The 56,651-nt window shown below is 66.9% G+C and carries 55 protein-coding genes and 1 tRNA gene (1 of these 56 running past the window's edge); 35 read left to right on the plus strand and 21 right to left on the minus strand.

Annotated elements, in window-relative coordinates; genetic code table 11:
• Positions 1-14 precede the first annotated feature (14 nt).
• Positions 15-1,217: an MFS transporter gene (locus QMA07_RS13325; RefSeq protein WP_290162832.1), complete on the plus strand. Its 1,203-nt coding sequence runs from the start codon at positions 15-17 to the stop codon at positions 1,215-1,217.
• Here the strand turns inward: QMA07_RS13325 and QMA07_RS13330 are convergent.
• The 5 genes from QMA07_RS13330 to QMA07_RS13350 all read right to left on the minus strand — a co-directional run bounded on the left by QMA07_RS13330 (position 1,168) and on the right by QMA07_RS13350 (position 7,677).
• The gene (locus tag QMA07_RS13330; RefSeq protein ID WP_290162639.1) at positions 1,168-1,935 is read right to left on the minus strand and encodes an alpha/beta fold hydrolase; all 768 of its coding nucleotides are present in this window, start codon (positions 1,933-1,935) and stop codon (positions 1,168-1,170) included. The two genes, QMA07_RS13325 and QMA07_RS13330, sit on opposite strands and share 50 nt — an antisense overlap.
• Before the next feature lie 83 nt (positions 1,936-2,018).
• On the minus strand, positions 2,019-3,731 hold the full coding sequence (locus QMA07_RS13335) for an ABC transporter family substrate-binding protein (protein WP_290162640.1): 1,713 nt from the start codon (positions 3,729-3,731) through the stop codon (positions 2,019-2,021).
• Positions 3,732-3,848: 117 nt separating this feature from the next.
• Positions 3,849-5,780, minus strand: a complete 1,932-nt coding sequence (locus QMA07_RS13340) for an ABC transporter ATP-binding protein (protein ID WP_290162642.1) — start codon at positions 5,778-5,780, stop codon at positions 3,849-3,851.
• A complete protein-coding gene (locus QMA07_RS13345; protein ID WP_290162644.1) occupies positions 5,777-6,694 on the minus strand; it encodes an ABC transporter permease in 918 nt (305 codons plus the stop codon). The genes QMA07_RS13340 and QMA07_RS13345 overlap by 4 nt, the downstream gene beginning before the upstream one ends.
• Positions 6,694-7,677: an ABC transporter permease gene (locus QMA07_RS13350; protein ID WP_290162645.1), complete on the minus strand. Its 984-nt coding sequence runs from the start codon at positions 7,675-7,677 to the stop codon at positions 6,694-6,696. Before QMA07_RS13350 ends, QMA07_RS13345 begins: the two co-directional genes overlap by 1 nt.
• Positions 7,678-7,917: 240 nt before the next feature.
• Between QMA07_RS13350 and lepA the strand changes: the two genes are divergently transcribed.
• From lepA to hemW, 3 genes are all read left to right on the plus strand, one after another.
• Positions 7,918-9,771 carry a translation elongation factor 4 gene (gene lepA / locus QMA07_RS13355; protein WP_290162647.1) on the plus strand — a complete coding sequence of 618 codons (1,854 nt, stop codon included), beginning with the start codon at positions 7,918-7,920 and terminating at the stop codon, positions 9,769-9,771.
• Between the two features lie 70 nt (positions 9,772-9,841).
• Positions 9,842-10,495 (plus strand): DUF1990 family protein, encoded by a 654-nt coding sequence (locus QMA07_RS13360; RefSeq protein ID WP_290162648.1) that lies wholly within the window; start codon positions 9,842-9,844, stop codon positions 10,493-10,495.
• Between the two features lie 16 nt (positions 10,496-10,511).
• Entirely contained in the window at positions 10,512-11,729 is a 1,218-nt protein-coding gene (gene hemW / locus QMA07_RS13365) for a radical SAM family heme chaperone HemW (RefSeq protein ID WP_290162649.1), read from the plus strand.
• Here the strand turns inward: hemW and QMA07_RS13370 are convergent.
• Positions 11,674-13,158 carry a carboxylesterase family protein gene (locus tag QMA07_RS13370; RefSeq protein ID WP_290162651.1) on the minus strand — a complete coding sequence of 495 codons (1,485 nt, stop codon included), beginning with the start codon at positions 13,156-13,158 and terminating at the stop codon, positions 11,674-11,676. The two genes, hemW and QMA07_RS13370, sit on opposite strands and share 56 nt — an antisense overlap.
• A gap of 90 nt (positions 13,159-13,248) precedes the next feature.
• Here QMA07_RS13370 and hrcA point away from each other — a divergent pair, with 90 nt between their 5' ends.
• From hrcA to leuA, 13 genes are all read left to right on the plus strand, one after another.
• Positions 13,249-14,280: a heat-inducible transcriptional repressor HrcA gene (hrcA, locus tag QMA07_RS13375; RefSeq protein ID WP_290162652.1), complete on the plus strand. Its 1,032-nt coding sequence runs from the start codon at positions 13,249-13,251 to the stop codon at positions 14,278-14,280.
• 39 nt (positions 14,281-14,319) lie between these two features.
• A complete protein-coding gene (gene dnaJ, locus QMA07_RS13380; protein WP_140037326.1) occupies positions 14,320-15,435 on the plus strand; it encodes a molecular chaperone DnaJ in 1,116 nt (371 codons plus the stop codon).
• A 14-nt stretch (positions 15,436-15,449) separates the two neighbouring features.
• A complete protein-coding gene (locus QMA07_RS13385) occupies positions 15,450-16,178 on the plus strand; it encodes a 16S rRNA (uracil(1498)-N(3))-methyltransferase (protein WP_290162653.1) in 729 nt (242 codons plus the stop codon).
• Positions 16,179-16,223: 45 nt separating this feature from the next.
• Positions 16,224-16,571: an HIT domain-containing protein gene (locus QMA07_RS13390; protein WP_290162655.1), complete on the plus strand. Its 348-nt coding sequence runs from the start codon at positions 16,224-16,226 to the stop codon at positions 16,569-16,571.
• 64 nt (positions 16,572-16,635) lie between these two features.
• A complete protein-coding gene (locus tag QMA07_RS13395; RefSeq protein ID WP_290162835.1) occupies positions 16,636-17,661 on the plus strand; it encodes a PhoH family protein in 1,026 nt (341 codons plus the stop codon).
• Between the two features lie 16 nt (positions 17,662-17,677).
• Positions 17,678-18,136: an rRNA maturation RNase YbeY gene (ybeY, locus tag QMA07_RS13400; protein ID WP_290162657.1), complete on the plus strand. Its 459-nt coding sequence runs from the start codon at positions 17,678-17,680 to the stop codon at positions 18,134-18,136.
• Positions 18,133-19,428 carry a hemolysin family protein gene (locus QMA07_RS13405; RefSeq protein WP_290162659.1) on the plus strand — a complete coding sequence of 432 codons (1,296 nt, stop codon included), beginning with the start codon at positions 18,133-18,135 and terminating at the stop codon, positions 19,426-19,428. The genes ybeY and QMA07_RS13405 overlap by 4 nt, the downstream gene beginning before the upstream one ends.
• Complete coding sequence (era, locus tag QMA07_RS13410) at positions 19,421-20,317, plus strand: GTPase Era (protein WP_290162660.1); 897 nt, start codon at positions 19,421-19,423, stop codon at positions 20,315-20,317. Before QMA07_RS13405 ends, era begins: the two co-directional genes overlap by 8 nt.
• Positions 20,318-20,368: 51 nt before the next feature.
• Positions 20,369-20,896 (plus strand): sigma-70 family RNA polymerase sigma factor, encoded by a 528-nt coding sequence (locus QMA07_RS13415; RefSeq protein ID WP_290162661.1) that lies wholly within the window; start codon positions 20,369-20,371, stop codon positions 20,894-20,896.
• On the plus strand, positions 20,886-21,869 hold the full coding sequence (locus QMA07_RS13420) for a hypothetical protein (RefSeq protein WP_290162662.1): 984 nt from the start codon (positions 20,886-20,888) through the stop codon (positions 21,867-21,869). The genes QMA07_RS13415 and QMA07_RS13420 overlap by 11 nt, the downstream gene beginning before the upstream one ends.
• A complete protein-coding gene (locus tag QMA07_RS13425) occupies positions 21,866-22,357 on the plus strand; it encodes a hypothetical protein (protein ID WP_290162663.1) in 492 nt (163 codons plus the stop codon). The genes QMA07_RS13420 and QMA07_RS13425 overlap by 4 nt, the downstream gene beginning before the upstream one ends.
• A 15-nt stretch (positions 22,358-22,372) precedes the next feature.
• Positions 22,373-23,323: an NADP-dependent oxidoreductase gene (locus QMA07_RS13430; RefSeq protein WP_290162664.1), complete on the plus strand. Its 951-nt coding sequence runs from the start codon at positions 22,373-22,375 to the stop codon at positions 23,321-23,323.
• 173 nt (positions 23,324-23,496) lie between these two features.
• Positions 23,497-25,251 (plus strand): 2-isopropylmalate synthase, encoded by a 1,755-nt coding sequence (gene leuA, locus QMA07_RS13435; RefSeq protein ID WP_290162666.1) that lies wholly within the window; start codon positions 23,497-23,499, stop codon positions 25,249-25,251.
• A gap of 60 nt (positions 25,252-25,311) precedes the next feature.
• Here the strand turns inward: leuA and QMA07_RS13440 are convergent, their stop codons facing one another.
• Complete coding sequence (locus tag QMA07_RS13440) at positions 25,312-26,007, minus strand: TRIC cation channel family protein (protein ID WP_290162668.1); 696 nt, start codon at positions 26,005-26,007, stop codon at positions 25,312-25,314.
• 34 nt (positions 26,008-26,041) lie between these two features.
• On the opposite strand from QMA07_RS13440, the gene recO reads away from it, so the two are divergent.
• Positions 26,042-26,788 (plus strand): DNA repair protein RecO, encoded by a 747-nt coding sequence (recO, locus tag QMA07_RS13445; protein ID WP_290162670.1) that lies wholly within the window; start codon positions 26,042-26,044, stop codon positions 26,786-26,788.
• Positions 26,785-27,588 (plus strand): isoprenyl transferase, encoded by an 804-nt coding sequence (locus QMA07_RS13450; protein ID WP_290162672.1) that lies wholly within the window; start codon positions 26,785-26,787, stop codon positions 27,586-27,588. Before recO ends, QMA07_RS13450 begins: the two co-directional genes overlap by 4 nt.
• Here QMA07_RS13450 and QMA07_RS13455 read toward each other — a convergent pair.
• A complete protein-coding gene (locus QMA07_RS13455) occupies positions 27,528-28,139 on the minus strand; it encodes an AAA family ATPase (RefSeq protein WP_290162674.1) in 612 nt (203 codons plus the stop codon). The genes QMA07_RS13450 and QMA07_RS13455 overlap by 61 nt on opposite strands.
• 53 nt (positions 28,140-28,192) lie before the next feature.
• Between QMA07_RS13455 and QMA07_RS13460 the strand changes: the two genes are divergently transcribed.
• The gene (locus tag QMA07_RS13460; RefSeq protein WP_290162676.1) at positions 28,193-28,879 is read left to right on the plus strand and encodes a DsbA family oxidoreductase; all 687 of its coding nucleotides are present in this window, start codon (positions 28,193-28,195) and stop codon (positions 28,877-28,879) included.
• Here QMA07_RS13460 and QMA07_RS13465 read toward each other — a convergent pair.
• Together QMA07_RS13465 and QMA07_RS13470 are read right to left on the minus strand one after the other, a co-directional pair.
• Positions 28,876-29,661, minus strand: a complete 786-nt coding sequence (locus QMA07_RS13465; RefSeq protein ID WP_290162678.1) for a phosphotransferase — start codon at positions 29,659-29,661, stop codon at positions 28,876-28,878. The two genes, QMA07_RS13460 and QMA07_RS13465, sit on opposite strands and share 4 nt — an antisense overlap.
• A gap of 39 nt (positions 29,662-29,700) precedes the next feature.
• Entirely contained in the window at positions 29,701-30,195 is a 495-nt protein-coding gene (locus QMA07_RS13470) for a glutathione peroxidase (protein ID WP_290162680.1), read from the minus strand.
• A gap of 59 nt (positions 30,196-30,254) precedes the next feature.
• Here QMA07_RS13470 and dusB point away from each other — a divergent pair, with 59 nt between their 5' ends.
• From dusB to QMA07_RS13495, 5 genes are all read left to right on the plus strand, one after another.
• Positions 30,255-31,409, plus strand: coding sequence for a tRNA dihydrouridine synthase DusB (gene dusB, locus QMA07_RS13475; RefSeq protein WP_290162682.1), 1,155 nt, complete (start codon positions 30,255-30,257; stop codon positions 31,407-31,409).
• A complete protein-coding gene (locus QMA07_RS13480; protein WP_290162684.1) occupies positions 31,399-32,793 on the plus strand; it encodes a deoxyguanosinetriphosphate triphosphohydrolase in 1,395 nt (464 codons plus the stop codon). The genes dusB and QMA07_RS13480 overlap by 11 nt, the downstream gene beginning before the upstream one ends.
• Complete coding sequence (dnaG, locus tag QMA07_RS13485) at positions 32,793-34,658, plus strand: DNA primase (protein ID WP_290162686.1); 1,866 nt, start codon at positions 32,793-32,795, stop codon at positions 34,656-34,658. The genes QMA07_RS13480 and dnaG overlap by 1 nt, the downstream gene beginning before the upstream one ends.
• A 36-nt stretch (positions 34,659-34,694) precedes the next feature.
• Complete coding sequence (locus QMA07_RS13490; RefSeq protein WP_290162689.1) at positions 34,695-35,468, plus strand: ATP-binding cassette domain-containing protein; 774 nt, start codon at positions 34,695-34,697, stop codon at positions 35,466-35,468.
• Between the two features lie 96 nt (positions 35,469-35,564).
• A tRNA-Asn gene (locus tag QMA07_RS13495) sits at positions 35,565-35,640 on the plus strand.
• Between the two features lie 158 nt (positions 35,641-35,798).
• On the opposite strand, the gene QMA07_RS13500 is transcribed toward QMA07_RS13495, so the two are convergent.
• Positions 35,799-36,305: a septum formation family protein gene (locus QMA07_RS13500; protein ID WP_290162692.1), complete on the minus strand. Its 507-nt coding sequence runs from the start codon at positions 36,303-36,305 to the stop codon at positions 35,799-35,801.
• Between the two features lie 129 nt (positions 36,306-36,434).
• Complete coding sequence (def, locus tag QMA07_RS13505) at positions 36,435-37,001, minus strand: peptide deformylase (protein ID WP_290162693.1); 567 nt, start codon at positions 36,999-37,001, stop codon at positions 36,435-36,437.
• Between the two features lie 61 nt (positions 37,002-37,062).
• Here def and QMA07_RS13510 point away from each other — a divergent pair, with 61 nt between their 5' ends.
• Positions 37,063-38,046, plus strand: coding sequence for a DMT family transporter (locus QMA07_RS13510; RefSeq protein ID WP_290162837.1), 984 nt, complete (start codon positions 37,063-37,065; stop codon positions 38,044-38,046).
• A 10-nt stretch (positions 38,047-38,056) separates the two neighbouring features.
• On the opposite strand, the gene pgl is transcribed toward QMA07_RS13510, so the two are convergent.
• Genes pgl through tkt form a run of 6 tightly spaced genes read right to left on the minus strand, consistent with a single transcriptional unit; the run spans position 38,057 to position 46,156 of the window.
• On the minus strand, positions 38,057-38,842 hold the full coding sequence (gene pgl, locus QMA07_RS13515; RefSeq protein WP_290162695.1) for a 6-phosphogluconolactonase: 786 nt from the start codon (positions 38,840-38,842) through the stop codon (positions 38,057-38,059).
• Positions 38,842-39,777, minus strand: a complete 936-nt coding sequence (locus QMA07_RS13520) for a glucose-6-phosphate dehydrogenase assembly protein OpcA (RefSeq protein WP_290162697.1) — start codon at positions 39,775-39,777, stop codon at positions 38,842-38,844. The genes pgl and QMA07_RS13520 overlap by 1 nt, the downstream gene beginning before the upstream one ends.
• Complete coding sequence (zwf, locus tag QMA07_RS13525; RefSeq protein WP_140037299.1) at positions 39,774-41,324, minus strand: glucose-6-phosphate dehydrogenase; 1,551 nt, start codon at positions 41,322-41,324, stop codon at positions 39,774-39,776. Before zwf ends, QMA07_RS13520 begins: the two co-directional genes overlap by 4 nt.
• A gap of 22 nt (positions 41,325-41,346) precedes the next feature.
• Positions 41,347-42,954, minus strand: coding sequence for a glucose-6-phosphate isomerase (locus QMA07_RS13530; protein WP_290162700.1), 1,608 nt, complete (start codon positions 42,952-42,954; stop codon positions 41,347-41,349).
• The gene (tal, locus tag QMA07_RS13535; RefSeq protein ID WP_290162702.1) at positions 42,951-44,063 is read right to left on the minus strand and encodes a transaldolase; all 1,113 of its coding nucleotides are present in this window, start codon (positions 44,061-44,063) and stop codon (positions 42,951-42,953) included. The genes QMA07_RS13530 and tal overlap by 4 nt, the downstream gene beginning before the upstream one ends.
• On the minus strand, positions 44,060-46,156 hold the full coding sequence (gene tkt / locus QMA07_RS13540) for a transketolase (RefSeq protein ID WP_290162704.1): 2,097 nt from the start codon (positions 46,154-46,156) through the stop codon (positions 44,060-44,062). Before tkt ends, tal begins: the two co-directional genes overlap by 4 nt.
• Positions 46,157-46,525: 369 nt before the next feature.
• Here tkt and QMA07_RS13545 point away from each other — a divergent pair, with 369 nt between their 5' ends.
• A complete protein-coding gene (locus QMA07_RS13545; RefSeq protein ID WP_290162839.1) occupies positions 46,526-47,431 on the plus strand; it encodes a heme o synthase in 906 nt (301 codons plus the stop codon).
• Here QMA07_RS13545 and QMA07_RS13550 read toward each other — a convergent pair.
• Positions 47,377-47,820: a hypothetical protein gene (locus QMA07_RS13550; protein WP_290162706.1), complete on the minus strand. Its 444-nt coding sequence runs from the start codon at positions 47,818-47,820 to the stop codon at positions 47,377-47,379. The genes QMA07_RS13545 and QMA07_RS13550 overlap by 55 nt on opposite strands.
• Positions 47,821-47,920: 100 nt before the next feature.
• Positions 47,921-49,024 (minus strand): COX15/CtaA family protein, encoded by a 1,104-nt coding sequence (locus QMA07_RS13555; RefSeq protein ID WP_290162707.1) that lies wholly within the window; start codon positions 49,022-49,024, stop codon positions 47,921-47,923.
• A 233-nt stretch (positions 49,025-49,257) separates the two neighbouring features.
• Here QMA07_RS13555 and sufB point away from each other — a divergent pair, with 233 nt between their 5' ends.
• The 7 genes from sufB to QMA07_RS13590 are packed head-to-tail and all read left to right on the plus strand — an operon-like array spanning position 49,258 to position 55,843.
• Positions 49,258-50,676, plus strand: coding sequence for a Fe-S cluster assembly protein SufB (sufB, locus tag QMA07_RS13560; protein WP_042537589.1), 1,419 nt, complete (start codon positions 49,258-49,260; stop codon positions 50,674-50,676).
• The gene (gene sufD, locus QMA07_RS13565) at positions 50,677-51,882 is read left to right on the plus strand and encodes a Fe-S cluster assembly protein SufD (protein WP_290162710.1); all 1,206 of its coding nucleotides are present in this window, start codon (positions 50,677-50,679) and stop codon (positions 51,880-51,882) included.
• Positions 51,879-52,205, plus strand: coding sequence for a non-heme iron oxygenase ferredoxin subunit (locus QMA07_RS13570; protein WP_042537584.1), 327 nt, complete (start codon positions 51,879-51,881; stop codon positions 52,203-52,205). The genes sufD and QMA07_RS13570 overlap by 4 nt, the downstream gene beginning before the upstream one ends.
• Entirely contained in the window at positions 52,206-52,976 is a 771-nt protein-coding gene (gene sufC / locus QMA07_RS13575; protein WP_140037293.1) for a Fe-S cluster assembly ATPase SufC, read from the plus strand.
• Between the two features lie 10 nt (positions 52,977-52,986).
• The gene (locus QMA07_RS13580; RefSeq protein WP_042537580.1) at positions 52,987-53,316 is read left to right on the plus strand and encodes a metal-sulfur cluster assembly factor; all 330 of its coding nucleotides are present in this window, start codon (positions 52,987-52,989) and stop codon (positions 53,314-53,316) included.
• Between the two features lie 2 nt (positions 53,317-53,318).
• The gene (locus QMA07_RS13585; RefSeq protein WP_290162715.1) at positions 53,319-54,473 is read left to right on the plus strand and encodes an aminotransferase class I/II-fold pyridoxal phosphate-dependent enzyme; all 1,155 of its coding nucleotides are present in this window, start codon (positions 53,319-53,321) and stop codon (positions 54,471-54,473) included.
• A complete protein-coding gene (locus QMA07_RS13590; RefSeq protein ID WP_290162717.1) occupies positions 54,470-55,843 on the plus strand; it encodes an MFS transporter in 1,374 nt (457 codons plus the stop codon). Before QMA07_RS13585 ends, QMA07_RS13590 begins: the two co-directional genes overlap by 4 nt.
• On the opposite strand, the gene QMA07_RS13595 is transcribed toward QMA07_RS13590, so the two are convergent.
• Positions 55,806-56,405, minus strand: a complete 600-nt coding sequence (locus QMA07_RS13595; RefSeq protein WP_290162719.1) for a TetR family transcriptional regulator — start codon at positions 56,403-56,405, stop codon at positions 55,806-55,808. The two genes, QMA07_RS13590 and QMA07_RS13595, sit on opposite strands and share 38 nt — an antisense overlap.
• Positions 56,406-56,462: 57 nt before the next feature.
• On the opposite strand from QMA07_RS13595, the gene QMA07_RS13600 reads away from it, so the two are divergent.
• Positions 56,463-56,651: the start of a biotin transporter BioY gene (locus QMA07_RS13600; RefSeq protein ID WP_290162721.1), read on the plus strand. 399 nt of this gene lie beyond the right edge of the window; only the first 189 of its 588 coding nucleotides appear in the window; it begins with the start codon at positions 56,463-56,465; its stop codon lies off the right edge, out of view.

Here is a 56,651-nt window from a genome sequence, read left to right on the forward strand (position 1 = left end):
TCGGGCCACGATGGATGACGGTGTTCACCCTCGCCTGGCTCGCTGTCTGGACGGTACAGCTCACGCCCGTGCAGCTCCTGCTGCCGCTCCAGCTCGACACCGCGGAGGACGACTGGATCAGCGGCGTCATCTCCTCGGGTCTCGTTCTCGGCATCGGCGGCCTCGCCGGCATCGTCGCAGGACCCGTGGCCGGCGCCCTGTCAGACCGTGCACGTCTCGGGCGTCGGCGCCGGCGCCCGTGGGCGATCGGCGGCGTGCTGGTCACCGCGGTGTTCCTGGTCGTCACCGGCTTCAGCGAGGGCCCCTGGGCTGTCGGGACTGCGTGGGTCGGCGTGTCGATCGGCGTCTCGGTGTCTTCTGCGGCCTTCACCGCACTGATCGCCGATCAGCTCCCGACGACGCAGCGGGGCGCGGCAGCCGCCGCCGTCGGATCGAGTCAGGCCGTGGGGATCGTTCTGGGCGTCGGTCTCGTTGTGCTCCTCGGGCTCGGGATCCGCGACGGTTACCTCCTGCTCGCCGCTGTGATCGCCGTCGTGGGGATCGCCGCGGCACTGCTCCTTCCCGATCCGCCTGCATCCGTCGTCTCCGCACCAGGCAGAAGCGATCGTCGCCTGCTGGCATCGCTGCGCGACCGGGACTTCGCCTGGATGCTGTCGGGCCGACTCGTGACCAACATCGGCAACGCGCTGGGCACCGCGCTGTTCCTCTTCTTCCTGCTGCACGGGCTCCACCAGGAGACGACGGTGGCGCAGGACAACCTGCTGCTCCTGATCGTGGTCTACACGCTCTTCGTGGTGCTCGCGTCGGTGTTCACGGGCGTGCTGTCCGACCGCACCGGCAACAGACGCACGCTCACGGTCCTGGCCACGTTCGTGCAGGCGTCCTCCGGTGTCGTGATCGCCGTCGTCCCGACGTTCGAGGCGACGTTGGTCGCGGCGGCTCTCATGGGGCTCGGCTATGGCGCGTTCTCCACCGTCGGACTCGCCTTCGCCGCGGATCTGCTGCCCGATGAGAAGGATCATGCCCGTGATCTCGGGATCGTCTACGTCACCGCCGCGCTCGGTCAGCTCATCGGCCCTGTGCTGGGCGCGGGGCTCGTGGCCCTGGTCGGCGGGTTCTGGCTCGTGTTCATCGCAGCTGCCGTGCTGTCGCTCGTCGGCGGTGGGCTCACTTCTCTCGCGAGGCAGCCCGCGAGGAATCCGCTGCCTCAGCCGTAGCGCCGGACTCGATGGTCGCGACGGCCAGACGGAGGACGGCGTTGAAGATCTGCGGGCGCATCGCGGTGACGAGATGGGTGGTGCGAGGCACGACCATCAGCTCGGCGTGCGGCGCGAGCCTGCGGAAGAGGGCTTCGTTGACCCGCAGCTGATCCCATTGCCCGTTCACGAACCACAGCGGCACGCGGATGCGAGCCACGGCCGTGGCGAGGTCGAGAGTCGCGAGGTCCCGGAGCGCGGTGTCCTGGGTGTCGAGGGCGTACCCTCCGGCTGCGAAGTCGGAGCGCGTCTCCTCGGGGATGGTCGCCTCGAGGATGCGCTTGGTGATCCACATCCCGCGGTCGGGCAGTCGGTCGACCGCCCGGGCGATCGCGCGATACGCCGCGAGCCCTGCGCCGCGGGGGAGCGAGGTGCACGACGCAGCGACCAGCCCGGCGATCTTCGGTGCCTCGGCGCCGCCGACATAGGCGAGCGAGAGCAGGCCGCCCATCGAGTGACCGACGAGCAGCACGGGCCCTCGCGTGGCGGCATCGCGCACGGCGACGTCGATCGTGTGGAGCGCCTCGTGCAGGGTGAAGTCCTCGTTCATGCGCGTGCCGTGACCGGGGAGGTCGACAGCGACCGCAGCCACTCCCTGTTCGTCGAGGAACTCCAGCTGCGAACGCCACATCGTCGCGGACGTGCGGATGCCGTGCACGAAGACGATCCGGACGCTCACGCCTTCAGCATAGAGAAAAGCGGGGCCGGTGGATGAACCACCGACCCCGCTGCGAAGCACTGACGAGTCAGGCTCCGAGGGAATTACTTCTCGTATCCCACGTTCTCCACCGGCGTGATGCCGAAGAGGTCGAGGCCCACGTAGGGCTCGGGCGTGAGGTTGGCGAGACCCGCCTTGACGGTCCAGATCTCCGGGCCGTTGAGGACCGGGATGATGCCCCAGGTCTTCGCGAAGATCTCGGACTCCATCTCCATGGCCTTCTTGGTCTGCTCGACCGGGTCGGAGATCGTCTCGAGCTCCTCGTGGATCATCTTGTCGATCTCCTCGGTGCCGGTGCCCGAGAGGTTCAGGCCGCTGTCCGAGCAGTACAGCTGGCAGAACCAGGCAGCACCGAACGGGTCGGACGACGTGAAGTTGAGGAAGAAGATGTCACCGTTCTGCGTGGTGTAGTCCTCGGCGAAGTCCGCAGACGGACGGGTGTCGATCGTCACCTCGACGCCGACCTCCTTCAGCTGCGCCTGCACTGCCAGCGAACGAGCACGTGCGGTCTCGGTGTCGGAGTGGACCGGGAAGACGAGCGACAGGCGCTGGCCGTCCTTCTCGCGGATGCCGTCGGCACCGGCGACCCAGCCGGCCTCGTCGAGGAGCTTGTTGGCACCCTCGGCGTCGCCGTCCTTGCGGCCGGCCTCTTCCAGCGCGTTGACGTAGTTCGGCTGGAACGAGAACAGCGTGAGCGAGCCGGCAGGCTCCTCGGTGTAGTTCAGACCGTTGAAGACGATGTCCTTGACCTGCTCGATGCTGATGGCCTCGAACACGGCCTTGCGGACCTCGAGGTCGGCCAGCACGGGGTTGGTCGAGTTCAGCGTGAAGATGGCGTTCGCGGTGGCCTGACCCTTGTAGGTCTCGACGCCCTCGAGGCCCTCGACCTGTGCGAGCAGCTCGGCGCTGCCGGTCTCGGCCATGTCGACCTCGCCGTTGCGCAGTGCGTTGACCGCCGCGGTCGGCTCCATCTGGATGAACGAGACCTTGTCGAGCAGCGGAGCGTTGCCCCACCACTTCTCGTTCGGGACGAGCGTGACGACGCCGCCGGTCTTGTCGTAGTCCTCGACCGTGTAGGGACCAGCAGCCCACTCCGGGTGCCAGTCGCCGAGGAACGCGGTGTTGAAGAGCTCAGGCGTGTTGACCGCCGGGTGCAGCAGCTGCGAGTAGACCATCTCGGGCCAGGCGAACTCGCCCTTGAAGGTCACGACGACGTCGCGGTCGTTCTCGCCGGCCTCGACGGACTCGATCTCCTTCCAGCCGTCGGTGGCGTTGGGCTGGTACTCCTCGTTCTCGCCGTTGTTCGCTTCCCAGGTGGCCTTGAATGCGGAGACGTCGATCGGGGTTCCGTCGTTCCAGACGGCCTTCTCGTTGACCTTGAAGTGCAGGACGGTCTTGCCGTCTTCGACACCGAACGAGTAGTCGTCGAGGTAGGCGTCGTTCTTCTTGACGGTGCCGTCGGGATCCATCAGCAGGATCTGCGGGCGGAACCACGTCGCGATCTGGGTGACGCGTGCGTCACCGTCGCTGTGGAAGTAGTTGAGCTGCTCGGCGATGTTCGAGACGGGGATGCGGAGCTCGCCGCCCTCTGCGAGGTTCTCGCGGGGCTGCGGGTTGTAGTCCGCGCCTTCGACCGTCTGAGCTTCGCCTTCGCCGCTGGTGCCGCCGCCGTTGCCTGCCGGTGCACACCCGCTCATGACGAGTGCGAAGGCGGCGCCGAGAGCAGCGATGCCCATCAGCTTCTGATGCCGTTTCATGGTACTCCTTAGTGCCTGTCGGCCTTACTTGGGATAGGGGCAGACTAACCCCGCATATGGCGGGCGAAACCCCAGGGACACGGAACCGTTACCGGACTGTGCACATCGATGCACGGGTCAGCTGGCGACGATCGCCTCGGCGTCGAAGCCCTCGACGGGGAGGATGATCCGCTCGCGGGTGCGCTCGATGTCGGGGTCGGGAATCGGGATCGCCGACAGCAGCGCCTTCGTGTACGGATGCTGCGGATCGTCGAACACCTGATCGACGTCACCGTGCTCGACGAACGAGCCCTTGTACATCACGGCGACCCGGTCGGCGATGTGTCGCACGACCGCCAGGTCGTGCGCGACGAACAGGTACGACAGGCCGAGCTTCGCCTTGAGCTCGTCGAGCAGGTTGATCACGCCCGCCTGGATCGAGACGTCGAGTGCCGAGACGGGCTCATCGAGCACGACGATCTTGGGGTTCGTCGACAGTGCTCGGGCGATCCCGATGCGCTGACGCTGACCGCCGGAGAAGGCCTGGGGGAAGCGATCGCTGTGCGCAGGATCGAGACCGACGAGCCCCATGAGCTCTTCGACACGGTCGAACACATCGTCCTTGCTCATCCCGATGGCGAACATCGGCTCGGCGATGATGTCCCAGACCGTCATGCGAGGGTCGAGAGCCCCCATCGGATCCTGGAACACGATCTGAAGGTCACGACGGAGCTTGCGCTCCTCCGCACGGTTCTTGATGTCGGAGACGCTCGTGCCGCCGATCCTGATGTCGCCGTCCTCCTGCTCGACCAGGTCCATGATCTGCAGCAGCGTCGTGGTCTTGCCGCTGCCGGACTCGCCGACGATCGCGAGGGTCTCGCCCTGGCGGATGTCGAAGCTGATGCCCTTGACGGCGTGCACCTCGCCGACCTTGCGCTTGAAGAAGGCTCCCTTCATCAGCGGGAAGATCTTGTTGAGGTTCACCGCCTCCAGTGTGATCGGACGATCCTGGCGGGGGACCTTGGCGAGCGTGCTCTCGGGGATCTCGGGGACCGGGAACACCGGCAGTCCGCCGATCTTCCCGTCGTCGTCGATGTCGTTCGCGCGGATGCAGGCGACAGAGTGGTCCGTGTGGCCGTCCGTGGTGATCGGCAGCAGGTCGGGCTCGCGCTCACGGCACGCGTCGATCGCGATGGGGCAGCGCGCCGCGAACGGGCAGGCATCCGGCAGGTCGATCAACAGAGGAGGGTTGCCCTTGATCGGGATCAGCGGCACCTTCTCGGTCTTGTCGACTCGCGGGATCGCTCCGAGGAGGCCGATCGAGTACGGCATCCGGGTGCGGTAGAACAGCTCGCGCACCGGCGCATGCTCGACCGGCTTGCCCGCGTACATCACGAGCACGTCGTCGGCGGTCTTGGCGACCACGCCCATGTCGTGCGTGATGATCATCATCGCGGCGCCGGTCTCCTGCTGCGCCTTCTCCATGAGCTCGAGGATCTGCGCCTGGATGGTGACGTCGAGCGCGGTGGTCGGCTCGTCGGCGATGATCAGCTTCGGGTCATTCGCCATGGCGATCGCGATCACGACGCGCTGACGCATGCCACCCGAGAACTCGTGCGGGAACGCCTTCATCCGACGCTCGGCCTCGGGGATCCCGACGAGCTTCAACAGCTCGACCGAGCGGTCCCACGCCTCTTTCTTCGACAGCCGACGGTGCACCGTGAGCGCCTCGATCAGCTGGTCGCCGATCGTGAAGACGGGAGTGAGCGACGTCAGCGGATCCTGGAAGACCATGGCCATGCCGTTGCCGCGGATGACCGAGAGCTGCTTGTCGGTCTTGCCGAGCAGCTCCTGGCCGTCGTAGACGATCGAGCCGGTGACCTTGGCGTTGTCGTCGAGCAGGCCCATGATCGCGAGCGAGGTGACGGACTTGCCCGAGCCGGACTCGCCGACGATGCCGAGCGTCTTGCCCGCGTCGAGATCGAAGGAGACGCCACGGACGGCATCTACGCGGCCAGCCTCGGACGGGAAGCTGACCTTGAGGTCACGGACGGAAAGGACAGTACTCATGCGCGACCTCCAGCCGCCGAGGTCGGATCGAGGGCGTCGCGCAGACCATCCGCGATGAGAGCCATCGAGACGGTGAGCAGCGTCAGCGCCGCCGCGGGGAAGTAGAACAGCCACGGGGCACTCACGAGTGTGCTCGAGCCGTAGCCGATGAGCGCGCCGAGCGAGACGTCGGGCAGCTTCACTCCGAACCCGAGGAACGACAGAGCGGTCTCGGTGAGCACGGCCGAGACGACGCCGAGCGTGAAGTTGATCACCAGCAGCGAGCCGATGTTCGGCAGCATGTGGCGGATCACGATCCGCATTCCGGAGAGGCCGGCGTAGCGTGCGGCGTGCACGTACTCGCGCTCGCGGATCGAGAGCGAGAGCGTCCAGATGATGCGAGCCGGGAAGAACCAGCCGACGACGAAGATCATCACGAGCGAGATCACGAGCCAGTTTCCGCCCGCGTCGTTGGAGATCATCGCGAGGATCAGGAAGTTGGGGACCACCATCATGAAGTGGATGATCGCCAGCATGATCCGCTCGTAGCGGCCGCCGAAATAGGCGGCGGTGGCGCCGATGAGCGCCGAGACGACGGTGGTGCCGATCGCGACCAGGGCGGCGATCATCATCGATCGCTGGAGGCCGACGGCGACCTGGGCGAAGTTGTCGTTGCCCGATCCGTTCGTCCCGAACCAGTGCTCGGCCGAGGGGGCCTGGCGCAGTGCGAGGAAGTCGAGGTCGGTGTGGGAATAGGGGGACATCAGCGGACCGACGATCGCGAACACCACCAGCAGGGCGAGGATCACCACACCGATGAGCGCGCCACGGTTGCGCATGAAGCGACGCGTGTAGAGCGTCAGCATCGAGGTCCGCTTGCGGTTCTTCGGCTTGTCTGCGATTTCGGGGGAGACCCCGATGCTGTCCAGAGCCATCAGCTCACCCGCACTCTCGGATCGAGGACGACCACGGCGATGTCGGCGAGGATCGCGCCGATCGCCGTCATCAGGGCGCCGAAAGCGGCGACCGCGACCACGCCGTGGATGTCGTTGTTGTTGAGGGTCTGGATGAAGTAGCGACCCATTCCGTTCCAGTTGAAGATCGTCTCCGTCAGCACCGCGCCGGTGAAGACCGCCGGGATCGTGAACGCGACCTGCGTCGTGACCGGGATCAGCGACGTCCGCAGCGCGTGCTTGCGGATCGCCTGCTGCTTGGTCAGGCCCTTCGCCCGAGCGGTGCGCACGTAGTCGGCCTTGATGTTGTCGAGCAGCAGCGAACGCTGCAGGAAGTGGATGCTCGCATACCCCGTGAGCACGAGGCCCAACGTGGGCAGCGTCAGATGCTGGAGAACATCTATGAGGACGGGGAAGAATCCCTCCACCCCCTGGCTGGACGAGCCCACCACATAGAAGACGGTCGTGCCGACGGCGTTGTTGAAGTTGATCGCCAGGAGCACCAGAGCGAAACCAGCGACGACGGTCGGGATGTTCATCGTGATGATGCTGGTGCCCTGACCGATCCGGTCGGCGAGCTTGTACTGCCTCGAGGCGGTGTACACGCCGAGGGCGATGCCGAGGATCGTCGTGATGATCGTCGCACCGAGCACGAGCTCGGCGCTGATCCAGACGCGGTAGGCGACCTGCTCGTTGACGGACTCACCTGTGGGGCTGAGACCCCAGTTCCAGTGGAAGAGGATGTTCGAGAACCACGTCCACCACCGCTCGATGAGAGGCACCGACTCGCTGAGGTTTCGAGGACCCAGCAGGTTGTCGATCTGATCGGCGGAGAGAGGAGGACGCCGCCCGACGTAGTTGTTCTCCGGGTCGAGGTACAGCCACGCGAGGAAGTAGGTGATGTTCGTCGCGATGACGATCATGAGCACCCAACCCAGCAGGCGGCGCAACAGATACTTGATCAAGGTGATGATTCTTTCTCTTTTACAGGCGCGCGCGGGATCCGCCGACGCAACGCTGAGCCGGGAAGACAGTCAATCACCATCAGCCGATCTGCGCGACACGACGCCTCCACGTGGTCTGTGACGGAGTCTTATCGCTCACGGGATCCGGTGTCACGGATGGCTCCCGGGCAACCTCGGCAGAATATCACCGGATCGGACGAAGTGAGCATTAGTCACGCCTCACCGTAGAATCGTCAGGACATGTCACCACGCGCTCTCACTCCGCTTCAGCCTGCCGCGACGCCTTCGGCGCAGATCCGCAATTTCTGCATCATCGCGCACATCGACCACGGCAAGTCGACCCTCGCCGACCGCATGCTCCAGATCACCGGCGTGGTCTCGGATCGAGACATGCGCGCGCAGTACCTCGACCGCATGGACATCGAGCGCGAGCGCGGCATCACGATCAAGAGCCAGGCCGTGCGGATGCCGTGGGAGATCGAGGGCGAGACTTTCGCGCTCAACATGATCGACACTCCGGGTCACGTCGACTTCACGTATGAGGTGTCGCGCTCTCTCGCCGCGTGCGAAGGAGCCATCCTGCTCGTCGACGCTGCTCAGGGCATCGAGGCCCAGACTCTCGCGAACCTCTACTTGGCGCTCGAGAACGATCTGCACATCATCCCGGTGCTGAACAAGATCGATCTTCCTGCCGCTGACCCCGAGAAGTACGCCAAGGAACTGGCATCCCTGATCGGCGGCAAGCCCGAAGACGTCCTGCGCGTCTCCGGCAAGACCGGTGTGGGTGTCGAGGAGCTGCTCGATCGCCTGGTCAAGGAGATCCCGGCACCGGTCGGCGACGCCGATGCGCCCGCGCGAGCCATGATCTTCGACTCCGTCTACGACGCCTACCGCGGTGTCGTCACCTACGTCCGCATGATCGACGGCAGCCTGTCGCCCCGCGAGCGCATCCAGATGATGTCCACGGGCGCCACCCATGAGGCGCTCGAGGTCGGCGTGTCGAGTCCGGAGCCGGTGCCCACCAAGGGTCTCGGCGTCGGCGAGGTCGGCTACCTCATCACCGGCGTGAAGGATGTCCGCCTGTCGAAGGTCGGCGACACCGTGACGACGGCACGGAAGCCCTCGACCCAGGCGCTTCCGGGGTACACGGATCCGAAGCCCATGGTCTTCTCGGGCATCTATCCGATCGACGGCAGCGACTACGCCGACCTTCGCGAGGCGCTCGACAAGCTCAAGCTCTCCGACGCCTCTCTCCAGTACGAGCCGGAGACCTCGGTCGCCCTCGGATTCGGGTTCCGCTGCGGATTCCTCGGTCTGCTGCACCTCGAGATCATCACCGAGCGCCTCGAGCGCGAGTTCGGTCTCGACCTCATCACGACCGCACCCAGCGTGATCTACAAAGTGCTCACCTCAGACACCGGCGAGACCGTGACGGTCACGAATCCGAGCGAGTACCCCGACGGGCGCATCGGCTCGGTGTCGGAGCCCATGGTCAAGACGGCCATCCTGCTGCCGAAGGACTACGTCGGCACCGTGATGGAGCTCTGCCAGTCGCGTCGCGGCGCGCTGCTGGGCATGGAGTACTTCTCCGAGGAGCGCGTCGAGCTCCGCTACATGATGCCGCTCGGTGAGATCGTCTTCGACTTCTTCGATCAGCTCAAGTCCAAGACCCAGGGCTATGCCTCGCTCGACTACGAACCCGCCGGACAGCAGGAGGCCGACCTCGTGAAGGTCGACATCCTCCTGCAGGGCGACAAGGTCGACGCATTCAGTTCGATCGTGCACCGCGACAAGGCCTACGCCTACGGCACGCTGATGACGGAGCGACTGCGCAAGCTGATCCCTCGCCAGAACTTCGAGGTGCCGATCCAGGCCGCCATCGGTGCCAGGATCATCGCCCGCGAGACGATCAGGGCGCTGCGCAAGGACGTGCTCGCCAAGTGCTACGGCGGAGACATCAGCCGCAAGCGCAAGCTCCTCGAGAAGCAGAAGGAGGGCAAGAAGCGCATGAAGATGGTCGGTCGGGTCGAGGTCCCGCAGGAGGCGTTCATCGCCGCGCTCTCCGGCGACGTCGAAGGCAAGGACAAGAAGTAGAGGCCCACGAGCCGGGCACGCTCGGCGCGTGGGGGTGATCGTCCAGGGAACGGGAAGTAGGCTGGAACTCATGCGGCGCGGGACTTTCCGAGACGACACGGTTGACTATGCGGCCGTGGGTGCAACCCACGCGCCCGATCTGATGCAGTACCCGCCGGAGCGCAGCATCCCGGCGGAGAACTCCTGGCGGATCGGCAGCGGCCTCGAGCGCTTCCAGTCCGCGGGAGAGGCACTGCTCACCTGGACAGCGCAGCGCGCGTCAGGGCTCAGCATCGAAGACGTGCGTCCTGCTCCGGGCCCTGCCTACGCGGGCGTGAGCTTCGACGCGGAGGGAAATCCGATCGCCCCGAGCAAGCACGACGTCGAACAGCGTTTCGACGCAGAGGGCACTCCGTTCGCGGGCCCGGGGATGACCTTGCGCCTGCACGGCCGGGTCGCGGGCATGCGAGCGGATGCCGAGCTTCGAGTGATCTCCGTGACCGAGGAGAAGCGCCGGATCGGTTTCGTGCTCGGCACCGTGGGCGGGTCCGTCGTGCGGGGCGAGGAGTCCTTCGACATCGACTGGCGTGAGGACAACGACGAGGTCTGGTTCTCCGTGCGAGCGTTCGACGCGCCGAGCTCCCTGCTCTACCGTGTCATCCCGCCTCTCGTGAAGCGGCGCCGCCGTGAGCTGTTCGCGCGCTATCTACGAGCGATCTCGCCGCTCTACGCGACTCCGGTCTGATGGCCGCACCTCTCTGATGGCCGGTCCGCTTCCTCTCGGCGACCCGGCACCGGCCGACGGCCGTCTTCCCTCCGACCTGTCGATCGACCCCACGGTGCCCTTCTCCGTGTACCTGCACGTCCCGTTCTGCCGGGTGCGCTGCGGCTACTGCGACTTCAACACGTACACCTCGGGAGAGCTCCGCGGCGCGAAGCAGGAGGACTACGCCTCGACGCTGATCACGGAGATCGACCTTGCGACGCGCGTTCTCGCGGATGCGGGCGCGCTGCGACCCATGGACACGGTGTTCTTCGGCGGAGGGACGCCCACACTGTTGCCGGCGGGCGACCTCGCCCGGATGCTCGACGCGGCGACTGACGCGTTCGGGCTCGTCGACGGCGCCGAGGTCACTGTGGAGGCCAACCCCGATACGGTGACGCCCGAGGTCGCTCGGATCCTGGCCGATGCCGGAGTCACGCGGCTGTCGATCGGCATGCAATCGGCCGTTCCTCACGTTCTCGCGGCCCTCGATCGCACCCATCGCCCGGAGAACGTGACGACCGCCGTCGCAGCGGCCAAGGATGCGGGTCTCGCGGTCAGCGTCGACCTCATCTACGGAGCGCCGGGGGAGTCGCTGGCCGACTGGGAGGCGTCGCTCGATGCGGCGCTCGCACTCGAGTCGGACCACGTCTCGGCCTACGCGTTGATCATCGAGGACGGCACGAAGCTCGCGCGGCAGATCCGCCGAGGTGAGGTGCCGATGCCGGACGACGACCTGCAGGCCGACATGTACGAGCTCGCCGATGCGCGTCTCGCAGCGGCGGGCTTCGAATGGTACGAGATCAGTAACTGGTCGCGCAGCGTCGAGCAGCGCTCGCGACACAACCTCGCGTACTGGCGGGGGAGCGACTGGTGGGGGTTCGGACCCGGCGCCCACAGCCATGTCGCCGGCCTGCGCTGGTGGAACGTCAAGCATCCGGCGGCCTACGCTCAGCGCCTCGCGGCCTCGGAGTCTCCGGCGGCAGGCACCGAGCGGCCAGATGAGGAATCTGCGACGCTGGAGCGGATCCTGCTCCTGAGCCGGATCCGCGAGGGGATCGCCGTCGCCGACCTCCCGGCTGACAAGCGCACCAGGGTCGCGGGCCTGATCGCGGACGGACTCGTCGATGCCGTCGCCGCCGTGCGCGGACGCGTCCAGCTCACTCTCCGCGGTCGGCTGCTCGCCGACGCCGTGGTGCGCGAACTGACCGACTGAGCGGGGACGAGCGCGAGGGAAGCAGGTCGAGCGCGCCCGCACGACGCTGCGGCACCGTGGCGCTCTCCGCGTCGAACACCCGCGTGCTCCGCTTCGTGCCGAAGGCCGGCCACCCGGGGTCGCCGGTCTTGATGAAGGAGATCCACGCGGTGTGCATCTCGTCGGCGAGTCGCTGCGGTGCATCTGCACCCGCGAGGCGCTGCGCCTCGGGGTCGCCGAGACGATCGAAGACGAAGCCCAGCTCGAGTGCGTGTGCCGCACGCAGATCACGAACCGGACTCCGCCACGCGAACTCGTAGACGTAGGTCGGCGCCGTGCGCGCCTCGGCGAGCGTGGTCAGTGGGCCTCGCAGCATGATGTCTGTCGCGAGTTGGCCGAAGATCTCACCCGTGGCGGCGCCGGGGAAGGCCGACCGATAGGCGGCGACAGCTCGGCGCGGGATCCGCAGAGCGAGTCGTCCGAGCAGCAGTTTCATCCTGGTGATGTCTGCGAGCGCAGCAGGCGGGAACCAGAGCCGGTACTCGTCGGTGTTGCTGCCGATCAGAAGCGGCACATCGGCGCCTGCGAGGACCTCGTGCGGTGACCGGGGCAGAGACCCGACATCCACCGCGAACTGGAACCCGGGGGTTCCGCCGAGCGGAGACGACCCTGCGGCCTGCTCGCGCCGGGCCTCGAGCAGCCGCTCGGAGGAGACCGTGGCGAAACCAGCTCGGTCGGCTGCGACCCCGAGTCGCCTCGCGAGCTGGGCGGTCACGCGGCCGGCCTTCTTCGCCGTCTGCGCGTCGAGGGGCCCGGACTCGATGATGGCCCGAGCGATGTGCGCCCGAGACGACTCGTTCGCGACGAGTCCCGCGACGATCGCTCCGCCTGCGGACTCGCCCATGATCGTGATCTGCCGGGGGTCTCCGCCGAAGGCGGCGATCTCGCTGTGCACCCAGGAGAGGCCCGCCGCGGCATCCTGCAGTCCGAGGTTCCTGGGAGCGTCGGCGAGCACCGAGAATCCTTCGGAGCCCAGGCGGTAGTTGATCGAGGCGAAGATGATGCCGGCGCGTGCGAATCCGGCGCCATCGTAGAGCGGGATCGCAGCGGTGCCGCGTTCGAGAGCGCCGCCATGGATCCAGAGGACTACCGGGGCGGTGTCGGCACTCTGCGGGGCCCAGATGTTGACGGACAGGATGTCTTCGCCGGGGATCTCGACAGAGCCCAACAGCTCGCCGATCGCACCGGGGTACGGAAGCTGGGGTGCGGTCGGGCCGAATGCCGTGGCATCTCTGACGCCCTCCCACGTCGGCGGGGTCTGCGGAGCGCGGAAGCGGTTCGGCCCGAAGGGTGCTGCCGCGTACGGGATGCCGAGGAAGCGGCGGACGCCGTCGACCACCTCGCCGCGCAGGATTCCGGTGGACACGGTGACCTGTGGGGCGACACTCATGGGCTCATCGTATGGCGATCAGCTCGTGGTCGGCGTCGGTGGGTAGAATTGGCACTCGTAGCCAGTGAGTGCCAAAGGGAGGGAGTTGCGATGGTCAGTGAAAGAGGCCTCCAGGTTCTCCGCGCGATCGTTCAGGACTACGTCGAGACCCACGAACCCGTCGGCAGCAGGTCGATCGTCGACCGCTACTCGTTCGGAGTGTCGGCCGCGACGATCCGCAACGACATGGCGCTTCTCGAAGACGAAGAGCTGATCGCCGCCCCGCACACGTCCTCCGGCCGAGTGCCCACCGACAAGGGGTATCGCGTCTTCGTCGACCACCTCGCACAGCTGCGGCCTCTCTCGGTCGCGCAGCGCACCGCGATCGAGTCGTTCCTCACCGCTCCCTCCGACCTCGACGACCTGATGGTGCGCACCGTCCGGGTGCTGACCCAGCTCACGGGGCAGGTCGCGCTCGCGCAGTACCCGTCGTTCGCCCGGGCGCACCTGACGCACCTCGAACTCGTCGCGCTCGCGCCGAATCGACTGCTCATCGTCCTCGTCACCGATGCGGGGGGCGTCTCGCAGCGCATCGCCCCGTTGCCCGTCGACGTCGATGACGCCGACATGGCCGTGCTCCGGGCGCGCCTGTCGGCTCTGATCACCGGGCGGGCGGTGAGCGATGCGGCTGAGCGTCTGCAGACCCTGCTCGCCGAGGATGAGCATTCGAACGACATCGTGCTCCGCGCACTCGCGACGATCGTCATCGATGAACTCGGGGCGTTCCGCCAGGAGCGTCTTGTCATGGCGGGAGCTGCGACCCTGGCGCGGCGCGAGCAGGACTTCCGCGGGAGTATCCATCCCATTCTCGAGGCGATCGAGGAGCAGGTGACGCTCCTGCGCCTGATGAGCGAGATGGAGGCCGACTCGCATGGCCTCGCAGCCAGCATCGGCACCGAGAACGCGTCGTTCGGACTCGGTGAGGCGTCGATCGTCGCCAGCAACTACGCCGCCCCCAGCGGCACGGCGCGCGTCGGCGTGATGGGTCCGACCCGCATGGACTATCCGAGCAACCTCGCGGCGGCACGGGCTGTTGCCCGCTACCTGTCGCGGATGCTCGACGAAGACGAGGCGGCCCGCTGACGCGGCCGCCCAGATGACAGCACACGCAGAAGGGCCATTGTGGCAGACCACTACGAGGTACTCGGCGTCTCTCGCGACGCCTCCACGGACGAGATCAAGAAGGCGTACCGACGCCTCGCGCGTCAGCTCCACCCCGACGTGAACCCGGGTGAAGACGCCGCTGAGCGCTTCAAGCTCGTGACGCACGCGTACGACGTGCTGAGCGACGACGACTCCCGTCGCCGCTACGACATGGGTGGCGGAGACGGAGCGGCGAACGACTTCGGCGGCTTCGGCGGCTTCGGAGACATCTTCGAGACCTTCTTCGGCGCGGGCCAGGGCGGCGGGCGCGGAGCGCGTCCGCGTTCTCGGCGCGAACGCGGCCAGGACGCGCTGGTTCGCGTGACCCTCGATCTCGGCGATGTCGTCTTCGGTGCGCACCGCGACATCGAGGTCGACACGGCCGTGCTGTGCGAGACGTGCAACGGGTCGTGCTGCCAGGAGGGCACATCGCCCGTCACCTGCGACATCTGCGGCGGCTCCGGCCACGTGCAGCGTCAGGTGCGGAGCCTGCTCGGCAACGTCGTGACGTCTCAGCCCTGCGGCACCTGCGAGGGCTACGGCACCACCATCCCGTACCCGTGCGGCACCTGCGGCGGACAGGGGCGGGTCCGTTCGCGACGCACCGTCTCGCTCGACATCCCCGCAGGCGTCGAGACCGGACTCCGTCTGCAGCTGCCGGGGTCGGGAGAGGTCGGCAAGGCCGGTGGCCCGAACGGCGACCTGTATGTCGAGGTCACCGTCAACCCGCACCCGTCGTTCAGCCGTGACGGCGACGACCTGCTCGCGACGCTCGAGGTGTCGATGCCGGATGCCGTCCTCGGCACCGAGACCACCATCCAGGGGCTCGACGGCGAGGTCGATCTCGAGATCCGCTCGGGCGTCCAGTCGGGCGATGTCCTGACGATCAAGGGCCGCGGCATCACCCCGCTGCGGGGAAACCAGCGCGGTGATCTGCGCGTCGGCGTGCAGGTGGTCACCCCGACGAAGCTGGACTCGGCGCAGCGCGCGCTGATCGAGGACTTCGCGAAGAAGACGAAGGCGCCGGGGCCGCAGCTGGCGCAGTTCCAGCAGGGACTGTTCTCGAAGCTCCGCGACCGCTTCCGTTCGCACTGATCCGGGCAGCGCTCATGGCACTCCACTTCCTCGTCGAGAACTCGGCGGATGCCGCAACCGGAGACCTCGTGTCGCTCATCGGCGCCGAGGCGAAGCACGCCGCGGTGGTCCGCAGGCTCCGTGTCGGTGAGGTGGTCACCGTCGGCGACGGCGCAGGGGTGTGGCTCACCGGTGTCGCCGAAGAGGTGTCGCCGTCTCGTGTCGACGTGCGCGTGTCGTCCCGCTCGGAAGAACCCGCACCGAGTCCACGGATCATCCTCGCGCAGGCTCTGGCCAAGGGAGACCGCGACGAGCTGGCGGTGCAGGCGGCGTGCGAGCTCGGGGTCGATGAGATCGTTCCGTGGCAGGCCAGCCGCAGCGTGTCGCGCTGGGAGGGGCCGAAGGCCGTGAAAGGCCGTGAACGCTGGTCGACGATCGTTCGGGAGGCCGCGAAACAGGCGCACCGAGCCTGGGTGCCCGATGTCTCGCCTCCGGCGACGACTGCGGATCTCGCGTCACGTGCATCGTCTCAGCGATTGCTCCTGCTCGACCCGAGTGCGTCGACGCGATTGTCGGATCTCGAACCGGACGGGCGCGACCTCGTGTTGGTCGTCGGCCCGGAGGGTGGCATCTCCGACGACGAACTCAGGAGGCTCTCCGACGCCGGTGCCGAGCGGGTGCTCCTCGGCAACACGGTGCTGCGCACCTCCACTGCGGGTCCTGCGGCCATCGCCGTGCTGTCGGTGACGCTCGGTCGCTGGTGAACACGGCTACGGACCCGACCGTGCTGCGGTCAGTAGACTGAGAGCATGTCCGATCCCTCGATCTTCACGCGCATTCTCAACGGTGACATCCCCGGTGAGATCCTGATCGACACCGGTCGGGTGTTCGCGATTCGCGACATCAACCCGCAGGCGCCTCTCCACGCTCTCGTGATCCCCAAGACCGAAGACTACCGAGACGTGACCGAGCTCGCTCAGGGCGACCCGGGGCTTCTCGCTGAGATGGTCGCCGCGGCCAAGCAGCTCGCGGCAGAGCACGCGAACGGCGAGTACCGCCTCATCTTCAACAACGGCGCGAGCGCCGCCCAATCCGTCTTCCACGTGCACGCTCATGTGCTCGGCAATATCGAGGAGAACAAGCTCGTTGGCTTCTGACGAAAACGACCCTGTCACCGCATCCGACACCGCTGTCGAGAAGATCTATGCCGACGGCGTCGCCATGGTGCAGCTGCTCGGCCCGCAGGACCGCCTGCTGCGGATGCTCGAGAAGGAGCACCGCGACGTGCAGGTGCTCGTTCGAGGCAACGAGATCACGCTCACCGGTTCGGCGGATGCCGTCGCACAGGCGAAGAGCCTCGTCGACGAGCTGATGACCATGACGAAGGCTGGCCATGACCTCGCTCCGAGCGACGTCACGAGTTCGGCGCGCCTGCTGCGCAACGACGGGGGACCTCGCCCGAGCGAAGTGCTCGGCGAGGCGATCCTGTCGACCCGCGGCAAGGTCATCCGACCGAAGACCCTGGGCCAGAAGGAATACGTCGACGCGATCGAGGAGAACACGATCGTGTTCGGAATCGGTCCCGCCGGAACGGGCAAGACCTACCTGGCGATGGCGAAGGCCGTTCAGGCGCTTCAGCGCAAAGAGGTCACGCGGATCATCCTCACGCGCCCCGCGGTCGAAGCGGGGGAGCGGCTCGGCTTCCTCCCCGGGACTCTGACCGACAAGATCGACCCCTATCTGCGTCCGCTCTACGACGCGCTGAACGAGATGATGGACCCCGAGATCGTCCCCCGTCTGATGGCGACGGGGACCATCGAGGTCGCGCCTCTCGCGTACATGCGCGGACGCACGCTGAACGACTCGTTCGTGGTCCTCGACGAGGCGCAGAACACGACGCCCGAGCAGATGAAGATGTTCCTCACGCGTCTCGGCTTCGGCTCGAAGATGGTCGTGACCGGTGACATCACCCAGGTCGACCTCCCGCAGGGATCCTCAGGGCTCCGCCTCGTGACCCGCGTGCTCGACGGCATCGACGACATCCACTTCGCGCGACTCACGAGCGACGACGTCGTGCGGCATTCGCTCGTGGGACGCATCGTCGACGCCTACAGCGAATACGACGAGCGCCGCACGGCTCAGCGCTTCGAGCGGGAGCAGGCGGCCGAGTTCGCCAACCGTGCAGAGCGACGCGGAGCACAGCGGCCAGGTCCCCGGGACCGGACGCCCAAACGAGGCCTCTCCTGATGAAACGAGCACAGCCATGATCGAGATCAACAACGAGTCGGCGATCGATGTCGACGAGACCGTGCTGCAGCGCCTGACCGACTTCAACCTGGCGCAGATGAACGTGAGCCCGGACGCCGAGGTCGCGATCGTCCTCGTCGACGAGGCCGCGATGGAGGCCCTCCACGTGCAGTGGATGGACGAGCCCGGTCCGACGGACGTGCTCAGCTTCCCGATGGATGAGCTGCGCCCCGGCACCGAAGACCGCCCCACGGCCCCCGGGCTGCTCGGAGACATCGTCCTGTGCCCTCAGGTCGCTGAGGCGCAGGCGCAGGCGGCCGGCCACACGCTGATGGACGAGTTGATTCTGCTCACCACGCACGGATTGCTGCACCTTCTCGGCTTCGACCATGCCGAGCCCGACGAGGAGCGCGAGATGTTCGGGCTGCAGAAGGAGCTCATCCAGGGCTTCGCCGCGGCTGAACGTCGACGATGACCGCCGCCCTCCTGCTCGCGGGCGCAGTCCTGCTCGTCGCGTTCGGCGGCCTCATGGCGGCCATCGACGCCGCATTCGGGGTCACGTCGCGTTCGGACATCGAAGAGATGGGCGCCGAAGGGCGCAACAGTCGTCAACTCGCGCGTATCGCGGCCGATCCGGACGCACACGTCAACGCCGTCGCGTTCATCCGCGTGCTCGCCGAGACTGCGGCCGCCGTGCTCGTCACGGTCGCGTTCAGCATCCTGTTCGACAACATCTGGTGGGCGATGCTCGCCGCGGCCCTGCTGATGACGGGTATCAGCTTCGTGCTGGTGGGGGCGAGCCCCCGTTCCTTCGGCCGGCACCACGCAGAGGGCATGCTCCGCGTGAATGCGCGGATCGTCCGCGGACTGCGCATCATCCTCGGACCGCTCGCCCAGGGACTGGTGGTGCTCGGCAACCGGGTGACCCCAGGACGCGGTCGCAGCTCCTTCACCTCGGAGGAGCAGCTGCTCAGCATGGTCGACGAGGCTGCATCGAACGACCTGATCGAGGCCGATGATCGCGACCTCATCCACTCGGTGTTCGACTTCACCGATCAGTTCGTCCGGGCGGTGATGGTGCCCCGCACCGAGATGGTGACGGTCGATGCGACCGCGACGACGAGCGAGGCCATGACGCTGTTCCTCCAGCGTGGTGTGTCGCGTATGCCGGTCGTGGACGACGACGCCGATGACGTCGTCGGAGTGCTGTATCTGAAGGACCTGGTGCTGTTCGCCTTCCGTGATGAGAACGCCTGGCGCGCCGCGTCCATCCGTCCGATCTCGCGGCCCGCGACGTTCGTGCCCGAGTCCATGCGCGCCGAGACGCTGCTTCAGCAGATGAAGCGCGACGCCGTGCACGTGTGCCTGGTGATCGACGAGCACGGCGGGATCTCCGGTCTCGTGACCCTCGAGGATCTCATCGAGGAACTCGTGGGCGAGATCTCCGACGAGTACGATCAGGTATCGGCGGAAGTCGTCGAACTCGGCGACGGACGCTACCGCGTGAGTTCCCGACTCTCGCTGGAGGACGTCGGCGATCTGTTCGGCCTCGAACTCGAGGACGAGGACGTGGACTCCATCGGCGGTCTGCTGGGCAAGGCACTCGGCCAGGTCCCGCAACCGGGATCGACAGCGACGGTGGAGGGGTTGACCCTCACCGGCGGCGCGTCTCGAGGGCGAGGTCGCGGAATCGCGACCGTGTTCGTCGAGCGCGCGGCACACGACGCGGGAGACGCCGCAGATGAGAGAGACGAAAACGATGACTGAGCAGACACGGAGCGGGTTCGTGACCTTCGTGGGGCGGCCGAACGTCGGAAAGTCCACTCTCACGAACGCGCTGGTGGGCGAGAAGATCGCGATCACCAGCGAGAAGCCGCAGACGACCCGACGGGCGATCCGCGGAATCATGAATCGCCCGCAGGGGCAGCTCGTCATCGTCGACACCCCCGGCATCCACAAGCCCCGGACGCTTCTCGGCGAGCGCTTGAACGACCTCGTCGAGCAGGTGCTCGGCGACGTCGACGTGATCGGCTTCTGCGTACCGGCGACCGAGAAGGTCGGACCGGGCGATCGCCGCATCGCGGCCTCGCTCGACGGATATCGTCGAGCCAAGAAGATCGCCATCGTCACGAAGACGGACGCGGCAGGGCGCGACGAGATCACCGAACGACTCATGGAGGTCGACGCGCTGCGCGAGGACTGGGACGCTGTCATTCCGATCTCGGCCGTGACGCACGACCAGCTCGAGGTCCTCGCAGACGAGGTCCTCGCTCTCATGCCGGTAGGGCCCGCGCTCTACGGTGAAGGGGTGAGGACCGATGAGTCGGAGGAGGATCGCATCGCCGAGATGATCCGCGAGGCGGCGCTCGACGGTGTCCGCGACGAGCTTCCGCACTCGATCGCGGTCATGATCGATGACATCGCTCCCCGTGAGGGAACCGACCTGACTGATGTCCATGCCTCGATCGTCGTCGAGCGAGACAGTCAGAAGGCGATCATCATCGGCCACAAGGGCAAGCGTCTGGCTGACGTCGGACGCCGCGCCCGCGTCGGCATCGAAGAGCTCCTGGGCACGAGGGTGTTCCTGGGGCTGCACGTCAAGGTCGCGAAGGAATGGCAGCGGGACCCGAAGCAGCTCGGACGCCTCGGCTTCTGACATGCGACACCGAGACGCGACGCGGATCGGTTGCTCCGGCGGACGAGAGAGATGAGCGCCCGCGGTGAGAACCGCGAGACCCAGAGGAACGAAGCCTTCACTCGGCTCTTCGACGCCAACTGGGCAGCGGTCAGACATCATGTCGAAGGTGTCGTCGAAGACCCCGCGGAGGTCACCGAGATAGTCTCGGAGATCTTCCTCGTGGCGTGGTCCCGACTCATCCCGACGAAGCCGATGGATCGGATCTGGTTGATCCGCGCGGCGGACCGGGTTCTCAGCGGTCGATCGGGCCGCTCGACTTTCAGACGTACGGCCATCGATGCCGTGCATGGCGGAGTGTCGGGCGACGAGGCGCCTCCCGATCTGACGATGCGCGCGAGAGTTCTCGCAGCACTGGCCACCCTCACCGGGCGTGAGCGGCGTATCATCATGCTGAAGTACTGGGATGGGCTCGCGGTGGGGGAGATCGCTGAGTTGCTGCGCAGTCCGCGTGTCCGAGTACGGAGAAGGCTGTTGCGCGCCGAAATGAAGCTGCGCTCGGAGCTCGGACTGGAGGGGCGGGAGGATCATGTCGACTGACGACCTGCTGCTTGAACGTGTCCTCACGCAGGCGGATCCTGCACGGACGCCACGCGATGCGAAGCCGGATGCTGCAGCGGAGCGGACTCGGGACCGGATCCTCCGGAACGCTGCGAAGCCTCGGCCTCGACGCAGGCGCGCACTGGGGTGGGCTTCGGGCATCGTGATGGCGGCAGCAGCGACGGTCGTCGCCGTCGCCGTCCTGGTTCCCCAGGGCGCGGCGGTCGCAGGCTCACCTGCACCGCTGGACTTCTCGGGCGGTCAGAGCGCTGCCGAGACGTTGGACACGGCGCGGACGACGCTGAGCGCGGCGCCTGGCCCCGCCGATCCGGAGCGTGTCGTGCGGTCGGCGACGTGGGGACTGGACATCAACGGCAGCACCGGAGCGACGAAGGTCGTGCCGCAGCTCACGACTCTTCGCTGGGAGCCCGACCTCTCGGGCCGGATGGTCTCGGTGAGGGGAGTGCCGTACGACCCCACGGACGCGTCGGCGAACATCGGCGCCGAGATCAGCAGCTCCGGTGAGGTCATCGTCGATCTGCCGATCGAGCCAGGCCAGTTCGCGACCCCCGTTCCCGACGTCTTCGGCGACTCCCGCGAGGACGTATCCGCCGCCCTCATGGCGTTCGGTATGCCGTCCGATCCGACCGGGTCCGAGGTCGTCGCTGCCGCGACATCGGTGCTCGACCAGTGGACCCTCACGAACGCCCAGGAGTCGCACGTGCTCGACGTCCTCGCGGATGCCGACGGGGTGGAGGCGCTCGGCACCACCACCGACCGCCTGGGACGCCAGGTCGCAGGGCTGCGAGTCATCACGTCGGACGGCGCTGCGAGCGACGTCGTGCTCCTGTCCCTCGACACGGGGAGGATCGTCGGTGTGGAGCGGACCAACCTCATCGCGAACGACCTGATAGCCGGCGGTGCGATCATCTCGTACACGATGTGGGACGTCGATGAGGATCTCGTGGGATGAGACGGCGAAGGATGCTCGCAGCCGCAGCCGCAGTCGGCGGTCTGCTCACCGCGCTCATGCTGGGGACTCCTGCATTCGCGGATGCCGGAGCAGACACACGCGACCGCGTCGACCCGCTGATCCTCGAAGTGATGGCCGAGGTTCCCGGCGGTGTGATCATCGACGCGCAGCATGCCGTATGGTTCCGGCTGGGGATGGAGCTCGTCGCCGCCGAGCAGCCCCGCGCCGAGTCGACGGCTTCGGTGGGCAGTTGCGCGACCGGCACCGTGTGCGTCTACACCGGATCGTCGTTGGGCGGCGCCAAGCTGAGCTGGAGCGCCTGCGGGGTGCTCCCGATCCCGTCGTCATTCTCGGCGAAGTCGATCGCGGACGCACGGTCGGGGGGATACGCGCAGGCGCGCAACGGCACGACGGTGCTCGCCACCGCCCTCGCAGGCGGCTGGGCCAACGTCGGTGGGACGTCGACCAACGTCCGCTGCGTGCTCTGAGGATAGAGTCGCGGCATGACACTCGCACAGCACTGGATCGCGTCGTCGTGGGGTGCCCCTGAGACGTGGGATTTCGTCGAGCACGAGGTGTCGCCACCGGGCCCCGGTGAGGTCGTCATCCGTGTGCACGCGGCCGGCGTGAACCCGGCGGACGCCAAGCACGTGGCGTCCGCGCGCTCGGGAGCGCAGCTCCCGGTGCCTATCGGCTACGAGGTCTCCGGTCGGATCAGCGCGATCGGACCGGACACCCGGATCGGATCCGGCGAGGCGGCCGTGGGCGACGAGGTCATCGCCTTCCGCGTCCGCGGAGGATATGCGACCGAGCTGGCCGTCCCCGCAGAGAAGGTCTTCGCGAAGCCGACGCCCCTGTCGCACCCCGAGGCGGCGAACCTGTTGCTGGCCGGCACCACGGCGGCTGAGATGCTCTGGGTCACCGGTGCCGCACCGGGCGAGACGATCCTGCTGCACGGCGCATCAGGCGCCGTCGGCGTGAGCGTGCTGCAGCAGGCCGCTCTCCGCGGGATCCGGGTGATCGGCACGGCGAGCCCTGAGCGATTCGATGTCGTCCGGCGGTTCGGCGGAGTGCCCGTGCGTTATGGTTCCGGTCTGTCGGAGCGCGTCCGAGAGGCAGCGGGAGCGGCAGGCGTGTCGGCTGCCCTCGACACCGTCGGCACGGACGAGGCGATAGACGTCTCCCTGGGACTCGTCGGGGAACGCTCGCGGATCGTCACGATCGCGGCCTTCGGGCGAGCGGACTCTGACGGCCTCCTCGCGATCGCGGGTTCGATGCCCGCGAGCGCCCGCTTCCGCGACGGCGTCCGTCGTGAGCTGGTTGCGCTCGCGCAGAACGGGGACCTCGTCGTTCCGGTCGCGCGCACCTTTCCGCTGGAGGACGCGCCGGCCGCGCTCTCGCTGCTTGCAGGCGGGCACCCCGGAGGCAAACTCGCTCTGATCCCGTCGCTGTGATCGCGCCGCAGGACCGGGCCGACGGAGCCCAGCGATCCTGCTAGCATGGCCGCATGCCTTTCGGCGGTCTGCTTCTTCTTAGCTGCCGCGACGAGTCCTAAAGCTAGGGCCTTCCTCGTCGCGGCGCTTGTGTTGGCCCGTTCACATTTCTGACGAAGAGAAGAAGCCCCATCATGCAGAACACTCAGCGCCCGTCCGCGATGCCGATCCACAAGTACCGGCCGTACCACGAGCAGATCTCCGTCCACCTGCCCGACCGCACCTGGCCTGACGCCCGGATCACCGAGGCGCCCCGTTGGTGCGCGGTCGATCTCCGCGACGGAAACCAGGCGCTCATCGATCCGATGTCGCCGGAGCGCAAGCGCGTGATGTTCGAGCTTCTCGTCAGCATGGGCTACAAGGAGATCGAGGTCGGGTTCCCCTCGGCGAGCCAGACCGACTTCGACTTCGTCCGTCAGCTCATCGAAGAGAACCTGATTCCGGATGACGTCACGATCCAGGTGCTGACGCAGGCGCGTGAGCACCTGATCGCCCGTACATACGAGTCGATCGCGGGCGCGAAGCAGGCGATCGTGCATCTGTACAACTCGACGAGCGTGCTGCAGCGCGAGGTCGTGTTCCGCACCGACAAGCAGGGCATCATCGACATCGCGCTCGAGGGTGCGCGCCTGTGCCGTCAGTACGAGAAGACCATTCCCGACACGAAGGTGTACTACGAGTACTCGCCCGAGAGCTACACGGGCACCGAGCTCGAGTTCGCCGTCGATGTCTGCAACCAGGTGATCGAGGTCTTCGAGCCGACTCCCGATCGCAAGGTCATCATCAACCTGCCCGCGACCGTCGAGATGGCCTCGCCGAACGTCTACGCAGACTCGATCGAGTGGATGAGCCGCAACCTCGCTCACCGCGAGAACGTCATCCTGTCGCTGCACCCGCACAACGACCGCGGCACCGCGATCGCCGCCGCCGAGCTCGGGTACATGGCCGGCGCCGATCGCATCGAAGGCTGCCTGTTCGGCAACGGCGAGCGCACCGGCAACGTCGACATCGTGGCGTTGGGCATCAACCTCTTCACGCAGGGCATCGACCCCCAGATCGACTTCAGCGACATCGACCAGGTCAAGCGCACGGTCGAGTACTGCAACCAGCTGCCGGTGCCAGAGCGCAGCCCGTGGGCCGGCGACCTGGTGTTCACCGCCTTCAGCGGATCGCACCAGGACGCGATCAAGAAGGGCTTCGAGGCCATGGCCGCGCGGGCCGAGGCCGAGGGGGTCACGGTCGACGACATCGAATGGGCCGTGCCGTACCTGCCGGTCGACCCGAAGGACCTCGGCCGTTCGTACGAAGCGGTGATCCGCGTCAACTCGCAGTCGGGCAAGGGCGGCGTCGCCTACCTGCTCAAGGCCGATCACGCGATCGACCTGCCTCGCAAGCTCCAGATCGAGTTCTCGGGTGTCGTCCAGACCAAGACCGATGCCGAGGGCGGCGAGGTGACCAGCGAGCAGATCTGGTCGATCTTCAACGACGAATACCTGCCCGCGACCGATGAGGCGGCCAAGTGGGGCCGCTTCGAGCTGCTGGCGACGCAGACCCGCAGCGACATGTCGGGTGACGTCGTCCTCGACGTCGTCCTGCGCGATGACGACCAGCAGGTCGCGGTCGCAGGCAACGGCAATGGTCCCGTCGCCGCGTTCGTCGAGGTGCTGCGCGGTCAGGGCTTCGACATCACGGTCTACGACTACGTCGAACATGCTCTCAGCGCCGGCGGCGACGCACAGGCCGCGGCCTATGTCGAGCTGCAGGTCGGCGACCAGCGACTGTGGGGCGTCGGCATCGACGGCGACATCTCGACCGCATCTCTCAAGGCGATCGTCTCGGGCGTCAACCGCTCGATCCGTACCCGCGAGCAGGAGCTGGCAGCGGTCTGACATGAGCGCGCAGGAACGCCCCGTCCGATCTCATCATCGGACGGGGCGTTTCGTCTGCGGTCACTCGGCGCTGGGCTTGATGATCGGGATCACACCGGTCTCGGCAGCGACCTTGCGGCGGTAGATGCGCCGCTGCTCGGGAAGTGAGACGTCGAAGGTGACAGCGAGGATGCGGATGACGGTGGTCACGGCGATGCCGATCACTGCGGCGATCGTTATGGGCATGCCCAACGCCACGGCGATCACGATGAACGTGCAGCCGGCTCCGGCGGCGACCGCGTAGAGCGAGCCGACGTGCATGATCGCGGTCGGGAGCCCCATGAGCATGTCACGCAGCACGCTGCCACCCACGGCCGCGCACACGCCGATGAAGACGGCGGGAACCTCGGGGATGCCGAAAGCGAGCGCCTTGCTGGTCCCGAAGGCGCCGAACATGCCGATCACCACGGCGTCGAGTACGACGATCGCCGTGTTCAGACGGCTGAACAGTCCCGCCAGCAGCATGCCCAGGAGAGCTGCGCCGCCCGCGGTCACCAGATACCACTGGTTCTGCAGCGTGGCCGGGGTCTGCCCGAGCAGGATGTCGCGGATGAGACCGCCGCCCATGCCGATCATGATGCCGATGATCGCGACACCGAGCCAGTCGAGGCGTCGTTGCCCCTGGAATCCCGAGGCGAACATCGCTCCCTGGACCCCGCCGAGGCCGACGCCGAGCAGGTCCGCCCAGAGCGGAATGATGAAGAGCGGTTCGGTCACGCCTCTATTCTCCTGCACGGAGGATAATCGAACGGTGCCCACCTACCGAGACGAAGCGGTGATCCTGCGCACCCACAAGCTGGGTGAGGCCGATCGCATCGTCACCATGCTCTCTCGACGGCACGGCAAGATCCGCGCGGTCGCGAAGGGCGTGCGACGCACGTCGTCGAAGTTCGGCTCGCGTCTCGAGCCGTTCATGGTCGCCGACGTACAGCTGTATCAGGGGCGCACCCTCGATATCGTGCAGCAGGCGGAGTCGCTCGGGTCTTACGGGTCCGACATCGCTGCGCACTACGACCGATTCACCTCGGCGAACGCGATGGTCGAGACCGCTGATCGACTCAGTGATTCCGAGGCGACGCCCGATCAGTACCTGCTGCTGGTGGGTGGGCTGCGTGCACTGTCGCGGGGCGAGCATTCCCCTCGCAGCATCCTCGACTCCTATCTTCTGCGCGTCATGGCGTTGTCCGGATGGGCTCCATCCCTCGGTGACTGCGCGCGGTGCGCCACTCCCGGGCCTCATGCGCACTTCGTCGGGCAGCTCGGTGGAGCCGTGTGCCCGAACTGTGCGCCCGCGGGCAGCCCGAAGGTCGCGGAGAAGACCCTGTCGCTGCTGCGGTCGCTCATGGCCGGTGAGTGGGAGACGATCGATGCGGCTCCGCACGCCGACAACGCCGCCGCATCCGGTCTCGTCGCCGCGTACGCCCAATGGCACCTGGAGCGTGGTATCCGCTCCCTCGAGCACCTCGTGGCCGACATCCCCCGAGAAGGAGCACGGTGAGTCCCAAGCCCTACACGCACAAGGATGCCGTGGCGTATCGCCCGCTCGACTGGACGGGAGTCCATCCACCGACCTTCCGATCGGTGCCCGAGCACGTCGCGATCGTCATGGACGGCAACGGCAGGTGGGCGAATCGTCGTGGCCTCAGCCGCGTCGAAGGACACAAGGCCGGGGAGGAGGTGCTTCTCGACGTCGTCGCCGGTGCGATCCAGGCAGGGGTCAAGCACCTCTCCGTCTACGCGTTCTCGACCGAGAACTGGGCGCGCTCTCCCGAAGAGGTGCGATTCCTCATGGGATACAACCGCGATGTCCTGCATCGTCGACGAGATCAACTGAACGAGTGGGGCGTGAGGGTCCGATGGGCCGGCCGCAAGCCGCGACTGTGGGGCAGCGTCATCAAGGAGCTGCAGTACGCCGAGCAGCTCACGAAGGACAATGGCGTCCTCACGCTCACGATGTGCGTGAACTACGGCGGACGTGTCGAGCTGGTCGACGCGATGCGGTCGATCGCCGCCGATGTCGCAGCCGGCCGGGTGAAGCCGAACGCGATCTCCGAGAAGATGATCCGCCGCAACCTCTATGTGCCGGACATGCCGGACGTCGACCTGTTCCTGCGCAGCTCGGGCGAGCAGCGCACCTCCAACTTCCTGCTGTGGCAGGCGGCCTACGCCGAGATGGTGTTCCTCGACACGCTCTGGCCCGACTTCTCGCGTGAGGAGCTGTGGCGTGCGATCGAGATCTATCTGTCGCGCGATCGCCGTTTCGGTGGGGCGATCGACACCCCTGACGCTTCCGCCTGAGCTCGCAGCCATCTCTCCGTCTCGCGGGGGTGCCGCAGGCGCACGATCGTGAGGTGCGGGTGGTCGCCGGTGACCTCCGGCATCCGTTCCGCCCATTTATACAGAGTCTTCGTCTGCCAGGCGATGATGTTCTCCTCGGGATCACCCCGGAACATCTTCCAGATCGGCTTCTCGACGTTGTCGTTCCACATCCGGGTGCGCAGGACACTGCGCCCGATCGTCCGCCGCAGCAGACGCGTGCGCACCACGCGGTAGGGATAGTCCAGCCAGAGCACGACGTGGGCGCGTGGAGCGAGGATCTCGTCGGTGCCCTTGCTCGTGTACTGCCACTCGGTGACCCAGCGATCCTCGGCGGCGAAGGCTCGAACGTCGTGGAGGAAGGACGGACGCGGGGTCCAGTTCTCGCCGTGGAACAGCCCGTCGATCTCGACATGCCGAAGCTGCCACAGTTCTGCCACGCGCCGCGCGAGCGTCGTCTTGCCGGATCCGGTCACGCCAGCGATCAACACCCGCTCGGGCCGCATCGGCAACGGATCGTCGGCAGTGAGCATCCGAGAATCCTACCGACGGAATAGCGCATAGGTGCATACGGTTGGATGTCAGTGTGAGTGAAGCCATCTCGATTGACATCTGGTCCGACATCGCCTGCCCGTGGTGCTACATCGGCAAGCGCAACCTCGAGAAGGGACTCGAAGCCGTCGCCGGCGACGACGACGCCCCGCAGGTGAACATCACCTTCCACTCGTTCGAGCTCTCGCCCGACACCCCCGTCGACTTCGACGGCGATGAGATCGACTTCCTCGCCGGTCACAAGGGCATGCCTCGTGAGCAGGTCGAGCAGATGCTCTCGCACGTCACCGGGGTCGCCGAGAACGCCGGGCTCGCGTACCGTTTCGACCTGCTGCAGCACACGAACACGGTGAAGGCGCATGAGCTTCTGCACTTCGCGAAGGAGCAGGGCGTGCAGCACGAGATGGAGGAGCGGCTCATGTCCGCATACTTCACGGAGGGCAAGCACGTCGGTCGCATCGACGACCTCGTCGAGCTCGCGGTCGAGGTGGGGCTGAATCCCGACGACACGCGTGAGGCGCTCGTCTCGGCGCGTCACCTGGCCGATGTCCGTCAGGATCAGGCCCAGGCCCAGGCTTACGGCATCCAGGGCGTCCCGTTCTTCGTGATCGACGGACAGTACGGCATCAGCGGCGCGCAGCCGCCCGCCGCGTTCGAGAACGTTCTTCGCGACCTCTGGTCGAAGCGCGGCGAGGCCGAGCCCGAGGCCGCGGCGGTCTAGCGGTCGCGCTCCGCCGGAGAAGAAGCGGGCGGCGGCGCGGTCAACGCGTCGACCCAGGTCTGCTGATTCGTCCCGACATAGTCGACCACTGCAGCCCAGTGCGAGCCGTGGCCATCCGCGAACATGGATGACCACGGCTCACGGCTCTGTGCATGCGCGGTGGTCAGCAGCTCGAGCATCGCGGCGGCGCGTCGGTGCATCATCGCGGGCAGCCGGGTCCTGAGCTCGCCGGAGGCGCCGTAACCGTCGACGAACGCACGAAGGCGCCCGGCCGCGAGTTCCGGGGCGATGTCGACCGCCGAGAGCGTGAACGCCTGAGCCGCATAGGCGAGATCCCAGACGCGGGTGCTCGGGGCCGCAGCATCCCAGTCGATGAAGACCCACCGGTCCCCGATGACGAGGTTCCACGGCGCGAGGTCGTTATGGCAGATGATCTCCGCATCCGGTGCAGGGATGGCGGTATCCCAGCGCGCATCGGCCGGGGGAGAGAACGTCTCGCTCGCGTCGTGTATCGCCCGCACGATCGCGCCGACGCGTCGCAACCCGTCGGCGCTCAGCGTTCCGGCGTCGATCGCAAGCGGACCCGGTATGAACTCGATGCGCTGGCGTCCTCGTTCGTCCTGACCGAGCGGCGTCGGAACATCGACACCGCGCTCTCGCACATGCGACATGAAGGCATGAACGCTCGGCGTCGAGGCGGTCCACTTCTTGCGGACGGTGTCGCCGGCCCGCGTGACGGTGCCGCTCGCATTCCCGCCGGACAGCGTCTGCTCGTCGCCCATTCACCGACACTATCGAGTCGACGGGAACGACGCGGCGGTCTAGCGGGTCAGCGCGCCCTCGATCGCTGCGACGATCTCGGGGTCGTTCGGCTTCTGCTTCGGGCGGAAGCGCACGACCTCCCCATCCGGCAGCACGAGGAACTTCTCGAAGTTCCACTCGACGCGGCCGGCCTTGCCGCCGGCATCCGGAGTCTCCTTCAGCGTCTTGTAGAGCTCGGTGGCGTTCTTGCCGTTGACCTTCACCTTGTCGTTGATGGGGAACGTCACACCGTAGGTGGTGGAGCAGAACTCCATGATCTGATCGACCGATCCCGGCTCCTGACCGAAGAACTGGTTGCAGGGGAATCCGACGACGCTGAACCCGCGGTCGCCGTAGAGACGCTGCAGTTCTTCGAGCTGCTCGTACTGGGGGGTGAGGCCGCACTTCGACGCGACGTTCACGACAAGCACCACGTCGGCACCCAGATCGTCGATCGTCTTCTCGTTGCCTTCGGCGTCTGTGAAGGGGATGGAGCGCACTGCAGGATCGGTCATATTCACAGCTTAGGTCGATGCGCCGATACCGGCTCCGTGTCTGGGAGAATGGAAGGGCCATGACTCTCGCCACCTCCTCTGCTCGCACTCTCGACATCGGTCCGATCGCTCTCGACGTGCCGGTCGTGCTCGCACCCATGGCGGGCATCACGAACACCGCTTTCCGTCGCCTCTGCCGCGAGTACGGTGCGGGGCTGTATGTGAGCGAGATGATCACGTCTCGAGCGCTGGTCGAGCGCAACGAGACGACGATGCGACTGATCCGCCATCACGAGTCCGAGACCCCGCGGTCGATCCAGCTCTACGGCGTCGACCCGCACACCATCTCCGAGGCCGTCCGCATCATCGTCGCGGAAGACCACGCCGACCACATCGATCTGAACTTCGGCTGCCCGGTGCCCAAGGTCACGCGCAAGGGTGGGGGAGCGGCGCTGCCGTGGAAGAGCACGCTGTTCTCGCAGATCGTCACGCAGGCGGTCAAGGCCGCGGGCGACGTGCCGCTGACCATCAAGATGCGCAAGGGCATCGATCCCGATCATCTGACGTACCTCGATGCGGGTCGCGCCGCCGAAGACGCGGGAGTCTCGGCGATCGCGCTGCACGCACGCACGGCGAGCGAGTTCTACTCGGGCTTCGCCGACTGGAACGCGATCGGCGAGCTCAAGCAGGCGGTGACGAGTGTCCCCGTGCTCGGCAACGGCGACATCTGGTCGGCCGACGATGCTGTGCGCATGATGCAGCAGACCGACTGCGACGGTGTGGTGGTCGGACGCGGGTGCCTCGGTCGCCCGTGGCTCTTCGGCGAGCTCGCCGCGGCGTTCGGCGCCGAGTCCCACCCGGTCGACGCGACTCTCGGCTTCGTGGCGGATGCGTTCCGTCGCCATGCCGAACTGCTGGTCGAGTTCTTCGAAGACGAGGACCGCGGATGCCGCGATGTGCGCAAGCACGTCGCGTGGTACTTCAAGGGCTACCCGGTCGGCGGCGACATCCGCACCGGGCTCGCGACCGCATCGAGCCTGGCTGAGATCGACGATCTGCTCGGCCAGCTCGATCACACGGCTCCCTATCCCGGTGCCGACGCCGAAGGCCAGCGGGGCCGATCAGGACGCCCGAAGCGACCGGCGCTGCCGGACAAGTGGCTGGAGTCGCGCGAGCTCGCGGCATCGGCATCCGAGATGATGCGAGGGGCGGAGATCGAGAACAGTGGCGGCTGATCCTCAGGCATACCCGGCGCGCGGTCGCTCGGACGGATACGACCCGCGCGACGCCGAGCGATTCTTCGCCGAGACCCATCGATCCGAACGCGACGACTTCGCGCGCGATCGCGCGCGCGTGCTGCACTCCGCGGCTCTTCGACGCCTGGCGGCCAAGACGCAGGTGCTCAGCCCCGCGAGCACCGCGGACTTCGCTCGCAACCGCCTGACGCACTCGCTCGAGGTCGCTCAGGTCGGACGCGAACTCGCGACTGCGCTCGGTGTCTCTGCCGATGTCGTCGACACCGCCTGCCTCAGCCACGACCTCGGGCACCCTCCGTTCGGTCACAACGGCGAACGTGCGCTCAACGAATGGGCAGAGCCCATCGGCGGCTTCGAAGGCAACGCCCAGTCACTGCGCATCCTGACGAGACTCGAAGCCAAGGCCATCGACGACGACGGTCAGTCGGTCGGTCTCAACCTCACCAGGGCGAGCCTCGACGCGACCTGCAAGTACCCGTGGACCGTCGACAGCCCGGTGCCAGACCCCGGTGGGCGTCTCAAGTTCGGCGTGTATCCCGAAGACGAAGCCGTCTTCCGCTGGATGCGCGACGGTGTCCCGGGGCGGCGGCGCTGCATCGAGGCCGAGATCATGGATCTCTCCGATGACATCGGCTACTCCGTGCACGACTTCGAGGATGCGATCCTCAACGGATACGTCGACGTCTCGCAGCTCGCCGATCCGCAGGCGCATGAGGCGCTGATCGACCGCATCCAGCAGTGGGTCGGTTACGACTTCACTCGCGATGAGCTCGCCGACGCTCTCTACCGGCTGTCGTCTCAGCCGATGTGGCTGCAGTCGTTCGACCGCTCGCGCCGGGATCTCGCGCGACTCAAGAACCTCACGAGTGACTTCATCGGTCGTTTCGCACGCGCAGCAGTCTCCGCCACGCGCGAGGCCTATGCGGGCCCGGCCCTCGTGCGTTACAACGCGCACGTCGTCGTGCCGCGCGTCATCGAGGCTGAGATCGCCGTGCTCAAGGGCATCATGGGACAGGCGATCGTCACGATCGAGGCGCGCAAGGGTGTCTACAAAGAACAGCGCCGCGTGCTCAAGAGACTCGCTGATGCACTGTGGTCGACCGACACTCTCTGGTCGGCAGGCGCGGACGTGCTCGAGCCCGCCTTCTCCGCCGACTTCGTCGCCGCGACGACGGACGCGGAACGAGCACGGGTGATCGTCGACCAGATCGCGAGCCTCACGGATCAGAGCGCGATCGATTGGCACAACAGGCTGGTCGGCGAGATCGACCCCGCAGAGGTCGGCATCTGGACGCCACGTCACGCGCGGCCGGGTGCGCGGGAGCACACGCCGCGGCAGGCGGTCGTCGAAGGGGCAGGCTGATGCCCCGCATCCGCCAGGCCGATGTCGACGAGGTCAAGGCCCGCACCAACATCGCCGACATCGTCGGGGAGCGCGTCGCCCTGAAGTCCGCTGGCGTCGGCTCGCTCAAGGGTCTGTGCCCCTTCCATGATGAGAAGAGCCCGAGCTTCCACGTGCGGCCGCAGGTCGGCTACTACCACTGCTTCGGCTGCGGTGAATCGGGCGACGTCTACTCGTTCCTCCGTGAGATGGACCACGTCAGCTTCACCGAGGCCGTCGAGCGTCTCGCGGGCCGCATCGGATACGCGCTGCACTATGAGGACGGCGGGTCTGCTCCGGAGACGAGCGGGCGCAGTCGCCTCTATGCCGCCAACACCGCCGCCGCGGAGTACTTCCGGGCGCAGCTGCTCACCGCCGACGCGGAGGCCGGACGACGATTCCTCGGCGAGCGGGGATTCGACGCGGGTGCTGCCGCGCATTTCGGCGTCGGCTTCGCGCCGCGCGGGTGGGACAAGATGCTGAAGGCCCTCACCGCGCAGGGGTTCACCCGCGATGAGCTGAGTGCCGCCGGTCTGGTGTCGACGGGGCAGCGCGGCGTCTACGATCGCTTCCGTGGCCGTCTCGTCTGGCCGATCCGCGACGTATCCGGTCAGACCATCGGTTTCGGTGCGCGCAAGCTGTTCGACGATGATCAGGGCCCGAAGTACCTGAACACCCCCGAGACTCCGATCTACAAGAAGGCCCAGGTTCTCTACGGTCTCGATCTCGCCAAGCGCGACATCTCCCGTGGGGACCCTCGTCGCGTCGTGGTGGTCGAGGGGTACACCGATGTCATGGCTTGCCACCTCGCCGGGCTCACGACCGCGATCGCGACGTGCGGCACCGCGTTCGGAACCGACCACATCAAGGTGCTGCGTCGCGTCATGGGCGACGACAACGCCTCGGGAGAAGTCGTCTTCACCTTCGACGGCGATGAGGCGGGGCAGAAGGCGGCTCTTCGGGCCTTCACAGAGGACGACCGCTTCAACGCCCAGACTTTCGTCGCGGTGGCACCTGACGGGCTCGACCCGTGCGACCTCAGGCTGCAGCGCGGTGATGCCGCCGTGCGCTCGCTCATGGAGACGAAGCAGCCGATGTTCGAGTTCGCCATCGACAGGAAACTCAGCGGCTTCGACCTCTCGACGGTCGAAGGCCGGGTGGGTGCCCTCCGCGCGGCAGCGCCGATCGTGGCCGAGATCCGCGATCGTCTGCTGCGACCCGGCTATGAGCGCGTGCTGGCCCGGCGGCTGGGGATGGACCCCACCGAGGTGCGCAACGAGGTCGAACGCGCAGCACGCGGAGGATCGCAGACATCGAGACACGAGCCGGCCAGGCACGAGAGCGCCGGTGACTCCGCTTCCGGCACCCCGGGCGTGGCGCCGGTCACCCTTGCGAGCCTGCCGCGCACGGCGGATGCGGCCGTGGAGAGAGACGCCCTGATGGGGGCTCTGCAATACGGACATCAGATCGATCAGGCGCTGCTCACCCGGGCGCTCAGCGCGCCGTTCCGCACACCCGGACTGGACGCCGTCCGCGAGGCCGTCGCGTCCGCATCCGATCGGACGAGAGCCGGGTGGGTGACGGATACGGTCAACTCGGTGCGAGAGCCCTACCGGTCGCTCGCTGGCGAACTGCTGATGACTCCGTTCCCGGCCCGCAACGAAGAGGGTGCCGTCGCGTCGACGACCGATCTCGCCAAGCGACTCATCATGCGCATTCTGGAACATGAGAAGCAGGAGCTTCTCGGAGCGGTGCAGCGGGTTCCGGCGGACTCCGACGGCGGGCGCGCACTGCGGATGCGGCTGCGTGACATCGATGTCGAGCGTCAGAGGTTCGCCGAGTCGTAACGGCGGCTGTCAGGCGCGGCAGGGCAGGATGGAAGAATGTTCTCTCGGCCCGAATCGACCAATGCGATCGACAGCTCAGATCTGGTGATCGACCGCATCGGGCACAGCGGCCCGACCCGCGCCATCGACGGGGTCAGCTTCGCGCTCGCGCCGGGTGACCTCATCTGCGTCGCCGGCCCGACCGGCTCGGGCAAGTCCACTCTGGTCGCCGCGTTGGCGGGTTCGACCGATCCGTCCGTCCGGGTGGTAGGCGGCAGCGCACAGGTCTGCGGGGTCGACATCCGCCGGCCGGGTCGCAAGCATCGCCTTCTGACCTACCGCACCGGTTTCGTGCCGCAGGGGGCCGGCGCCGATCTTCCTCCCCAGCTCACGGTCAGCGAGGTCATCGCCGAGCCGATCCTGATCCGCGAGAAGCGGGTCAACACCAAGGCACTGTCCATCCGGGTCGCGACGCTCCTCGATGAGCTGCACCTGCCCCTGGGGACGGCCTCGAAGTTTCCCTACGAGTTGAGCGCAGGCATGCGCCAGCGCGTCGCGATCGCGAGGTCGTTCGTGCTCGAGCCCCGCGTGCTCATCGCCGACGAGATCCTCGCCAACCTCGACCTCGAGGTCCGGCCCGTGGTGTTCGATGCGATCACCCGACGCCGCAAGGAGCAGGGCATGGGCGCGCTGCTGGTCACGAACGACGCCGATTTCATCCGCGAGCTGAACGCCGAGACGCTGATGCTGCGCGGTGGCCATGTGGTCGCGCGCGGCGTCGGCAAGGACCTGCTGTGGGCACCGAACGCCGAGGCCGATTCCGGGCACTGACAGAGTTCTCGACGACACGCCCGACCTGCGCCACGTGTCACGACCACGCTCTGTAGTTTGCTAGGATTGACGAGTTGCCCGCGCAGCGGAGCACATTCCTCGGTAGCTCAATTGGCAGAGCAGCCGGCTGTTAACCGGCAGGTTCTTGGTTCGAGTCCAAGCCGGGGAGCCAATGAAAAGCCCCTCTTCGGAGGGGCTTTTCCCTTGTGCTCATCACAGCTCTCGAAGCCGCCGCAGCGCATCATCCGCGCACCTGACGAGCATGTCCTCGACGCACACGAACGAGGCCCCGTCGACGGACGGGGCCTCGTTCTGCGAATCAGAGTCAGATCAGCGTGCAGCGCCCTTGAGCGAGCCCTCGACCTGGCCCGCAGGGTCGGAGATGACGCACTGCACGACACGGTCGTTCAGCTCATCCCAGGTCTGCTGAGTCGGGGTGATCGGGTAGACCTCGAGCGTGGAGGCGTCGTAGGCAACGCCGACGAAGCTCGTGTACGCCTCGCCGATGCACTCCTGTGTAGCGGTGTCGATGCTCTCTTCCGAGTACTCGCCATCGTCCATCGTGATCTCGTAGAACACTTCCTGGTCGTGCGGTTCAGCGCACGGCACGACGTCGATGTCCTCGAGGAGGCCGCTGGGAGCCTCCATCATGCAGTCTCCGAGCTTCAGCGAGAAGATGTCGATGTTCGCGCTCTCAGTGACCTGTCCGGTCTCCTCGTCGCGGTCTGCGTCTCCGGCGCCTCCGCCCAGGATGCCGTTCAGCGCGCTACAGCCGGTCAGTGCGACCGACAGCGCCAAGGCAGAACCTGCCAGCGCCAGTGCGCGTCGCGTGCGCATTCTCATCATTTCGTCCCCTCCAGAGCCTCTTGGTGAACGGGCATATCGATATCCCGCCTCAAGCACGCTATCCGGCACGGAGTCTGTGATGCAACTCAGAGAAGGCTTTGATTGGGCTGAAAGGTTAGGTCAACCTTCCAGGTCGTCGATACCCGGCACCCAGCTGGCGCCGGGCTTGCCCCATCCGCGCTTCTTGGCGATCTTCTGCACGGTCTTCCAGTCGCCGTCCGAGAGGCGATCGATGTACAGGATGCCGTCGAGGTGGTCGAACTCGTGCTGCATGATGCGTGCGCGCCACCCGTCGACCGCGATCTCGACGCGTGTGCCGTCGAGATCGGTGCCTGTGACGCGCACCCGCTCGGAGCGACGCAGCGGGAATCGCTCGCCGGGGAACGAGAGGCATCCTTCGGACTCGAGTTCGTCGTCGGGCTCGCCCGGCTCCAGCGGCACCATCCAGAGCTCAGGATTGATGATGACCCCGCGCCACGGCCGCTCTTCGTCGTCCACGTAGGCGTACGTGTAGATGCGCAGCGGCACGCCGACCTGAGGAGCGGCCAGGCCGACACCGGGTGCGGTGTCCATCGTCTCGAACATGTCGGCGACGAGCGTGCGGATGTCGTCGGTGATCTCTTCGACGACGGATGCGGGGGAGTGCAGGACGGGATCGCCCATGATGCGAATAGGAAGAACAGCCACGCCATAACCCTACTCGGCGCGGATCGCCGGGTAGGGTCGTACCGTGAGCATCTCCGTATGGATGATTGGGGCGGAAGACGTCACCGAGCAGCTGGTCGGTGTCTTCCAGAACCCGAAACTGCTCCTCGGCATCCCTCTCGCGCTCGCGGGCGCTGTCTTCATGTCGCTCGGTGCCCAGTATCAGCATCGCGGCGTCGAGAAGGTGGAGCGGCTCAGCGGATCCGACGGAGCCAGCGGTCTGAGCATGGGCCAGATGAAGGGCCTGTTCACTCGACCCTCCTGGATCGCCGGCACGCTCATGCTCGGTCTCGCGATCGTCTGTCAACTCGCCGCGCTCTCGCAAGCTCCGTTGATGGTGGTGCAGCCGCTCGGCGCGATCGCTCTCGTCATCACCACGCTGCTGAACGCTCGGATCTCCGGACATTCGCCGACCAGGAAGTCGATCATCGCGATCGGCTGCTGTGTGGGAGGCATCTTCCTCTTCGTCTTCTTCGCGGCGATCTACGCCACCGAGAAGCAGATCACCGACACCGAGCTGTTCACGATCCTGGCGATCCTGCTCGTCGTCATCATCGTGCTCGGCGCATGCTGGCTGGTGCTGCGTCAGCGCATGCGCGCTCTGTTCTACGTGATCGGAGCCGGAATCCTCTACGGTTTCGTCGCAACTCTCGCCAAGGCCGTGATCAGCCGCATCGGAGCCGGCGACTTCGACTGGATCACCCTGATATGCGTCATCGCGCTGATCGCGGCCGGCGCGGTCGGCGCCTACTTCGTGCAGACCGCGTACAGTTCCGGCCCCCCCGACCTCGTCATCGCCGGGCTCACTGTGGTCGACCCGATGATCGCCGTCCTCATCGGAATGGTCGTCCTCGGCGAGGCGGCAGCTGCACCGCCGTGGGTCCTGGTGATCTTCGCGGTCGCCGGAGCCGTTGCGATCTGGGGCGTCGTCAATCTCGCGCGCTACCACCCGCAGGTTCTGAGCGACAGCCAGGATCTCGGGATCCCACGCGGAAGTGACGAGAAGCCGAAGGACGCCGGGGCCTGACCAAGCGGTCTCAGTACGCCGGATCGATGAGATCGGGCGACACCTCTGAGGCGGCAGCCTCGTCGACGAAGAACACCGTGCGCTTACGACCCTTGGCACCGGCCGCAGGAACGTTCGTATAGCTCGCACCGGCGAGGGCGAGGCCGAGCGCCGACGCCTTGTCTGCGCCCGTGAGAACGAGCCAGACGCGCTTCGAGGCGTTGAGAACCGGGCGTGTCAGGGTGACTCGCTCGGGTGGCGGCTTGGGCGAGTCCCGCACCGGCAGCGCGGCGGCATCCGTCACCGTGACCTCAGGGCGATCGGGGAAGAGCGAGGCGATGTGGCCGTCAGGCCCCACGCCGAGGAAGCAGACGGCGAAGGACGGCCACGGATGGTCCTCGCTGCCGTAGCGAGCGAGCTCTGCCGCGTAGGCGACGGCCGCCTCGTCGAGGGTCAGACCCTCACCCGCGGCGGCGACCTCGTGCACGTTCTCGGCAGGAACGGGGATGTGATCGAGAAGAGCCTCGCGCGACTGCACCGCGTTGCGATCGGCGTCGTCACGAGCGACGAATCGCTCATCGCCCCACCAGAAGTGCACCAGCGACCAGTCGATCTGAGCCGACCGAGGGTCGTCGCGCGTCGCTCGCAGCACCGCGCCGCCCATCGAACCGCCCGTGAGGGCGATATGAGCGATGCGGCCGTTTCGCGTACGGGCACGCAGGCGCGTCAGGAACCGATCGGCCACGCTCGCGGCAAGTGACGCGGGCGTGGACTCGACCACGACCCGCTTCTCCGCGGATGCTGTCTGCGTCGACATCATTCTCCTGTCTCGGGCGGACCCAGCTTCTCCCAGCCCTCGGTGATCACTCGACCGTACAGGACGTCGGGGTCGAGGCGACGCAGCTCCTCGGCGAGGCACTCACGCAGCGTGCGGCGGGGGAGGTGCAGGTCGTGATCGGGCTGATCGGGCTGCGTCAGCACTGCCACGCCGGGGGTCGGGCGCTCGAGCAGGATGTCACCGGACGAGCGGTGAAGCCTCACAGACTTGATGCCCTCCTGCCAGTGCTCCGGGTCTTCGTACGACCACTTGACCGGAACATCGAGGGCCATCTGCAGCCATGCGGCGAGCAAGGCCGTCGACGGCGAGGCAGACCCTCCGCGTACCTCGACGGCGGTGACCTCTTCGAACGGGGGCTGGTCGAGCACTGCCGCCAGCTGTTCCCGCCAATGAGTGAGTCGCGTCCACGCGAGGTCCGTGTCTCCGGGAGCATGCGTCCCCCCGAGCTGCGCGAGGCGATCGCGCACGTCGGGTGCCGTCGCCGCATCCGTGATGCGTCGCTGCGCGATCTTGCCGAGCGGCGACGCGGCCGGCGAGGTCGGTGCCTCTTCGGGCCACCAGGCGACGACCGGTGCGTCGGGCAGAAGCAGCCCCGTGACCAGGCTCTCTTCGTTGCTTGCGGCGTCTCCGTAGGCGCGGAGGACGACCACCTCAGAGGCTCCGGCGTCGCCGCCGACGCGGATCTGCGCATCGAGTCTGGCGTCACCCTCGCCCGTGGTGAGCACGATGACGCGCATGGGGTGCTCGCGCGACGCGTCGTTGGCCGCGTCGATCGCTGCTTCGGCGACACCGTTGCGGGCCGAGATGATCAGCGTCAGCACACGGCCGAGCGCGACAGCGCCGCCGTCTTCGCGCACCTTGACGAGCTGCTTGGCGACCTGGCTGACGGTCGTGTCGGGAAGGTCGATGATCATGGGCGTCTCCAGACTCGTCCGTCACGGGCAAGGAGGTCATCGGCGGATGCCGGACCCCATGAACCGGGTGCGTACTGGTCGACCGGGCCGCCCTCGGCTGCCCAGTACTTCTCCACGGGATCGAGGATCTTCCAGGAGAGCTCGACCTCTTCATGCCGCGGGAACAGCGGCGGATCGCCCAGCAGGACATCGAGGATCAACCGCTCGTACGCCTCCGGGCTGGCCTCGGTGAACGCGTGGCCGTAGCCGAAGTCCATCGTGACGTCGCGCACGTTGGTTCCGTTGCCGGGCACCTTCGATCCGAAGCGGATCGTGACACCCTCATCGGGCTGCACGCGGATCACGAGCGCGTTCTGGCCGAGCTCCGATGTGTTCGAGCGGCCGAACAGGTGCTCCGGCGCCTTCTTGAAGACGACGGCGACCTCGGTCACGCGACGCCCCAGGCGTTTTCCGGTGCGCAGGTAGAACGGCACACCTGCCCAGCGACGGGTGTCGATCTCGAGCTTGATCGCGGCATAGGTCTCGGTGGCCGACTCAGGGTTCATGCCCTCCTCGTCGAGGAAGCCGGTGACCTGCTCGCCGCCCTGCCAACCGCCGGCGTACTGCCCGCGCGCGGTCGCGAGGGAGAGGTCGTCTGGCACGTGCACTGCGGCGAGCACCTTCTCCTTCTCGGCACGCAGATGCTCGGCGGACAGGCTGATCGGCTCCTCCATCGCGGTGAGCGCGAGGAGCTGCAGAAGGTGGTTCTGAATGACGTCGCGCGCGGCGCCGACGCCGTCGTAGTAGCCGGCACGGCCCCCGACGCCGATGTCCTCGGCCATCGTGATCTGCACGTGATCGACGTAGTTGCGGTTCCAGATCGGCTCGTACAGCTCGTTCGCGAAGCGCAGGGCCAGGATGTTCTGCACTGTCTCCTTGCCGAGGTAGTGATCGATGCGGAAGATCGAGTCGGCCGAGAACGCCACCTCGAGGGCGGCGTTGAGCTCGCGCGCGGATTCGAGATCGTGTCCGAAGGGCTTCTCGATCACGACACGGCGCCAGCGCTCATCGTCATCGTCGTTCGCTCCGACCAGCCCCGAGTCCTTCAGCTGCTTCGCGACGAGCGGGAAGTCCTTCGGCGGGATCGACAGGTAGAACGCGTGATTGCCCATCGTGCCGCGTTCGACGTCGAGCTGGTCGACGGTCTCACGGAGCTTGCGGAACGACTCCGGGTTGTCGAACTCGCCCGAGACGAATCGGATGCCCTGGAGGAGCTGCGCCCAGGTCTCCTCGCGGAACGGCGTGCGAGCGTGCTGCTTGACCGCGTCGTACACGACCTGCGCGAAGTCCTGGTCCTCCCAATCGCGTCGAGCGAAGCCGACGAGGGCGAATCCGGGTGGCAGGAGCCCGCGGTTGGCGAGGTCGTAGACAGCGGGCATGAGCTTCTTGCGTGACAGGTCTCCGGTCACACCGAAGATCACGAGAGCACTGGGCCCCGCGATCCGGTTGAGGCGGCGATCATCGGGGTCACGCAGCGGGTTGTGCCCGCGCGAGATGGGAACAGACATCAGTGGGGGATTCTCCTGGCTGTTACTTCTGTGCGGCTTCGAAGAGGGTGAGGACGTCAGCCGATGAATCGGTGATCGTCAGGGAGACGACCGGACGGCCGTGCTCGGCCAGGACGGCGGCATCGCCGGCCGCCTGCGCCTCGATGAGCTGGCCGAACGTGAACGGTCGCTCAGGGATCTCGAGATCGACGTCGGTGCGCTCCAGGATCTGCAGGAACACGCCCTGCGCAGGCCCGCCCTTGTGATACTGGCCGGTGGAGTGCAGGAACCGGGGTCCCCATCCGAACGTGGTCGGCCGACCGGAGTCTGCGGCGACGAGCTCGCGGAGACCCTGCAGCTGCGGGACGTCGAGCCGGTTGACGTAGGCCTGGATCGACACGTAGCCGTCTCCCGGCAGTGCGGCCCACAGCGCGTCGAGCACGCCCTCGACGGTTCCGGATGCCGCCAGAGCGGGGTCGGACACACGCACCTCGACGCCGTTCTCGACGAATGCGGGAGCGGTCGGCGCAGGTCGGGCATCGAGCAGACCTCGCGCAGCGACCTTGGCAGACTCGACGTCCGGCTGATCGAAGGGGTTGATGCCGAGCAGGTATCCGGCGATCGCGGTCGCGTACTCCCAGACGATGAGCTGTGCACCCAGCGAACCGCTGACGAGGATCTCGCCTTCGTGTCGCTCGCGCAGGTGGAACTCGTTGGCGTCGTCGACGAGCCGCACGATCTGCAGATCGGACGGCGTCGAGTCGAGCTCGGGCGATACGGGCAGCAGCACGACGGGCAGGATGCCGGTGCCGTCCTTGCCGGTGGACTCGGCGATGAGCTGCTCGATCCAGTCGGGCAGCCCGTTGATGTGCGTGCCGTCGGTGATCAGGCCCAGCTTGTCGCGGCGAGGCGACGTGGCGGAGATCGCCGCGGCCAGGCGCAGTGCGGGGTTGTCGGCGGAATCGATCGCGACCTCGAGGAGTGAGGCCTCTGCCTCGTCGAGCAGCTCATCGATGTCAGCGCCGGCGAGGCCGGTCGGCACGAGCCCGAACGCAGTGAGCGCCGAGTATCGTCCGCCGACGTTGGGGTCGGCGTTGAACACGCGGTAGCCGGCCTCGCGAGCAGAGACGTCGAGGGGCGAGCCCGGGTCGGTGACCACGATGATGCGCTCGAGCGGATCGATGCCCACGTCGCGGAACGCGGCTTCGAACGTGCGTCGCTGCGAGTCGGTCTCGACGGTCGAGCCCGACTTCGACGACACCACGAGCACTGTGCTCTGCAGGCCTTCGTCGAGCGCGGCGAGCACCTGTCCGGGAGCGGTGGAGTCGAGGATCGTCAGCGGAACGCCGGCGGTCTGCGCGATGACCTCGGGGGCGAGCGACGAGCCGCCCATGCCCGCGAGCACGACGCGCGTCACACCCTTCGCATGCAGATCGGCGCGCAGCGCGACGATCTCAGCGACCAGAGGGCGTGAGACGGATACCGCCTCGACCCAGCCGAGGCGGATCGACGCCTCGGACTCGGCTGCCGGGCCCCACAGGGCCGCGTCGCCACCGGTCACTCGCGAGGCGACGAGGTCGTGGACGAGAGCGGGAACCGTCTCGTCGATCGCGACCCGAGCCGCGCCAGAGGCGTGGATCGCGAAAGTCATCGCTGCGCCTCGAGGCCCTCGGCCACCTGCGTCAGCAGATCGTGCCACGAGTCGATGAACTTGGCGACGCCCTCGTCTTCGAGCACCTGCGTGACGTCGGTGAAGTCGATCCCGAGAGCGTCGAGGCCGGCGAACACCGCGCGAGCATCCTCGTAGCCGCCCGTGATGGTGTCCCCGGTGACGACGCCGTGGTCGAAGGTCGCCTCGAGCGTCTTCTCGGGCATCGTGTTGACGACGTCCTTCGCGACGAGCTCGGTGACGTAGAGGGTGTCCGGCAGCGCCGGGTCCTTGACGCCGGTCGACGCCCACAGCGGGCGCTGCGCGTTCGCACCGGCCGCGATGAGGTCCTGAGCGCGCTTCTCGGCGAACTTCTGCTCGAAGAGCTCGTAGGCGAGACGCGCGTTCGCGAGTCCGGCCTTGCTCTTGAGCGCTTCGGCCTCGTCGGTGCCGATCGCCGAGAGACGCTTGTCGGTCTCGGTGTCGACGCGCGAGACGAAGAACGACGCGACCGAGTGGATGCTCGACAGGTCGACGTCGGCGCTGTGCGCGCGCTCGAGTCCGGTCAGATATGCGTCGATGACCTCGGCGTAGCGCTCCAGGCTGAAGATCAGGGTCACGTTGACGCTGATGCCTGCGGCGATCGCCTCGGTGATCGCGGGCAGGCCGGCCTTCGTCGCGGGGATCTTGACGAGCAGGTTCGGTCGGTCGACCTTGGCCCACAGCTTCTTGGCCTGGTCGACGGTGCCCTCGGTGTCGTGCGCGAGGTCGGGGGAGACCTCGATCGACACGCGGCCGTCGACGTGGCCCGACTTCTCCCATACGGGGCGGAAGATGTCGAGAGCGGCGGCGACGTCCTGCGTGGTCGCGGCGAAGACGGCCTCTTCGGCCGTGGCGCCCGATGCGGCGAGTTCGGTGACCTGCGCGTCGTACGACGTGTTGTTCTTGTCGGTGATCGCGTTGGCGAAGATCGTCGGGTTGGTCGTGACGCCGACGACGTTGCGGGTCTCGATCAGCTCGGCGAGGTTGCCGGAGGAGATGCGGGTGCGTGACAGGTCGTCGAGCCAGATGCTGACACCGGCTGCGGCGAGGTCTGCGGTGGGGGTGCTCATGCGTTCTCCTTGATGGTCTCGCGTGCGGCCGCGATGACGGCCTCGGTGGTGATGCCGAACTTCTGGAACAGGGTCTTGTAGTCGGCGGAGGCGCCGAAGTGGTCGATGCCGACCGAACGGCCGCGGTCGCCCACGATGCCGCGCCAGCTGAGCACCGAACCGGCCTCGACCGAGACGCGGGCGGTGACGGCCTGGGGAAGGACCGACTCGCGGTAGGCCTCGTCCTGCTCGTCGAACCACTCGAGCGACGGAGCGGAGACGACGCGCACGTTCACGCCTTCTTCCGCGAGGGCTGCGCGTGCGTCGACCGCGAGCTGCACCTCGGAACCGGTCGCGATGATGATCACATCCGGCGTGCCGTTCGGAGCCTCGGCGAGCACGTACGCGCCCTTCGCGACGCCGTCGGTCGAGGCGAAGACATCGCCCTCAGCCGAGCCCTGTCCGCGCTCGAACACCGGGATGTTCTGACGCGTCAGGGCGATACCGGCGGGACCCTCGTGACGGCGGAGGATCTCGAGCCAGGCGGCCGAGGTCTCGTTGGCGTCAGCGGGGCGCACCAGGGTGAAGTTCGGGATGGCGCGCAATGTGGCGATCTGCTCGACCGGCTGATGGGTCGGACCGTCTTCGCCGAGGGCCACCGAGTCGTGCGTCCAGACGAAGATGCTGGGCACGTTCATCAGCGCGGCCAGACGCACCGGCGGGCGCATGTAGTCGCTGAAGATGAGGAACGTGCCGCCGAAGGCACGAGTCGGCCCGTGCAGCACGATGCCGTTGATGATCGCGCCCATGGCGTGCTCGCGGATGCCGAAGTGCAGCACACGGCCGTAGGGGTCACCCGACCACTCGTGGGTCGACCACTCTGCGGGGATGAAGGACTTCGAATCCTTGATCGTGGTGAGGTTCGATTCGGCGAGGTCGGCGGATCCGCCCCAGAGCTCGGGAAGCTCGGCAGCGAGAGCGTTGATGACCTGGCCGGACGCCGCACGGGTCGATACATCCTTTCCGCTCTCGAAGACGGGGAGAGCGGAGGTGATGTCCGCGGGCAGTTCCTGGGCCTCGAGGCGATCGAGGAGGGCCTTGCGCTCGGGGTTGGCCGCGGCCCATGCGTCGAACGACTCCTGCCACGCGGAACGCGCCTCGGCGGCGCGCTCGGCGAGACCACGGGTGTGGGCGATCACATCGTCGGCGATCGCGAAGTGCTCGTCGGCGTCGAATCCGAGGACCTTCTTGGTCGCGGCGAGCTCGTCGCCGCCCAGGGCGGATCCGTGGATCTTGCCGGAGTTCTGCTTGCCGGGCGACGGCCAGCCGATGATCGTCTTCAGGATGATGAGCGACGGCTTCGAGGTCTCGCCCTGGGCGGCCTCGATCGCGGCGTGCAGCTCGGCGACGTCTTCGACGTACTCGCCCGTCTTCTTCCAGTCGACGGTCTGCACCTGCCAGCCATAGGCCTCGTAGCGCTTCGCGACGTCTTCGGTGAAGGCGACGTTGGTGTCGTCCTCGATGGAGATCTGGTTGGAGTCGTAGATCGCGATGAGGTTGCCGAGCTCCTGGTGGCCGGCGAGCGAGGAGGCCTCGCTGGTCACGCCCTCCTGGAGGTCGCCGTCGCCCGCGATCACGTAGACGAAGTGGTCGAACGGGCTGGTGCCGGCCTCTGCCTCGGGGTCGAAGAGACCGCGCTCGTAGCGAGCGGCGTAGGCGAAGCCCACCGCGGAGGCGAGTCCCTGGCCGAGCGGGCCGGTGGTGATCTCGACGCCCTTGGTGTGGCCGTACTCAGGGTGGCCGGGGGTGAGCGAGCCCCAGGTGCGGAGCGCCTTGAGATCGTCGAGCTCGAGGCCGAAGCCGCCCAGGTACAGCTGCACGTACTGGGTGAGCGAGGAGTGTCCGACCGAGAGGATGAAACGGTCGCGACCGAGCCAGTCGGTGTCGGTCGGGTCGTGACGCAGCACCCGCTGGTAGAGGAGATACGCGGCCGGAGCCAGGCTCATCGCGGTGCCGGGGTGGCCGTTGCCGACCTTCTCCACGGCATCCGCAGCCAGTAGACGCGCGGTGTCCACCGCGCGTCGGTCGATCTCATCCCACTGCAATTCCGACACTGTGAAGCCCTTCTGCAACTGTTCGAGAGCGCCCGAATTGCACGATCGCAGTCCGCAACGCAGAGGAAGGGTTTGTGATGTGCGCTGGGCGCGCGAGTCATTTCAGCATAGCGCCGAGGTCTGACCCATTACCCCCCTTTACAACGCTCCACGCTTCCAGTAATTCCATGGATCTCTCGCGGATTCCGCACCTCGGTGGGACCGCGGATCATCGTTCGTGGAACGCGATTCCGTGACGCCCGGGCGAGGCGTATGCAGGTCATGAAAGCGGGCTCAAGACCCGAGCGCGGGCGAGCCGCTCGCCTCGCGTGCCCTAGACTGGGAAACGCTGTCGTGACGCGTGTGGAGGAGGCGATCGAGATCTCGACGATGTCTGATCAGACCGTTGTGAAGAAGTCCATCGGTCGCACCGTGAAGGCGTATGTCGCCCTCACCAAACCGCGCGTCCTCGAACTGCTGCTGGTGTCGACCGTCCCGGTGATGTTCCTCGCACAGGGCGGTCTGCCCGACCTGTGGCTGGTGCTGGCCACCGTGATCGGAGGATCGTTGAGCGCGGGCTCCGCCGCGGCATTCAACATGTATCTCGACCGCGATATCGACGCGCACATGCATCGCACCGAGAACCGTCCGCTCGTGACAGGTGAGATCACCCCGAGGGGCGCTCTGATCTTCTCGTGGACCCTGGCCGTGGTCTCGACCGTATGGCTGTGGTTCACGACGAACTGGCTGGCGGCGACCCTGTCGGCCACCGCGATCTTCTTCTACGTCGTGATCTACACGATGATCCTCAAGCGTCGTACCGAACAGAACATCATCTGGGGCGGCATCGCCGGATGCTTCCCCGTGCTCATCGGCTGGGCCGCGGTCACAGAGTCGCTCGACTGGCCGGCGTTCATCCTCTTCGCGCTCATCTTCCTGTGGACGCCGCCCCACTACTGGCCGCTGTCGATGAAGTACAAGGACGACTACGAAGACGTCGACGTGCCCATGCTCGGTGTCACCCGCAACGCCTCGCAGGTCGGACTCCAGGTCATTCTGTATGCCTGGGCCACCGTCGCCTGCTCGCTGCTGCTGATCCCGATCGCGAACATGGGCCTCGTCTACGGCGTCTCCGCCGCCGTGTTCGGCGGCTGGTTCATCTACGAGTCGCACCGTCTGTACAACCAGGCGGTGCGAGGTAACGAGGCGCGGCCGATGCGAGTCTTCCACGCCTCGATCACCTACTTGACGCTGATCTTCGTGGCCGTCGCGGTCGACCCGCTGCTGCCGTTCTGAGCCTCGTCGTCTTCAGCGATCTGCTCGGCCTGCACGTCGGTCGCGTCGTTCTCGACCGTCGTGGACTCATTGTGATCGACGGTGTCTGATCCGGCGTTCCATTCGATCGGCTCGACGACCACGGGGGCGGGGGAGGGCAGAAGCGCCTGCACCGCGCTCAGCGCCACCGCGACGAGGATTCCGATGACGCCTGCGCCCAGCAGTGCGGCGCCGACGACGACGAGTGACTGCCCGACGTAGACCTCGATGCCGGTGGCGGTGCCGTCGAGCAGAGTGCTCGTCATGGTGCCGATCTGACCGGCGATGAGCCACCCGCCGACGCCCGCGGAGGCGAGCGAGAGCACGAGGAGGAGCCAGAAGCCGATGCTGCGTGTCAGTGACTTGTTCATGTCGGCCACGTTGCACGACGAACTGATGAGCCTCTGATGCCGCAGCTATGCGTTCACTGTGCCGAGGCTCCGGAGCGCGCCGACCGATCGGCGTCCTCCGTCACTCCTGGGGCGCGACCGGCTTCTTGAGGTGCAGCACGACGACCGTGTACGCCGCGGCCGAGAGCGACGCGAGCACCATGTGGATGCCGACGAGCAGGGGCGGGAGGCCCTCACGTGCCTGCCAGATGCCGACACCGACCTGCACGAGGATCGCGATCACGAGCACGAGCAGCCACTTGCGGGGCTCGAGGCGCAGCACCCACGCGGAGATCGTGAGCGTGGCGACGAGCGCGGCGAGGATGTATCCGGGCCAGGCGTGCACGTGTGCCAGCACGGTGGCGTCGAACCCGTGACGCAGCACGTCGGCATCACCCGAATGCGGGCCTGAACCGGTGGTGAGCACACCGAAGACGATCGTGACGGCGAGAGCCAGGCCGGTGACGTGGCTCAGGATCGCGAACCACTTCGGGACCGCGCGCTCCCTCGGGCCCGGCTGCCCGTGCAGACGCACCAGGAACGCCGCGGTGACGCACACCAGCAGGAGGGAGGACACGTAGTGGAACCCGACGATGAAGGGGTTCAGACCGGTGAGCACGGTGATGCCGCCGACGAGGGCCTGCGCGACCACTCCGAGCAGGACGATCCAGGCGAGGACGACGAGATCTCGTCGCTCGGTCGTCAACCGGACCGATCGCACCATCGCTGCGACCACGGCGATCAGCAGGGCGCCCATGGCGAACGGCGTCGCGGGAAGCGAGAACAGCGACACCATCACGAAGGTGATGACGGCCGCGACGATGCCGGCAGCCGCGAAACGCAGGGCGGAGAAGACCAGAAAACGGCCGCCGACGCGCGCCAGCACGAGCAGCAGCACGGCGAGAGCGATGATGCCGACGACACCCGTCATGACGCGGTTGCCGAACTCGATGATGCCGTGGATTCCCTGGTCGGCATAGATCGGCACGAGTGACTCGGGGGTGCAGAGCGGCCACTCCGAGCATCCGAGGCCGGATCCGGTGAGGCGTACTGCGCCTCCGGTGCCGATGATGATCGTCTGAGCCAGGAAAGACAGCCAGGCGAACACGCGGAGCGCTCGTCCCCAGAGGATCGCAGGCGTCGATGTCGGAGCGATCGCGGGGGAGGAGATCGTGGGCTGGGGCATAAGTCTTCTCCGAACCGCCCGGACACGGCGAGCGGCCCTGTCTTCAGGCGGAACCTGTAGAATCGGATTGTTGTGATGAGCGCTTACCGCGCTGAAGCATCACCAACAGTTTAGGCGCGATGGATGCGCCGGTGATGAGGGCCCACCAACGGCACCCGCTCCCGCAGACTCGACGGGGATCAGGTGTGTCGGGGCGGATGACACCGTTTTGGGACCTGTGAGGAGAGTGTGTGATGTCGGATGTACTGATCGACCGCCCGGAGCTTGACGGCCTGGGGGTGTACGAATTCGGATGGCATGACGAAGATGCTGCCGGGGCGATCGCCAAGCGTGGAATCTCCGAAGAGGTGGTACGCGGGATCTCGGCGCTCAAGCACGAACCCGAATGGATGCTGAAGACCCGTCTCAAGGGTTACCAGCTCTTCGGACGCAAGCCGATGCCGACGTGGGGTGCAGACCTCAGCGAGATCGACTTCGACAACATCAAATACTTCGTGCGCTCCACGGAGAAGCAGGCTCAGTCCTGGGAAGACCTCCCCGCGGAGATCCGCGAGACCTACGAACGCCTCGGCATCCCCGAGGCGGAGCGCCAGCGCCTCGTCGCGGGTGTCGCCGCTCAGTACGAGTCCGAGGTCGTCTACCACCAGATCCGCGAGGACCTGGAGGAGCAGGGCGTCATCTTCATGGACACCGACACCGCCCTGCGTGAGCACCCCGAGTTCTTCGAGGAGTACTTCGGCTCGGTGATCCCGGCGGGCGACAACAAGTTCGCCGCGCTGAACACCGCCGTCTGGTCCGGCGGCTCGTTCGTCTACGTCCCCAAGGGCGTGCACGTCGAGATCCCGCTGCAGGCCTACTTCCGCATCAACACCGAGAACATGGGCCAGTTCGAGCGGACCCTGATCATCGCCGATGAAGACAGCTACGTCCACTACATCGAGGGCTGCACGGCTCCGATCTACAAGTCGGACTCGCTGCACTCGGCCGTGGTCGAGATCATCGTGAAGAAGAACGCCCGCGTTCGGTACACGACGATCCAGAACTGGTCGAACAACGTCTACAACCTCGTCACCAAGCGTGCGGTCGCGCACGAGGGCGCGACGATGGAGTGGGTCGACGGCAACATCGGCTCCAAGGTGACGATGAAGTACCCGTCGATCTACCTGATGGGCGAGCATGCCAAGGGTGAGACGCTCTCGGTCGCCTTCGCGGGCCCCGGCCAGCACCAGGACGCCGGCGCGAAGATGATCCACATGGCGCCGTACACCCAGTCGTCGATCGTCTCGAAGTCGATCGCCCGTGGTGGTGGTCGTGCCGGGTACCGCGGTGAGGTCCGGGTGGACGCCAATGCGCACCACTCGGCGAACACCGTGCGCTGCGACGCTCTTCTGGTCGACACGAAGTCGCGCTCCGACACATATCCGGCGATCGACATCCGCGTCGACGACGTGCAGCTCGGCCACGAGGCGACTGTCTCGAAGGTCAGCGAGGAGCAGCTCTTCTACCTGCAGTCTCGCGGCATGCCCGAGGACGAGGCGATGGCGATGATCGTGCGCGGCTTCATCGAGCCGATCGCGCGGGAACTGCCCATGGAGTACGCGATGGAACTGAACAAGCTCATCGAAATGGGCATGGAAGGATCGGTCGGCTAAATGGCGGCCTCGACGACAGCGCCCAGCGAGGCGCAGCACACGAACGCGCACATCGACCCCGCAGCACAGGTCTCGGAAGCCGGATTCGTCCCGGTGCAGACCCGCTCGGAGCGCCCCCACTCGTTCGACCCCGACGACTTCGGTGCTCCCACCGGGCGCGAGGTCAACTGGAAGCACACCCCGGTCGCCAAGCTCTCGCCTCTCTTCGAGGTCGCCGGCTCGGGCGACGGCGTGAGCTACTCGTTCGGCTCGGGAGAGCAGTACGTGTCGGCGCCGCTGGCCGCGGGCGATGCGCCGCGCGGAGAGGTCTTCCTCGCGGAGGACATCACCGCCGCGATCGCATGGCAGGGCGCGTCTGAGGCGCTGCACATCCGCATCCCACGTGAAGAAGAGGTCTCTGAGCCCGTCTTCATCGCGATCGACGGACTCGGCGCAGAACGTCGCGCCGACGCGCACATCGTGATCGAGGCGCTCGAGCACAGCTCCGCCACCGTCGTGCTCCAGCACACGGGCGCTGCGCAGTATTCGCAGAACGTCGAGATCATCGTGCGCGACGGAGCGAAGCTCACCGTGATCAGCCTGCAGCAGTGGCAGGACGAGGCCGTGCACACGTCTGCGCACCAGGCCAGGGTCGACGCGGATGCCACGCTCAAGCACTTCGTCATCAGCTTCGGCGGCGGCGTCGTACGTGTGAACCCCAGCGTGGAGCTCGCCGGCGCAGGCTCGGAGGGCTACCTCTACGGCCTGTCCTACGCGGACGCGGGGCAGCACCTCGAGAGCCAGGTCTTCCTGCACCACAAGGGGCCCCACACCAAGGGCGACGTGCTCTACAAGGGTGCTCTCCAGGGCCAGGGCGCGCACAGCGTCTGGATCGGCGACGTGCTGATCGGCGCCGACGCGAACGGCACCGATTCGTACGAGGCCAACCGCAACCTGGTGCTCACCGAAGGCGCTCGCGCCGACTCGATCCCGAATCTCGAGATCGAGACCGGCGACATCCTCGGAGCGGGCCACGCCAGCGCCACCGGTCGTTTCGACGACGAGCAGCTGTTCTACCTGCAGGCCCGAGGCATCAGCGAAGAGGAAGCCCGCCGTCTCGTCGTGCTCGGATTCCTCACCGACATCGTCCAGCGTCTGGGGATCCCCGCGCTGGAGGCCGAGCTTCTCGCCGCGATCGAGACGGAGCTCGCCGAGGTGAACGCATGACCGCGGAGCGTGTCTGCGGTGTGGCCGAACTCGAGCAGGACATGCCACTGCGTGTCGAGCCGAACGGCGTGCCGATCACCGTCATCAAGGATTCCGAAGGCGTGATCCACGCCATCGGAGACACCTGCACCCACGGTGACATCTCCCTCTCCGAGGGCTTCGTCGAAGGAGAGACGGTGGAATGCTGGGCCCACGGCTCCGCATTCTCGCTGCTCACCGGCAAGCCCCAGAACCTCCCCGCTTATGAGCCCGTTCCGGTCTACGTCGTCGAGATCGACGGCGACGACGTGCTCATCGACCCGACCGTGACGAAGGAAGTCTGAATGTCTGTTCTCGAAATCCGCGACCTCTACGTGACGGTCGAGACCGAGGCGGGAATCACCCCGATCCTCAACGGAATCACCCTCACGATGAACACGGGTGAGACGCACGCGATCATGGGCCCCAACGGCTCCGGCAAGTCGACGCTCGCCTACACGATCGCCGGTCACCCGAAGTACACGGTGGCGTCCGGCTCGATCACGTTCGACGGTCAGGACGTCCTCGCGATGAGCGTCGACGAGCGTGCTCGTGCGGGTCTCTTCCTCGCCATGCAGTACCCGGTCGAGATCCCCGGTGTGACGGTGACGAACTTCCTGCGCACGGCCAAGACCGCGATCGACGGCGAGGCGCCGGCGATCCGTGGGTGGACCAAGGACGTCAAGACGGCCATGTCCAACCTGCGCATGGACCCGAAGTTCGCTCAGCGCAACGTCAACGAGGGCTTCTCCGGCGGCGAGAAGAAGCGCCACGAGATCCTTCAGCTCGAGGTGCTCAAGCCCAAGTTCGCCGTCCTCGACGAGACTGACTCCGGTCTCGACGTCGACGCACTGAAGATCGTCTCCGAGGGCGTCAACCGCGCCAAGGAGTCGACGGGCCTCGGCGTGCTGCTCATCACGCACTACACCCGCATCCTCCGCTACATCCGCCCCGACTTCGTGCACGTGATCGTCGCGGGCAAGATCGTCGAAGAGGGTGGCCCGGAGCTCGCCGACCGGCTCGAGGACGAGGGATACGACCGTTTCCTCGACCCCGCAGCCCCCATCGAGGCGTAGGCTGATTCGCATGACAGCCACCCTCACCGACGAGAAGTACGACGAGGTCACCGAGGCTCTCAAAGACGTCATGGACCCGGAGCTCGGGATCAACGTCGTCGACCTCGGTCTCATCTACGATCTCGCATGGGATGACGAGAACGATGCTCTCGTCATCCACATGACGCTCACCAGCGCAGGCTGCCCGCTGACCGACGTTCTCGAAGACCAGACCGCGCAGGCTCTGGACAGCGTCGTCGATCGCTTCCGCATCAACTGGGTGTGGATGCCGCCGTGGGGTCCGGAGAAGATCACGGACGACGGGCGCGACATGATGCGCGCTCTCGGCTTCGCCATCTGAGAATGCTCGAGGTCACGGCTCTGCCTCTGGCAGAGCTCCGCGAGCGCAGCAGCGAGAAGTGGCGGGAGTACCCCGCCGACGTGCTACCGCTGTTCGTCGCGGAAACCGACTTCCCGTTGGCGCCGGCGATCTCGTCGGCTCTCCGACGTGCTGTCGACATCGGCGATACGGGGTATATAGCCTCGCGTACGCCTCTTCCTGAGACGTACGCGGACTTCGCGCTTCGTCGCTTCGGTTGGCGCGTCGACCCCTCGAAGATGCGCACGACCGCCGACGTGAGCATGGGGATCGTCGAGATCCTGCGGCGCGTGACGCAGCCGGGGGAGCGCGTGGTCGTCACTCCGCCCGTGTATCCGCCGTTCTTCGACCTGGTCTCCGAAGCAGGCGCCGAGGTCGTGCGGGTACCGCTGGTCGAGACCGGCGCGCAGTGGGAACTCGATCTGGACGGCATCCGAGCGGCGTTCGAAGACGGTGCCACCGCGCTGCTGCTCTGCAACCCGCACAACCCGACCGGCACGGTGCACACCCGCGACTCGCTGGCCGCTCTCGCCGAGATCGCCCACGAGTACGGTGCTGCGGTGATCTCGGATGAGATCCATGCACCGCTCGCGCAGCCGGGCACCGGGTTCACGCCTTTCCTCGACACGGGCGAAGCTGCGGAGCGCGTGGGCTACGCCGTCGTGAGTGCGAGCAAGGCCTTCAATCTCGCGGGTCTCAAGTGCGCGCTCATGGTGACCGCATCTGATCGCACCAGCGCCGTCGTTCGCGGGCTTCCTATCGAGGTCGAGTGGCGCACCGGTCAATTCGGACTCCTCGCGGCCGTGGCCGCATTCTCGGAGGAGAGCGACGCCTGGCTCGACGGGCTGCTCAGGACGCTCGATGCGAATCGCCTGCTGCTCGAAGATCAGCTGGCGTCGAAGCTCCCTGCCGCGCGCTATCGGATCCCTGATGCCGGATATCTGGCCTGGATCGATCTCTCGGGTCTGGGCTGGGGAGACAACCCCGCTCGGCGGATCCTCAAGGAGGCGAAAGTCGCCCTGCACTTCGGTCCCGCCTTCGGCGAGCAGGGCAGGGGATTCGTGCGACTGAACTTCGGCACGAGTCCGGAGATCATCACCGAGGCCATCGAGCGCATCGCGTCGCTCGTGGACCGATGAGCACGAGACCGCAGCCGACCGCATCGATCTGGGACCGGGAACGACTCTGGGTCACCGCCGGTGCGGTGGCGCTGATCTTCCTCGCCGCGATCGAGGCGCTGGCGGTCACGACCGTGATGCCGATCGTCGCGGAATCGCTCGACGGCCGGGAGCTGTATGCCGTGGCCTTCGCCGGAACGCTTGCGACGAGCGTGATCGGCATGGTCGCAGCGGGCGCCTGGGCCGATTCTCGGGGACCCCGCGGCCCTCTGTACGCCGCGGTCTCGTTGTTCATCGCCGGACTGCTGCTGTCAGGTCTCGCCGTGACGATGGACCAGTTCCTCGTCGGGCGGCTGGTTCAGGGGCTCGGTGCTGGTGGGCAGACCGTGGCGCTGTACGTCGTCGTGGCTCGGCTGTACCCACCGCAGCTTCATGGCAGGATCTTCGCTGCGTTCGCAGCCGCATGGGTCGTGCCGTCGATGATCGGTCCGTTCCTCGCCGGGGCGGTAGCGGAGTACCTCGACTGGCGCTGGGCCTTCCTCGGCGTCGCCGTGCTGACGACAGTCGCCTTCGTGACTGTCGCGGCCCGGTTGCGAGGGGTCGACCTCGGACGAGGTGAACCACAGGATCGCCGCTCTCTCGTCATCCGTCTTCTTCTCGCGGTGGTCGTCGCGGTCTCCGCGGTGCTTGTCGGTCTCACGGCGGAGATGGCCGTGCTCCTCGCATGGCCGGTGGCGCTCGGGTCCGTCGTCGTGATCGCGGCCGCCCTGTTGCCGCTGCTTCCTCGGGGTGCGCTCCGCGCCGGGCGTGGTCTGCCGAGCGTCGTTCTCATGCGCGGGATCGCCGCAGGCGCGTTCTTCGCGGCAGAGGCATACATCCCGTACCTGCTGATGGAGCGCTTCGACTTCACCGCGACCTGGGCGGGGATCGCACTCATGCTCGCTGCCTTCGCGTGGGCCGGCGCTTCGCAGTTGCAGGGGATCTTCGGCGAACGTCTCGGCAACACCCGCATCACCGTGATCAGCCTGTCGCTTCTCCTCGTGGCGCTCGTGCTCGTGTTCGCGGCGGCGCAGTGGGGCGTGTCGCCTGTGTTCGTGGTCGTCGGCTGGGGCTTCGCCGGCGGTGGCATGGGGCTGCTGTATCCACGCCTCACGGTGCTCACGTTGGCGTACTCGAACGGGGGCAACCAGGGGTTCAACTCGTCGGCGCTGTCGATCTCCGACGCCGCGGGATCAGCAGTGACGATCGCCCTGGCCGGGCTGCTCGTCGCGACGTTGGGCGGTGACGCCGCGTCATTCGGGGTGGTGTTCGCGTTCTGCTTCTGTCTGGTGCTGTGTGCGTTCGTGCCGGGACTCAGACTGGGTCACGCCGCAGAGTCGCCCGAGGGCTGAGGTCGGCGCTGGCAGGCTCTCCGGCGAGCGCGCTGACGCCCAGGTCGAAGACGCGATCGAGTCCGGCGGTGACGTCGACCGTGCCGTCGGCGCGAGCCGCTCCGTGGCTGTCGGCATGCATGCGCTGCTGCACGAGCGTCGCATGGCCGAGCACGAAGTGCAGGAGTGCCGCTGCGCGCTCGGCGGCATCTGTGTGACCGTGACGCGCGAGTGCGGCCTCGAGGGCGGTCTGGGCGGAGGACGAGCCGAGACGCAGGGCGTAGGTGCTGAGCACCAGCTCCGCGCCGTCGCGGTAGGTGAAGAGCGCGTCGCGGATGCCGCGCGCGGTGGTCAGCACGTCAGCATCGTCGCGGGGGATGCCTGCGGTGATCCGGTCGGCCAGCTCGGCCAGGAGCTCCTGCTTGCTCGAGAAATGCCAGTAGAGCGCGCTCGGCTGGACTTCGAGCCTGCCGGCGATCCGTCGCATCGACAGATCGGCGAGACCGACCTCGTCGAGGAGGGTCAGCGCCGCGCGCGCGACGCCGCCGCGGTCGTGGCGCGCGGAGTTGTGCTCGGGGGTCATGCGATCAGTATAGTGAACACCGTTCAGGTGAACGGTGTTCAGGAAGGTATCGGAACTATGACTCGGCAACGCGATGACCTCGGTCGTGATCTGGCAAGAGCGGCGATCTTCGCCGCGCTCATCATCGTCCTCGGTATGGTGACGATACCGATTCCCGGCGGAGTGCCGATCACCGCACAGACCCTGGGGGTCATGCTCGCCGGTGCTGTGCTCGGGCCCCGACTGGCTCCGCTCGCGGTGCTCCTG

Source organism: Microbacterium sp. APC 3901, assembly GCF_030407765.1.
GTDB lineage: Bacteria > Actinomycetota > Actinomycetes > Actinomycetales > Microbacteriaceae > Microbacterium.

Excerpts from the sequence above, each read along its gene's own strand:
- QMA07_RS13325 (WP_290162832.1), top strand. The coding sequence starts at position 15 with ATGACGGTGTTCACCCTCGCCTGGCTCGCTGTCTGGACGGTACAGCTC.
- QMA07_RS13335 (WP_290162640.1), bottom strand. The coding sequence starts at position 3,731 with ATGAAACGGCATCAGAAGCTGATGGGCATCGCTGCTCTCGGCGCCGCC.
- QMA07_RS13340 (WP_290162642.1), bottom strand. The coding sequence starts at position 5,780 with ATGAGTACTGTCCTTTCCGTCCGTGACCTCAAGGTCAGCTTCCCGTCC.
- QMA07_RS13345 (WP_290162644.1), bottom strand. The coding sequence starts at position 6,694 with ATGGCTCTGGACAGCATCGGGGTCTCCCCCGAAATCGCAGACAAGCCG.
- lepA (WP_290162647.1), top strand. The coding sequence starts at position 7,918 with ATGTCACCACGCGCTCTCACTCCGCTTCAGCCTGCCGCGACGCCTTCG.
- QMA07_RS13360 (WP_290162648.1), top strand. The coding sequence starts at position 9,842 with ATGCGGCGCGGGACTTTCCGAGACGACACGGTTGACTATGCGGCCGTG.
- hemW (WP_290162649.1), top strand. The coding sequence starts at position 10,512 with ATGGCCGGTCCGCTTCCTCTCGGCGACCCGGCACCGGCCGACGGCCGT.
- QMA07_RS13370 (WP_290162651.1), bottom strand. The coding sequence starts at position 13,158 with ATGAGTGTCGCCCCACAGGTCACCGTGTCCACCGGAATCCTGCGCGGC.
- hrcA (WP_290162652.1), top strand. The coding sequence starts at position 13,249 with ATGGTCAGTGAAAGAGGCCTCCAGGTTCTCCGCGCGATCGTTCAGGAC.
- QMA07_RS13385 (WP_290162653.1), top strand. The coding sequence starts at position 15,450 with ATGGCACTCCACTTCCTCGTCGAGAACTCGGCGGATGCCGCAACCGGA.
- QMA07_RS13390 (WP_290162655.1), top strand. The coding sequence starts at position 16,224 with ATGTCCGATCCCTCGATCTTCACGCGCATTCTCAACGGTGACATCCCC.
- QMA07_RS13395 (WP_290162835.1), top strand. The coding sequence starts at position 16,636 with ATGGTGCAGCTGCTCGGCCCGCAGGACCGCCTGCTGCGGATGCTCGAG.
- ybeY (WP_290162657.1), top strand. The coding sequence starts at position 17,678 with ATGATCGAGATCAACAACGAGTCGGCGATCGATGTCGACGAGACCGTG.
- QMA07_RS13405 (WP_290162659.1), top strand. The coding sequence starts at position 18,133 with ATGACCGCCGCCCTCCTGCTCGCGGGCGCAGTCCTGCTCGTCGCGTTC.
- era (WP_290162660.1), top strand. The coding sequence starts at position 19,421 with ATGACTGAGCAGACACGGAGCGGGTTCGTGACCTTCGTGGGGCGGCCG.
- QMA07_RS13415 (WP_290162661.1), top strand. The coding sequence starts at position 20,369 with ATGAGCGCCCGCGGTGAGAACCGCGAGACCCAGAGGAACGAAGCCTTC.
- QMA07_RS13420 (WP_290162662.1), top strand. The coding sequence starts at position 20,886 with ATGTCGACTGACGACCTGCTGCTTGAACGTGTCCTCACGCAGGCGGAT.
- QMA07_RS13425 (WP_290162663.1), top strand. The coding sequence starts at position 21,866 with ATGAGACGGCGAAGGATGCTCGCAGCCGCAGCCGCAGTCGGCGGTCTG.
- QMA07_RS13430 (WP_290162664.1), top strand. The coding sequence starts at position 22,373 with ATGACACTCGCACAGCACTGGATCGCGTCGTCGTGGGGTGCCCCTGAG.
- leuA (WP_290162666.1), top strand. The coding sequence starts at position 23,497 with ATGCAGAACACTCAGCGCCCGTCCGCGATGCCGATCCACAAGTACCGG.
- QMA07_RS13455 (WP_290162674.1), bottom strand. The coding sequence starts at position 28,139 with ATGCTCACTGCCGACGATCCGTTGCCGATGCGGCCCGAGCGGGTGTTG.
- QMA07_RS13465 (WP_290162678.1), bottom strand. The coding sequence starts at position 29,661 with ATGGGCGACGAGCAGACGCTGTCCGGCGGGAATGCGAGCGGCACCGTC.
- QMA07_RS13470 (WP_290162680.1), bottom strand. The coding sequence starts at position 30,195 with ATGACCGATCCTGCAGTGCGCTCCATCCCCTTCACAGACGCCGAAGGC.
- dusB (WP_290162682.1), top strand. The coding sequence starts at position 30,255 with ATGACTCTCGCCACCTCCTCTGCTCGCACTCTCGACATCGGTCCGATC.
- dnaG (WP_290162686.1), top strand. The coding sequence starts at position 32,793 with ATGCCCCGCATCCGCCAGGCCGATGTCGACGAGGTCAAGGCCCGCACC.
- QMA07_RS13490 (WP_290162689.1), top strand. The coding sequence starts at position 34,695 with ATGTTCTCTCGGCCCGAATCGACCAATGCGATCGACAGCTCAGATCTG.
- QMA07_RS13500 (WP_290162692.1), bottom strand. The coding sequence starts at position 36,305 with ATGCGCACGCGACGCGCACTGGCGCTGGCAGGTTCTGCCTTGGCGCTG.
- QMA07_RS13510 (WP_290162837.1), top strand. The coding sequence starts at position 37,063 with ATGATTGGGGCGGAAGACGTCACCGAGCAGCTGGTCGGTGTCTTCCAG.
- pgl (WP_290162695.1), bottom strand. The coding sequence starts at position 38,842 with ATGTCGACGCAGACAGCATCCGCGGAGAAGCGGGTCGTGGTCGAGTCC.
- QMA07_RS13520 (WP_290162697.1), bottom strand. The coding sequence starts at position 39,777 with ATGATCATCGACCTTCCCGACACGACCGTCAGCCAGGTCGCCAAGCAG.
- zwf (WP_140037299.1), bottom strand. The coding sequence starts at position 41,324 with ATGTCTGTTCCCATCTCGCGCGGGCACAACCCGCTGCGTGACCCCGAT.
- QMA07_RS13530 (WP_290162700.1), bottom strand. The coding sequence starts at position 42,954 with ATGACTTTCGCGATCCACGCCTCTGGCGCGGCTCGGGTCGCGATCGAC.
- tal (WP_290162702.1), bottom strand. The coding sequence starts at position 44,063 with ATGAGCACCCCCACCGCAGACCTCGCCGCAGCCGGTGTCAGCATCTGG.
- QMA07_RS13545 (WP_290162839.1), top strand. The coding sequence starts at position 46,526 with ATGTCTGATCAGACCGTTGTGAAGAAGTCCATCGGTCGCACCGTGAAG.
- QMA07_RS13550 (WP_290162706.1), bottom strand. The coding sequence starts at position 47,820 with ATGAACAAGTCACTGACACGCAGCATCGGCTTCTGGCTCCTCCTCGTG.
- QMA07_RS13555 (WP_290162707.1), bottom strand. The coding sequence starts at position 49,024 with ATGCCCCAGCCCACGATCTCCTCCCCCGCGATCGCTCCGACATCGACG.
- sufB (WP_042537589.1), top strand. The coding sequence starts at position 49,258 with ATGTCGGATGTACTGATCGACCGCCCGGAGCTTGACGGCCTGGGGGTG.
- sufD (WP_290162710.1), top strand. The coding sequence starts at position 50,677 with ATGGCGGCCTCGACGACAGCGCCCAGCGAGGCGCAGCACACGAACGCG.
- QMA07_RS13570 (WP_042537584.1), top strand. The coding sequence starts at position 51,879 with ATGACCGCGGAGCGTGTCTGCGGTGTGGCCGAACTCGAGCAGGACATG.
- sufC (WP_140037293.1), top strand. The coding sequence starts at position 52,206 with ATGTCTGTTCTCGAAATCCGCGACCTCTACGTGACGGTCGAGACCGAG.
- QMA07_RS13580 (WP_042537580.1), top strand. The coding sequence starts at position 52,987 with ATGACAGCCACCCTCACCGACGAGAAGTACGACGAGGTCACCGAGGCT.
- QMA07_RS13585 (WP_290162715.1), top strand. The coding sequence starts at position 53,319 with ATGCTCGAGGTCACGGCTCTGCCTCTGGCAGAGCTCCGCGAGCGCAGC.
- QMA07_RS13590 (WP_290162717.1), top strand. The coding sequence starts at position 54,470 with ATGAGCACGAGACCGCAGCCGACCGCATCGATCTGGGACCGGGAACGA.
- QMA07_RS13595 (WP_290162719.1), bottom strand. The coding sequence starts at position 56,405 with ATGACCCCCGAGCACAACTCCGCGCGCCACGACCGCGGCGGCGTCGCG.